Annotated in this window: 46 protein-coding genes and 1 pseudogene (1 of these 47 running past the window's edge); 30 read left to right on the top strand and 17 right to left on the bottom strand. The window is 71.0% G+C overall.

Going from position 1 to position 50,473, the window contains the following annotated elements; genetic code table 11:
* The 23 genes from F0L17_RS26395 to F0L17_RS28585 form a co-directional block, all read left to right on the top strand.
* On the top strand, positions 1-171 hold the 3' portion of the coding sequence (locus tag F0L17_RS26395; protein WP_155074268.1) for a thioesterase II family protein. Its footprint begins 531 nt before the window's first position; only the last 171 of its 702 coding nucleotides appear in the window; its start codon lies off the left edge, out of view; it ends in the stop codon at positions 169-171.
* 46 nt (positions 172-217) lie between these two features.
* Complete coding sequence (locus tag F0L17_RS26400; RefSeq protein ID WP_162466917.1) at positions 218-1,042, top strand: SDR family oxidoreductase; 825 nt, start codon at positions 218-220, stop codon at positions 1,040-1,042.
* Between the two features lie 30 nt (positions 1,043-1,072).
* Positions 1,073-4,165: an amino acid adenylation domain-containing protein gene (locus F0L17_RS26885; protein WP_162466918.1), complete on the top strand. Its 3,093-nt coding sequence runs from the start codon at positions 1,073-1,075 to the stop codon at positions 4,163-4,165.
* Between the two features lie 54 nt (positions 4,166-4,219).
* Positions 4,220-5,992 (top strand): non-ribosomal peptide synthetase, encoded by a 1,773-nt coding sequence (locus tag F0L17_RS26410; protein ID WP_155074270.1) that lies wholly within the window; start codon positions 4,220-4,222, stop codon positions 5,990-5,992.
* Positions 5,989-7,194, top strand: coding sequence for an FAD-dependent oxidoreductase (locus F0L17_RS26415; RefSeq protein ID WP_162466919.1), 1,206 nt, complete (start codon positions 5,989-5,991; stop codon positions 7,192-7,194). The genes F0L17_RS26410 and F0L17_RS26415 overlap by 4 nt, the downstream gene beginning before the upstream one ends.
* Positions 7,195-7,477: 283 nt before the next feature.
* On the top strand, positions 7,478-8,302 hold the full coding sequence (locus tag F0L17_RS26420; RefSeq protein ID WP_162466920.1) for an alpha/beta fold hydrolase: 825 nt from the start codon (positions 7,478-7,480) through the stop codon (positions 8,300-8,302).
* A gap of 16 nt (positions 8,303-8,318) precedes the next feature.
* Positions 8,319-9,320 carry a hypothetical protein gene (locus tag F0L17_RS26425; protein ID WP_155074273.1) on the top strand — a complete coding sequence of 334 codons (1,002 nt, stop codon included), beginning with the start codon at positions 8,319-8,321 and terminating at the stop codon, positions 9,318-9,320.
* Between the two features lie 28 nt (positions 9,321-9,348).
* A complete protein-coding gene (locus F0L17_RS26430) occupies positions 9,349-10,068 on the top strand; it encodes a 2-hydroxychromene-2-carboxylate isomerase (protein WP_155074274.1) in 720 nt (239 codons plus the stop codon).
* Between the two features lie 88 nt (positions 10,069-10,156).
* The gene (locus tag F0L17_RS26435) at positions 10,157-11,875 is read left to right on the top strand and encodes a phytoene desaturase family protein (RefSeq protein WP_338018298.1); all 1,719 of its coding nucleotides are present in this window, start codon (positions 10,157-10,159) and stop codon (positions 11,873-11,875) included.
* Positions 11,876-11,959: 84 nt separating this feature from the next.
* Entirely contained in the window at positions 11,960-12,217 is a 258-nt protein-coding gene (locus F0L17_RS26440; protein ID WP_155074276.1) for an acyl carrier protein, read from the top strand.
* A 140-nt stretch (positions 12,218-12,357) separates the two neighbouring features.
* Positions 12,358-13,614, top strand: a complete 1,257-nt coding sequence (locus F0L17_RS26445; protein WP_155074277.1) for a beta-ketoacyl-[acyl-carrier-protein] synthase family protein — start codon at positions 12,358-12,360, stop codon at positions 13,612-13,614.
* Positions 13,611-14,750: a beta-ketoacyl synthase N-terminal-like domain-containing protein gene (locus tag F0L17_RS26450; protein ID WP_162466921.1), complete on the top strand. Its 1,140-nt coding sequence runs from the start codon at positions 13,611-13,613 to the stop codon at positions 14,748-14,750. Before F0L17_RS26445 ends, F0L17_RS26450 begins: the two co-directional genes overlap by 4 nt.
* Complete coding sequence (locus F0L17_RS26455; RefSeq protein ID WP_338018299.1) at positions 14,750-15,697, top strand: beta-ketoacyl synthase N-terminal-like domain-containing protein; 948 nt, start codon at positions 14,750-14,752, stop codon at positions 15,695-15,697. Before F0L17_RS26450 ends, F0L17_RS26455 begins: the two co-directional genes overlap by 1 nt.
* A gap of 46 nt (positions 15,698-15,743) precedes the next feature.
* Positions 15,744-16,859, top strand: a complete 1,116-nt coding sequence (locus F0L17_RS26460; RefSeq protein ID WP_155074279.1) for a beta-ketoacyl synthase N-terminal-like domain-containing protein — start codon at positions 15,744-15,746, stop codon at positions 16,857-16,859.
* Positions 16,860-16,892: 33 nt separating this feature from the next.
* Complete coding sequence (locus F0L17_RS26465; RefSeq protein ID WP_155074280.1) at positions 16,893-17,156, top strand: acyl carrier protein; 264 nt, start codon at positions 16,893-16,895, stop codon at positions 17,154-17,156.
* Entirely contained in the window at positions 17,153-17,551 is a 399-nt protein-coding gene (locus F0L17_RS26470) for an ApeI family dehydratase (protein WP_162466922.1), read from the top strand. The genes F0L17_RS26465 and F0L17_RS26470 overlap by 4 nt, the downstream gene beginning before the upstream one ends.
* A complete protein-coding gene (locus tag F0L17_RS26475) occupies positions 17,548-18,033 on the top strand; it encodes an ApeP family dehydratase (RefSeq protein ID WP_162466923.1) in 486 nt (161 codons plus the stop codon). Before F0L17_RS26470 ends, F0L17_RS26475 begins: the two co-directional genes overlap by 4 nt.
* A 26-nt stretch (positions 18,034-18,059) precedes the next feature.
* The gene (gene fabG / locus F0L17_RS26480; protein ID WP_155074281.1) at positions 18,060-18,806 is read left to right on the top strand and encodes a 3-oxoacyl-[acyl-carrier-protein] reductase; all 747 of its coding nucleotides are present in this window, start codon (positions 18,060-18,062) and stop codon (positions 18,804-18,806) included.
* Between the two features lie 16 nt (positions 18,807-18,822).
* The gene (locus F0L17_RS26485; protein WP_420802485.1) at positions 18,823-19,404 is read left to right on the top strand and encodes a YbaK/EbsC family protein; all 582 of its coding nucleotides are present in this window, start codon (positions 18,823-18,825) and stop codon (positions 19,402-19,404) included.
* Positions 19,405-19,594: 190 nt separating this feature from the next.
* Positions 19,595-20,536: an ATP-binding cassette domain-containing protein gene (locus tag F0L17_RS26490; RefSeq protein ID WP_155074282.1), complete on the top strand. Its 942-nt coding sequence runs from the start codon at positions 19,595-19,597 to the stop codon at positions 20,534-20,536.
* Between the two features lie 37 nt (positions 20,537-20,573).
* Positions 20,574-21,419, top strand: coding sequence for an ABC transporter permease (locus F0L17_RS26495; protein ID WP_155074283.1), 846 nt, complete (start codon positions 20,574-20,576; stop codon positions 21,417-21,419).
* Positions 21,420-21,664: 245 nt separating this feature from the next.
* Complete coding sequence (locus F0L17_RS28420) at positions 21,665-22,624, top strand: LuxR C-terminal-related transcriptional regulator (protein ID WP_155074284.1); 960 nt, start codon at positions 21,665-21,667, stop codon at positions 22,622-22,624.
* 256 nt (positions 22,625-22,880) lie between these two features.
* Positions 22,881-23,117 (top strand): DUF6269 family protein, encoded by a 237-nt coding sequence (locus tag F0L17_RS28585; protein ID WP_420802486.1) that lies wholly within the window; start codon positions 22,881-22,883, stop codon positions 23,115-23,117.
* On the opposite strand, the gene F0L17_RS26505 is transcribed toward F0L17_RS28585, so the two are convergent.
* The 4 genes from F0L17_RS26505 to F0L17_RS26520 all read right to left on the bottom strand — a co-directional run bounded on the left by F0L17_RS26505 (position 23,007) and on the right by F0L17_RS26520 (position 28,066).
* Entirely contained in the window at positions 23,007-25,001 is a 1,995-nt protein-coding gene (locus F0L17_RS26505) for an AfsR/SARP family transcriptional regulator (protein WP_238421037.1), read from the bottom strand. The two genes, F0L17_RS28585 and F0L17_RS26505, sit on opposite strands and share 111 nt — an antisense overlap.
* Before the next feature lie 210 nt (positions 25,002-25,211).
* Complete coding sequence (locus tag F0L17_RS26510) at positions 25,212-25,460, bottom strand: acyl-CoA carboxylase epsilon subunit (RefSeq protein ID WP_162466924.1); 249 nt, start codon at positions 25,458-25,460, stop codon at positions 25,212-25,214.
* A gap of 10 nt (positions 25,461-25,470) precedes the next feature.
* The gene (locus F0L17_RS26515; RefSeq protein ID WP_155074285.1) at positions 25,471-27,051 is read right to left on the bottom strand and encodes an acyl-CoA carboxylase subunit beta; all 1,581 of its coding nucleotides are present in this window, start codon (positions 27,049-27,051) and stop codon (positions 25,471-25,473) included.
* 19 nt (positions 27,052-27,070) lie between these two features.
* Entirely contained in the window at positions 27,071-28,066 is a 996-nt protein-coding gene (locus tag F0L17_RS26520; protein ID WP_338018300.1) for a polyprenyl synthetase family protein, read from the bottom strand.
* Between the two features lie 871 nt (positions 28,067-28,937).
* Between F0L17_RS26520 and F0L17_RS26525 the strand changes: the two genes are divergently transcribed.
* The gene (locus F0L17_RS26525) at positions 28,938-31,091 is read left to right on the top strand and encodes an MMPL family transporter (RefSeq protein ID WP_155074287.1); all 2,154 of its coding nucleotides are present in this window, start codon (positions 28,938-28,940) and stop codon (positions 31,089-31,091) included.
* Between the two features lie 123 nt (positions 31,092-31,214).
* Positions 31,215-33,236: an ABC1 kinase family protein gene (locus tag F0L17_RS26530; RefSeq protein ID WP_338018301.1), complete on the top strand. Its 2,022-nt coding sequence runs from the start codon at positions 31,215-31,217 to the stop codon at positions 33,234-33,236.
* 90 nt (positions 33,237-33,326) lie between these two features.
* On the opposite strand, the gene F0L17_RS26535 is transcribed toward F0L17_RS26530, so the two are convergent.
* From F0L17_RS26535 to F0L17_RS26550, 5 genes are all read right to left on the bottom strand, one after another.
* Positions 33,327-34,121: an IclR family transcriptional regulator gene (locus F0L17_RS26535; protein WP_155074288.1), complete on the bottom strand. Its 795-nt coding sequence runs from the start codon at positions 34,119-34,121 to the stop codon at positions 33,327-33,329.
* A gap of 256 nt (positions 34,122-34,377) precedes the next feature.
* On the bottom strand, positions 34,378-34,725 hold the full coding sequence (locus tag F0L17_RS28425) for a hypothetical protein (protein WP_338018302.1): 348 nt from the start codon (positions 34,723-34,725) through the stop codon (positions 34,378-34,380).
* Positions 34,622-34,987 carry a hypothetical protein gene (locus tag F0L17_RS28430; protein WP_338018306.1) on the bottom strand — a complete coding sequence of 122 codons (366 nt, stop codon included), beginning with the start codon at positions 34,985-34,987 and terminating at the stop codon, positions 34,622-34,624. Before F0L17_RS28430 ends, F0L17_RS28425 begins: the two co-directional genes overlap by 104 nt.
* 312 nt (positions 34,988-35,299) lie before the next feature.
* Positions 35,300-36,091, bottom strand: coding sequence for a LuxR family transcriptional regulator (locus tag F0L17_RS26545; protein WP_162466925.1), 792 nt, complete (start codon positions 36,089-36,091; stop codon positions 35,300-35,302).
* Between the two features lie 65 nt (positions 36,092-36,156).
* A complete protein-coding gene (locus F0L17_RS26550) occupies positions 36,157-36,948 on the bottom strand; it encodes a helix-turn-helix transcriptional regulator (RefSeq protein ID WP_338018303.1) in 792 nt (263 codons plus the stop codon).
* Positions 36,949-37,638: 690 nt separating this feature from the next.
* Here F0L17_RS26550 and F0L17_RS26555 point away from each other — a divergent pair.
* A complete protein-coding gene (locus F0L17_RS26555) occupies positions 37,639-38,142 on the top strand; it encodes a 4'-phosphopantetheinyl transferase family protein (RefSeq protein WP_238421039.1) in 504 nt (167 codons plus the stop codon).
* 169 nt (positions 38,143-38,311) lie between these two features.
* Here F0L17_RS26555 and F0L17_RS26560 read toward each other — a convergent pair whose 3' ends face one another.
* Both F0L17_RS26560 and F0L17_RS26565 read right to left on the bottom strand, forming a co-directional pair.
* Positions 38,312-38,731 (bottom strand): hypothetical protein, encoded by a 420-nt coding sequence (locus tag F0L17_RS26560; protein WP_155074291.1) that lies wholly within the window; start codon positions 38,729-38,731, stop codon positions 38,312-38,314.
* Positions 38,732-38,784: 53 nt separating this feature from the next.
* A complete protein-coding gene (locus tag F0L17_RS26565) occupies positions 38,785-39,480 on the bottom strand; it encodes a helix-turn-helix domain-containing protein (RefSeq protein ID WP_162466926.1) in 696 nt (231 codons plus the stop codon).
* Positions 39,481-40,373: 893 nt separating this feature from the next.
* Between F0L17_RS26565 and F0L17_RS26570 the strand changes: the two genes are divergently transcribed.
* Positions 40,374-41,522 (top strand): ParA family protein, encoded by a 1,149-nt coding sequence (locus F0L17_RS26570; protein ID WP_155074293.1) that lies wholly within the window; start codon positions 40,374-40,376, stop codon positions 41,520-41,522.
* Entirely contained in the window at positions 41,519-42,565 is a 1,047-nt protein-coding gene (locus F0L17_RS26575; protein WP_155074294.1) for a ParB/RepB/Spo0J family partition protein, read from the top strand. Before F0L17_RS26570 ends, F0L17_RS26575 begins: the two co-directional genes overlap by 4 nt.
* Positions 42,566-42,731: 166 nt before the next feature.
* On the opposite strand, the gene F0L17_RS26580 is transcribed toward F0L17_RS26575, so the two are convergent.
* Both F0L17_RS26580 and F0L17_RS26585 read right to left on the bottom strand, forming a co-directional pair.
* On the bottom strand, positions 42,732-43,811 hold the full coding sequence (locus F0L17_RS26580) for a YncE family protein (protein ID WP_155074295.1): 1,080 nt from the start codon (positions 43,809-43,811) through the stop codon (positions 42,732-42,734).
* 669 nt (positions 43,812-44,480) lie between these two features.
* Positions 44,481-44,924, bottom strand: coding sequence for a hypothetical protein (locus F0L17_RS26585; protein WP_155074296.1), 444 nt, complete (start codon positions 44,922-44,924; stop codon positions 44,481-44,483).
* Between the two features lie 702 nt (positions 44,925-45,626).
* Here F0L17_RS26585 and F0L17_RS26590 point away from each other — a divergent pair.
* Positions 45,627-46,145: an RICIN domain-containing protein gene (locus tag F0L17_RS26590; protein ID WP_155074297.1), complete on the top strand. Its 519-nt coding sequence runs from the start codon at positions 45,627-45,629 to the stop codon at positions 46,143-46,145.
* 512 nt (positions 46,146-46,657) lie between these two features.
* Here the strand turns inward: F0L17_RS26590 and F0L17_RS27935 are convergent.
* The 3 genes and pseudogenes from F0L17_RS27935 to F0L17_RS28590 form a co-directional block, all read right to left on the bottom strand.
* Positions 46,658-47,263, bottom strand: a complete 606-nt coding sequence (locus F0L17_RS27935; RefSeq protein WP_155074298.1) for a CAP domain-containing protein — start codon at positions 47,261-47,263, stop codon at positions 46,658-46,660.
* A gap of 471 nt (positions 47,264-47,734) precedes the next feature.
* Complete coding sequence (locus F0L17_RS28435) at positions 47,735-48,481, bottom strand: helicase associated domain-containing protein (protein WP_420802488.1); 747 nt, start codon at positions 48,479-48,481, stop codon at positions 47,735-47,737.
* A pseudogene (locus F0L17_RS28590) lies at positions 48,460-49,089 on the bottom strand (helicase associated domain-containing protein); the annotation flags it as partial. The gene F0L17_RS28435 and the pseudogene F0L17_RS28590, both read right to left, overlap by 22 nt.
* Before the next feature lie 92 nt (positions 49,090-49,181).
* Here F0L17_RS28590 and F0L17_RS26605 point away from each other — a divergent pair.
* Positions 49,182-49,565 (top strand): hypothetical protein, encoded by a 384-nt coding sequence (locus F0L17_RS26605; protein ID WP_155074300.1) that lies wholly within the window; start codon positions 49,182-49,184, stop codon positions 49,563-49,565.
* Here the strand turns inward: F0L17_RS26605 and F0L17_RS28595 are convergent.
* Positions 49,553-50,038 carry a DEAD/DEAH box helicase family protein gene (locus F0L17_RS28595; protein ID WP_420802487.1) on the bottom strand — a complete coding sequence of 162 codons (486 nt, stop codon included), beginning with the start codon at positions 50,036-50,038 and terminating at the stop codon, positions 49,553-49,555. The two genes, F0L17_RS26605 and F0L17_RS28595, sit on opposite strands and share 13 nt — an antisense overlap.
* Positions 50,039-50,473 lie beyond the last annotated feature (435 nt).

Consider the following 50,473-nt stretch of genomic DNA (forward strand, 5'->3'; position numbering starts at 1 on the left):
GTCTCGGTCCGCGGCACCACCGACGCGCTCGTGACCACCGAACAGGCCATGGAGTGGAGCAAGGCCACCAGCAAGGACTTCCGGTTCGCGGAGGTCGAGGGCGGCCACATGTACCTGGTCGACAACCCCGAGGGCCTCATCCGGGTGCTCGCGGACGTCTGCCCCGGGTGAACGGCGCGGACGGGTCCGTCGATCGTCCTCAACACAAGGAGTCTTGGTGCGTCTGCAAGGAAAGACCGTCATCGTGACGGGAGCCGCGCGTGGTGTCGGCCGCGCCTGCGCGCTGGCGTTCAGTCGGGAGGGCGCCGACCTCGCCTTGCTCGACGTGTGCGGTGACGTCCCCGGCGTTCCCTATCCGCTCGGCACCACCAGCCAGCTCGACCACACCGCGCGGCTCTGCCGCGAGCAGGGCGCCGCCGTGCTCGCGGCGGCGGCCGACATCCGCGACCTCGCCGCGCTGCGCGCGGTGGTGGACCGGGTGTGCGACCGGTTCGGCAAGGTCGACGTGCTGGTCAACAACGCGGGCATCGTGGCGCCGTCGGGCAAACCGGCCCACGAGATCACCGAGGACGAGTGGCAGGTGATGATCGACGTCAACCTGTCCGGCGCCTGGCGCATGACCTCGGTGGTCGGCCCCCTCATGGTCGCCCGACGGTCGGGCAGCGTGATCAACGTGTCGTCCACCGCCGGCCTGGTCGGCTACCGGCACTTCGCCGGATACGCGGCCTCCAAGCACGGTCTGATCGGGCTGACCAAGGCGACCGCGCTCGACTACGCGCCGCTGAAGGTCCGGGTCAACGCCCTGTGTCCCGGCTCGATCCGGGACGACAGCCAGGTCGAGGGCCGGATGCTCGCCGAGATCGCGCGGTCGCTCGACCTGCCGGTCGCCGAGCACGAGGAGACCTTCGTCCAGTCGCAGCCGATGAACTCGTTGATCGAGCCGGAGGACGTGGCCCAGGCCGCCATCTGGCTGGCCTCGGACGAGTCCAGGCAGGTGACCGGCTCCGTGCTGACCGTCGACGGCGGCTTCACCGCCCGGTGATCCACCGCAATCACGCCAAGGGGACCAGTCGTGTCGATCTCTGAACAGGACGCCTACGCAGCTCTCACGCCGGCGCGGCGCACCGTCGTCCACTCCGGTGAGCGCGTCCCGGGCAACGACCGGAAAGCGCCCGGCGCGGTCTGCCACGCGTTGAGCGTGCGCCTCGCCGACGGGCTGCCGGCGGACGGTCCGGACGCGCTGGCGCGGCGGTTCGCCGACCGGGCCGCCGCGCTGCTCACCGCCGCCGGGACGGCGGCGGTCTTCCGCGGCGCCGCACGGCTGTGGACCGAGCACGTGCCGTGCCGATCCGACGAGTCCGCCGCACAGCGGTGGCGGACGCGGGAACTCGTCCGGCCGGTGGTCGCCCACCGGGACGCCCCCGTGCGCGGAGTGCTGCTGCGCTACGCCGACGGTGTCGCCGAACTCGTCGTGGTGGCGCACCGCGCGGTGCTCGGCGCGGCGGCGCTGCGCGGGTTCGTCGCGGAACTGCTCGGCGACGCACCGCCCCGCGCGGGGCGGGAGGATTCCGCCGCCCGGACCGCGGGCGGCGGGCGGCGGTACGACACCGCCCGGCACGCCGCCGAACTCGCCGAGTGCCGGCTCGGCGCCCGGTTGGACTGGGGGCTCGGCCGGCCGCACGACCCGGACGTGCCCGAGACCGCCCTGCTGCCGCTGCCCGCCGGCCACCCGGAGGGGGACGCCGAGAGCTGGGCGGCCGCCCTCGGCGTCGTCCTCTCCCGCTACGAGGGGGCGGGCAGGCCCGTCCTCGCGGCGCTGGTCACCGACACCGACGACAGCGCCCCCGGCGTTCCCGGCGCCCCCGTCGAAGGAGTCGCCCTGGTACCGGTGGCGGTGGACGGCGCGAACACGCTGGGCACCCTCGACAAGCAGGTCCGCGCGGCGGTCGCGGCCGGGCCGGCGTGGTACACCGAGGAACTCCTGCGCGAGGTGGAGGCCGCGGGCGGCGATCCCGCCGGCGCCGCCGGGGCGGGACTGGTCTTCGCCGACCTCGACCCGGCGGCGGACCTGCCCGGCGCGGCCTCGGCGGAGTACCTGCCGTTCCAGCTCCCGCCGTTCCCGGTGACCGTCTCGGTGGTCCGCGACGCCGCGGGGAACCGGATGCTGCGCTGCGACTTCTCGCCGCGGAAGCTGTCCGCCGACATCGCCGACCAGTTCCTCCGGCACGTGTGCCGGGTGCACGGGATGCTCCTCGAAGCACCCGACACCCCCGTCCCGGACGTGCGGTTGCTGGACGAGGACGAACTGGACCACCTGGCCGCGCTCGGCCGGCCCGGCCCGGCGGAGCCCTTCGCGCCGCGGCGGATCGACGCGGCGGTCGCCGCGGTCGCCGCGAGCCGGCCGGACGCGGTCGCGGTCTGCTTCGAGGACACCCGGGTGAGCTACGGCGAACTCGACGGCCGGGCCGACCGGCTCGCCCACGCCCTGCGGGGGCTCGGCGTGGCCGACGGCGACCGGGTCGGGGTGTGCCTGGAGCGGTCCGCCGAGCTGGTCGTCACGCTGCTCGCCGTGCTCAAGGCGGGCGCGACCTACGTTCCGATGGATCCCGCCCACCCCCGGGACCGGCTGTCCTACACCACCGCCGACGCCGGACTCACCACGGTCGTCACCGACCGCGCGGAGTTCCCCGGCGGCGACTCCGTCCGGGTGGTCGGCACGGCCGAACTCGCAAGGCTGGCGCCCGCGCGGTGCGACGGTCCGCCGTCGTCGACGACCGGCCCGGACGACCCGGCCTACGTCATCTACACCTCCGGCTCCACCGGCCGTCCCAAGGGCGTGGTCGTCCCGCACGTGAACGTGCTCGCCCTGATGGCCGCCACCACCGGGGAGTTCGGCCTGGGCGAGGACGACACCTGGACGCTCTTCCACTCCAGCGCCTTCGACTTCTCGGTGTGGGAGATCTGGGGCTGTCTGCTCACCGGCGGCCGCCTGGTCGTCGTGCCCTACTGGGTGTCGCGCTCGCCGGAGGACTTCCACCGGCTGCTGCTGCGGGAACGGGTCTCGGTGCTCAGCCAGACCCCGTCGGCCTTCGCCCAGTTGGTGGAGGTCGAGCGGGACGGGGCGGACCCCGCCCCGGTGCGACTGGTGGTCTTCGGCGGCGAGGGGCTCGACCCGCGGATGCTGCTGCCCTGGTTCGACCGGCACCCGGAGACCGGGTGCCGGGTGGTCAACATGTACGGCATCACCGAGACGACGGTGCACGTGACCGCGCAGACCGTCACCAGGGCCGAGGCGCTGGCCGGGTCCAAGTCGGTCGGGCACGCCCTGCGCGGTTGGTGGGTGCGGGTCGCCGACCCCGAGGGCAGGCCGCTGCCGATGGGCGTCGCCGGTGAGATCCACGTCGGCGGGGCGGGCGTCGCGTCGCACTACCTGAACAAGCCGGAGCTGACCGGGCAGCGGTTCCTGACCGATCCGCGCACCGGCGAGCGGATGTACCGCAGCGGGGACAAGGGCAGGCTGCTGCCCGACGGACGGCTGGAGCACCTGGGCCGGCTGGACAGCCAGGTCAAGCTGCGCGGCTTCCGCATCGAACTGGACGAGATCCGCTCGGTGCTGCTGGACGACCCGCAGGTGACCGCGGCGGCCGTGCTGCTCAACCGGGCCGATCCGGACGACCCGGCGACGGCCCAGCTCGACGCGTTCGTGGTGATGGACGGGGACGACACCGCGGCCGTGCGGCAGCGCGCGGCCAGGTTCCTCCCCGAGTACATGGTGCCGTCGACGATCACCGCGCTCGACAGGATGCCGCTGACCACCAACGGCAAGCTCGACACCCGCAAGCTCCCGAAGCCCGCCCCGGCGGTCGCCGCCCCGCGCAGCACCGCCGTCCCCGACGACCGGGCCGAGGGCACCGGCGCGGACGGGACCGGGAACGGCGCCGCCGCACCGGGCGACGCCTTCGAGGCGGCGCTGCTGGAGGTCTGGCAGGAGGTGCTCGGCGTCCCGGTCGGCCCGGACGACAACTTCTTCGACCTCGGCGGCAACTCCCTGCTGGCCATGCGCGTGGGCGCCGCGCTGCGTCGGCGCGGCGACTTCACGGTGGCGATGCGCGACCTGTACCTGCGCCCGACGATCCGCCAACTGGCCGCGGGTCGCGCCGGGTGACCCAGCGGGCCCGTGCCCGCGGCGGCCCCGCTTTCGAAGGAATAGGAAGACACGATGGCTGAATCGCCCCTCCCCGACCTCTTCCGGCGACAGGTGGCACGCACCCCGCACGCCACCGCCGTCCGCTCCGGCGGACGGGAGCTGGACTACGCCGAGCTGAACCGCCGGGCGAACCTGCTGGCGCACCACCTGATCGCCCGCGGCTTCGGCCCGGAGCGGCTGATCGGGGTCCGGCTCGCGAGGTCGGCCGACCTGGTGGTGGCGCTGCTCGGCATCCTCAAGGCCGGTGCGGCGTACGTCCCGATCGACAGCGACTGCCCGGCGGAACGGGTCGCGTTCATCGTCGAGGACACCGGGCTGGAGCTGATGCTGGTCCAGGACGCCGAGTCCGGCGCCGACGGTCCGCGGACCACGACCGTCGCCGAGGCCATCGCCGCCGCCGAGGCGGCCGGCGGCCCCGACCACGACCCGACCGACGCCGACCGGGTGGCTCCGCTCACCGCGGAGAACCTGGCCTACGTCATCTACACCTCCGGCTCCACCGGCCGCCCCAAGGGCGTCGCGGTGCAGCACGACACCCTCGTCCGCTACCTGGAGTTCGCCCGCGCCGAGTACCCGAGCCTCGCGGACGGCGCGCTGCTGCACTCCCCCGTGGCGTTCGACCTGACGGTCACCGCGCTGTACGGGCCGCTGCTCCTGGGCGGTTGCGTCCGCGTCGCGTCGTTGGACCGGGAGCCGGCCGACGACGGGGCGGCGGACGACCGGCCGGGCTTCGTCAAGGCGACCCCGTCGCACCTGCCGCTGCTGACCGCGCTGCCGAGCACGCTGTCGCCGACCGGCGAGCTGGTGGTCGGCGGCGAGATGCTGATCGGCGACGTCGTCGACCGGTGGCGACGCACGCATCCCGGCGCGGCGGTGATCAACGAGTACGGTCCGACCGAGGCGACCGTCGGGTGCTGCACGTTCCGCATCGGCCCGGACGACGAGATAGAGCCCGGCGCCACCCCCATCGGGCTCCCGACGCCGGGCACCGACCTGTACGTGCTGGACGAGCGGCTCCGGCCGGTCGGGCCGGGCACCGTCGGCGAGCTGTACATCGCGGGCTGCCAGGTCGCGCGCGGCTACCTGGGCCGCCCCGGCCTCACCTCGGAACGGTTCGTGGCCGACCCCTTCGGCGGCGGACGCATGTACCGCACCGGGGACACGGTCCGGGTACGGCCCGACGGGATCCTCGAGTACCTGGGCCGCACCGACGACCAGGTGAAGATCCGCGGCTACCGGATCGAGCTCGGCGAGGTCACCTCGGTGCTCGCCGCCCGACCCGGGGTGCGACAGGCCGCCGTGATCGCCCGCCAGGACCGTTCCGGCGACCGGTACCTGGCGGGTTACGTGGTGCCCGTGGAGGGGGCCGCCCCCGATCCCGCCGCGCTGCGGGAGGCCCTCTCCCGGGTGCTGCCCGCCTACATGGTCCCCTCGGCGGTCGTCGTGCTCGACGAGCTCCCGCTGACCTCGAACGGGAAGCTCGACAAGGACGCGCTCCCCGAGCCGCCGGTCCGGGACGCCCCCACGGGTGCCGCGCCGAAGACCGCGGCCGAGGCGCTGATGTGCTCCCTGTTCGCCGAGGTCCTCGACGTGCCCGCGGTCCACCTCGACGACGACTTCTTCGCCCGGGGCGGCGACAGCCTCCGGGCCGCCCGGCTGGCCACCAAGGCCCGCAAGGCCGGTTGGACCTTCGGCCTGCGCGACGTGCTGGAGCTGCGCACCCCGCGCGCCCTGGCCGAGGTCGCCCCCGAGGACGCGCTCCTCACCGACGGAGCGGTGTCGTGAGCGTCCGCCGCGTGGTGATCGTCGGCGCCTCGGTCGGCGGCAGCCGCGTCGCGTCGGGACTGCGGCAGGCCGGTTACACCGGTTCGATCGCGCTGGTCGACCCGGACCCGGACGCGCCCTACGACCGGCCTCCGCTGTCCAAGCAGGTCCTCGCCGGCGACTGGACCCCCGACCGCGCCTCGCTGGGCGGCGCCGAACAGTGGCGTGCGGAGTGGCACACCGCGGCCGCCGCGGCGCTGGACCCGGCGCGCCGCGTGCTGCGGCTGGACACCGGTGACGAGCTGGAGTACGACCGGCTGGTCCTGGCCTGCGGCGCGGCGCCGCGCACGCTGCCCGACATGCCGCGCCGGGGCGTGCACCTGCTGCGCACGCTCGCGGACTGCCACGCGCTGCGGGCCGACCTCGACCGGATCGGCTCCGGCGGCCGTCTGGTCGTCGTCGGCGGCGGCTTCATCGGAGCCGAGGTGGCCTCCACGGCCCGCTCCCGGGGCATCGGGACGACCGTGGTGGAGGCGTTGCCCGCACCGCTGTCCGGGCTGCTCGGCGAGGAGGTGGCGAGGGAACTCGCCCTGCTGCACGAGGACAACGGGGTGCGGCTGCTGTGCGGCGTCTCCGTCGCCGGGCTCGTCGGGGATCCGGTGGTCACCGGGGTGACGCTCACCGACGGACGCACGCTGCCCGCGGACGCCGTCGTGGTGGGCATCGGGGTCCGGCCGAACACGGACTGGCTCGCCGGTTCCGGTGTCGCGCTGGACGACGACGGCGGTGTCCTGTGCGACGAGCACTGCGCGGTCGACGCCGACCGCACGGTGTACGCGATCGGCGACGTGGCCCGTTGCCACGACCCGCTGCTCCGACGTCACCTGCGGGTCGAGCACTGGACCAACGCCGTGGAGCAGGCCGACGTCGTCGTGCGCGGCATCGTCGGGCCGGCGCCGGTGGCGTACCGGCACGAGTTCTTCGTCTGGTCCGACCAGTACGGCGGCAAGATCACCCTGCTGGGCCGTCCCGACCCGGGCGACGACGTCACCGTGGTGCGCGGCGCGGGCCCGCTGCGCCGGTTCGCCGTGGCCTACCGGCGCGGCGCGCGCCTGGGCGCCGCGCTGACCGTGAACTGGCCCAAGGCCCTGGTGGCGGCCCGGCGGTCGCTGGCCGCGCCGTCCGGCGCGGACGACGTCGTCGCCGCTTGGAAAAATCTGTAGTCGCAGCTTGCTGAAAGACCTCTTTCGGCACGCGGCATTTCCGGGATGATCGAGTGCGCAACGCATCATTTCGTCGTCCAGGTGCCACGCGGAGCCGGTTTCGCAGCCAATGCGGCAATGCCGATCCGCGCGCGCCACACGGCGGTTTGCATGTCACTGCAAAATCGTTGATCAGGCGTTTGCCGGTGCTGAGGATGTTGCTAGCGTCGGCGGCGGTTTGCCGGACGGAATTCTGACCGGCGTCACTCTCTGCTGTCCGAATTCCTTCGGAAAGGGATATCCGGTGCTCCAGAAAGGCGATGTCGAGCCGCTCGTGCTCCGACAGCGAGGCGCTCCCGCCGAAGCGGGCCACCGCGCCCTGCTGCTGCACGGCCTCGGCAGCAGCGAGAGCTGCTGGGACGCATTCGCCGCGCACCGTCCTTCCGGCCTCGACCTGTGGACCGCCGGCCTGCCCTGGCGGGCGGGCGGTCCCTTCGCCATACCCGAACGGGACGAGAGCGCCTGGATCACCGAGGCGATCGCGCGGGTCCCCGGCGGTGTGGACGTGGTGGTCGCGCACTCCTACGCGACGGTCCTGCTGCTGGCCCTGCTCGCCGACGCCGCGGCCGGCGGCGCGGACCCGCGCGAGGAACTCGGCATCCGGGGCGTCGTGCTGGTCTCGCCGTTCTTCCGGCAGCGGCCGGAGGACTTCTCCTGGGCCGAACTGCCCGGATTCCTCGACCGGCTGCGTCTGGGCGCGGCGGACGGCATCCGGCTGATGGCCCGCAAGTCCCTGGACCCGGACCTGCGGGCCGAGATGGCCGAGCACGCGTGCGCGCAGCTCGGCCCCCACTGGGTGGTCCGCTACCTGAACGCCTACCTGCGTACCCCCTTCCTGCCCGTCGAACTGGTCGGCCTGCCCGTTCACGTCATCGTCGGCGACCGCGACCCGATCGCGCCGCCCGCCGAGGGCGAGAGCCTCGCAGCCCGGCTCGGCAACGCCTCGATCGACCGGATCGACGACTGCGGGCACACACCGATGGCCGAACGTCCGGAGCGGTTCTCGCTCACCGTCCGGCAATTCCTCACCACCCTGTCGGCCGGGCACCCCCCGGCGGCGGTCAACTGAGTACGGGAGCACACCGATGGCCACCCTGACCGATGTCGAGATCAAGAAGCTGCTGAACGAACCGAGTTCGGTGACCATGCGCCCGTCCTACGAGGGCGGCAACATCAACACCGCGATCGGTTTCAAGTGTGACAACTACCTGCTCGAAGCCGCGGTGCTCGACCACTTCCGGGCCGTCGGTCTCGGCGCCACCGAGCTGTACCTGGTGCACGGCGTCAACTTCGACGTGGTCGGCGTCGACACCCGGCTGCACACCGTCCTCACCCTCGACGACGACGTGCTGCTGGAGGTGGTCCCGAAGATCCGGGAGACCGACACCGAGATGGTCTTCGCGGTGAGCGCGACCGTGCAGCGCGACGGCGCGCCGAAGAAGGCCGTCACCTCCAAGCTGCGGGTGCTGCTGCGCCGCGACACCACCATCGACGACCCGGCCCCGCTCCCCGCGGAGCTGCAGCGCTTCGTGGTCGACCGGCTCGCCACCGCGGAGCCCACCGAGCTGGCCGCCACCCCGGTCGACGACTTCGCCGGCGCGTTCCACCGCGGCGAGAACACCGACACCGACCCGGTGCTCGCCGAGATCATCGGCGACGACAACGCCGTCGGTTGGAAGTGGAAGGTTCCCTACTACTACTGCCACTTCACCGAGCGCATGCAGATGTCGGGCTACCTGCGCCAGATGGAGGAGGCCAAGCACCTCTTCGTCGCCTCCCGCGGCATCAGCATCAAGCGGATGCTCGACGAGCGCGGCTGGATCCCCGTCGTGACGCAGTGCAAGCTGCGGTTCACCGACGAGACGATCATGGAGGAGAACCTCTACACGGTCTACACCGTGGAGTCCATCTTCAAGGACATGCTCTACACCTCCCGCCTGGACTTCTACGTCGTGCGGGACGGCAAGCTCGTCAAGACCGCCACCGGCTCGATCACCCACGGTTACTGCCACAAGGAGACCCCGGAGTCGGAGTGGCAGATGGCCGTCTTCGACGACGAGGTCCTGCGCGCGCTGCGCGGCGAGTGACCCACGACGACACGCCCGGAGGACCCCCATGGCTTCCCGCCGTCGGCCGCGCTGGTACTTCTCCCTGCGCAGCCCGTATTCCTGGTTCGCCTACCGCGACCTGATGAGCACCCACCCCGAGGTGCTCGACTCCATCGACTGGCTGCCGTTCTGGGAGCCGGACGAGGAGACCGCACGGCTGCTGGCCGACGAGGGCGTGACCCTCCCGATCGTCGCCATGAGCCGGGCGAAGAACTTCTACATCCTGCAGGACACCCGCAGGCTCGCGAACGAGCGCGGACTGACGGACATCACCTGGCCCATCGACCGCGACCCGTGCTGGGAGGTGGCCCACCTGGCGTGGATCGCCGCCGAGGACGAGGGCCGCGGCAAGGACTTCGTCGCCGCCGCGTACCGCGCCCGCTGGCAGGAGGGCAGGAACATCTCCGAGCCCGAGGTGATCGCCGCCATCGCGGAGGAGCTCGGCCTCGACGCCGAGCGGCTGTCCACGGCGGCCCGGGACCCCCAGCTGCGCAAGCGGGGCGCCGCCCTGCTCGCCGAGTCCGCCCACGACGGCCTGTTCGGCGTGCCGTTCTTCATCAACGGCAGGGACAAGTACTGGGGGGTGGACCGGGTCGCCCCCTTCGTCCGGGCCGTCCTCGGCACCGAGCGGTCCGACGCGCCGGCCGTCGACGCACCGGACCCGGCCACCCACGCCGACCTGCTGCCGGCCGGTGGCGACCAGGGCCACGCCGGCGGCTGCGGCTGAGGTCGGGGCGGTGGCCGCGGCACGGACCGCGGCCACCGCTCCGGCAGCCATGGCAAGCATCACTGCGGCAAGCGACGAGGAGACGACTGTGGACAGCAACGCGCACGGCACCGCGCCGGGCCCCGACTGGGATGCCATCGTGGTCGGCGCCGGCCTCGGGGGCCTGACCGCCGGCGCCTACCTGGCCGCCGCGGGCAAGCGCGTCCTGGTGCTGGAGCAGTTCTCGATCGTGGGCGGCAACAGCCACGTGTTCCGGCGGCGCCGCAGCTACGAGTTCGACGTCGGCGTCCACTACCTGGGCGACTGCGCGCCCGGCGGTGTCATCCCGTCCATCCTGTCCGGGGTCGGGCTCCGCGACCGGGTCGAGTTCCTGGAGATGGACCAGGACGGGTTCGACCTGATCAGGGTGCCGGGGGTGTCGGTCGACATGCCCGCCGGATGGCAGGAGTACCGGCGCCGCCTCACGGAGGCCATGCCGGGCGAGGCGGACGGGCTGAACACCTTCGTCGACGTCTGCTCGTCCCTCGGCGAGGAACAGCGCGCGGCGCTGTTCGAGGCCCACACGTGGTCCGCGCCGGACATCGCGGCGAACACCGCCACCATCCGCCGGTGGGGCAGGCGGACGCTGGACGACCTGTTCGACCACTGCGGCCTGTCGCCGCGGGCCCGCACCGTCCTGGCGGCGCAGGCCCCGAACTACGGACTGACCCCGCATCAGGCCACGGTGGCGCGGCACACCAGCGTCACCGACCACTACCTGCGCGGGGCCTACTACCCGGCCGGCGGTGGGCAGGTGCTCGCGGCGGGCCTGGTCGAGGTGATCGAGGCGCACGGCGGGCAGGTCCGCACCCGCAGCAGGGTGCGCCGCGTCCTGGTGGAGGACCGCAAGGTCGTCGGCGTCGGCCTGGACGGCGGCGAGGTGATCACGGCGGACCTGGTGGTGTCCAACGCGGACTACCCGCGCACGGTGCTCGAACTGGTCGGCGCGGAGCACTTCCCGAAGTCGGTGGTGAACCGCACCGTGAACGCGCGGATGGGCATGCCGTGGCTGGTGCTCTACCTCGGTCTCGACATCGACCTGCGGGACAGGCCCAACGCCAACCTGTGGTGGTACGACACCGACGACATCGACGGCTACTTCGACCGGGCGAGCGCGGGGGAGACCGGCGAGGTGCCGTTCCTCTTCTGCTCCTTCGCCTCGCTCAAGGACCCGGAGAACCGCGCGCTGTGCCCGCCGGGCCACGCCAACCTCCAGGTGATGACGCTGTGCCCGCCGAACTACACCTGGTGGGGCGTCGACGAGGGGCCGGCCGGCGGCGTCGCCTACCGCCGCAACCCCATCTACCTGCGACGCAAGAAGAACCTGATCGAGGCCACACTGCGCGCGGCCGAGAAGGCCCTGGGACCGCTGCGCGAGCACATCACGCACCTGGAGGCGGCGACCCCGCTGACCCACGAGCGGTACACGCTCTCCTCCGGCGGCACCCCCTTCGGCATGGCCGAATGGGGCGGAACCGCCCGCCCCGGCACGGCGACCAGCATCACCGGGTTGCACGTCGTCGGTGCCAGCACACAGGCGGGCAACGGCATCGCGGGCGTCATGCTCGGCGGGATCTCGTGCGCCGCCGACATCCTCGGGGAGCCCCTGCTCGCCACCGCCCGCCAGGGGGCCGTGTACGGCGACCCGGACCTGCTGCCCGACCGACCGGAGGGTTGGGACCCGAGGGAGGTCTGCCGGGGCAGCATCCGGCGATCGCCCGGACCGCTCCGGCCCCGACGCGGAGACTTCGCCGGCATGTCCGGGTGAGGACGTGCGACCGGCTCGGCCACGGCCGCGCGGGCCGCACGTGAAGGACCGAACGAACCATCGAACGAACAGAGAGAGATTGAGATGACCACGAGCATCGACGCCGACCGCCAGGCACGCATCAAGGAGATCGTCTGCGACGTCCTGGAGCTGGAAGAGGACGAGGTGACCGGCAGCAGCCTCTTCAAGGAGGACCACGGCGCGGACTCGCTGCGGGCCATCGAGATCCTCGCCGGCCTGGAGAAGGAGTTCAAGGTGACGATCGACCAGTCCGAGCTGGAGCGGATGGTCAACCTCGACGGCGTCTACGCCGTGGTCGAGGAGGCCATCAACGCCAAGTAGGCGCGGCTGGAACCGAGTGACCGGAGGTCCGACGGCACGCCGTCGGTCCTCCGGGGTCCGGCGGCCCCCCTCCGGCACCGCCTGTCGGTGCTCCGTTCCCGTCCTCATCCAAGGCGACCAGGCCGTACCGAGGGAGATTGATGTCTGTGAACGTTTCTGACGCGGCGCGTGACGACGCGGCGTCCCGGGTCGTGCTGACCGGGTTCGGCGTGTTCTCCAGCATCGGTGTGGGTGCCGATGAGTTCGCCGAGGGGCTGCGGGCGGGCCGCAGCGGTGCCAAACCGATCACGCTGTTCGACACCGAGGGATTCGCGCACGCCAACGGCTGCGAGATCGCCGGGGCCGAGCCGGAGCGCTGGATCCACAACCTGCCCGTCGAGACCCTGGGCCGCGCGACGCAGTTCTCCGTCGCGGCGGCCCGGATGGCCGTCGAGGCCGCCGGCGCCGACCTGGACGTCCTGCGCGCCCAGCGCGGCATGATCTCCATCGGCACCACCGACGGGGAGTCCTACGACCTCGACCACCTGGTGGAGACCGAGGTCGCCTCCGGCCCCGCCGCCATGGACCCGACCGTGGCCCGGCGCGTCTCCCCCAACCGGCTGTCCATCGCCGCCGCGCAGGAGTTGGGCCTGTCCAACGTCGAGGCGGTGACCATCGCCACCGCCTGCTCGGCCGGCAACTACGCGATCGGCCAGGGCTTCGACGCGATCCGCTCCGGCGAGGTCGACTACGCGCTCTGCGGCGGCGCGGACGCGATGTGCCGCAAGACCTTCACCGGCTTCTACCGGCTCGGCACGATCGCCCCGGACGTGTGCCGTCCCTTCGACGTCGACCGCAAGGGCATCCTCACCGGCGAGGGCGCCGGCGTGCTGATGCTGGAGAGCCTCGCCTCCGCGCAGGCGCGCGGTGCCCGCGTCTACGCCGAGGTGCTCGGCTACGGCATGAACTGCGACGCCTACCACCAGGTCGCCCCGAACCAGGACAGCGTCGCCCGGTGCATGGAGATCGCCCTGGAGAACGCCGGCGTCAAGGCGGAGGAGGTCGACCTGATCTCCGCGCACGGCACCGGCACCAAGGCCAACGACGTGACCGAGTCGCGGGCGATCCACGACGTGTTCGGCGACGCCCCGCCGCGCACCGTCTCGCTCAAGTCGATGCTCGGCCACACCATGGGGGCCGCGAGCGCGCTGGCCGCCATAGCCTGCGCCCTGTCGATCCACCACGGCTTCATACCGCCGACCATCAACCACCGCGAGACCGACCCCGAGTGCGAGATCGACTGCGTGCCCAACCAGTCCGTCGAGGCGGACCTGCGCGTCGTGCAGAACAACGGTCTCGCCTTCGGCGGCAACAACGCGATCGTGGTCCTCGGCAAGTACCTGGACGGTGTGCGGTGAGACTGCCCATCACCGGCATCGGTGCCGTGGCGAGCGTCGGTCGGGACGCCGACGAGGTCTTCGGCAGTCTCTGCGCGGGGCGCGGCGGTCTCGGCCCGATGCGCGGATTCGACCACGAGCTGTACAACGGCAGGCAGTTGTTCGAGATCGACGACCGGCCGGAGCCGGGCGTCGACCGCACGCTGCGGGCCACCGGGTTCCTGTTGGACGCCGTCGGCCAGGCCGCCGCGGACGCCGGACTCGGCGACGACCTGTCCGGCGTCCCGGTGCTCGTGGGCACCGGGTTGCGCGAGCTCCGGTCGGCCGAGCTCTGGTGGCGCGACGGCACGCCGTTCGGCGTCGACCGACTGCACTTCGGCACCGCGCTGCGGGAGCGGTTCGGCACCTCCGACACCCTCACCATCTCCAACGCGTGCTCCGCGTCGCTGTACACGCTCGCGCTCGGCGCGGACATGCTGGCGCTGGGCGAGGCGGACACCGTCGTCGTCGCGGGCGTCGACGCGATCACCGAGAGCATGCACGGCCTGGCCGACCGGGTCCAGCCGGACCCGCCGACCGCGCTGCGCACCCTGGACGTCAACCGCAAGGGCACCATCCTCGGCGACGGGGCCGCCGCCGTGGTCCTGCGCCGCGAGGACCTCCGGTGGCCGGGCGGCCGGCTGTGGGGCAGGCTGCGCGGGGTCGGGATGACCTGCGACGCGAAGCACCCCACCGCGCCGGACCGGGAGCAGGTCGCCGAGGCGATGCGGCAGGCCCACCGGCACGCGGGCACCCGACCGGGCGACATCGACATGGTGATGCTGCACGGCACCGGGACACCGCTCAACGACCTGGTCGAGATCACGGCCTACGGCGAGGTCTTCGGCGACGCCGCGGGCGGTCCGGTGGTGACCGGCATCAAGCCGATGACCGGCCACACCAGCGGCTCGGCCGGTCTGCTGAGCCTCGTGGTCACCCTGCAGACGATGGCCACCGGCAAGGTGCCGCCGCTCGTCAACCTGGACGACCCGATCGAGGAGGCCGCCGGCATCCGCCTGGTCCGCGGCCGGGAGGCCAAGCACGAGGTTTCGCTGGCGCAGGTGCACGGGTTCGGGTTCGGCGGGATCAACGCCGTGGCGATTGTCGAGGGAGCATGATGATTACCGTGACCGGCGTCGGCGTCGCCATGCCGGGAGCCGACTCCGCGGCCGCCCTGGCGACGGCCCGGAATCCGGAGGGCACCGTCGAGCCGGCGGCCGTCCTGGGCAAGAAGGGCCTGCGCTACAAGGACCGCGCCACCCAGCTCGGGCTGTGCGCCGCACAGCGCGTGCTGACCGACGCCGGACTGCTGACCGACGGCGGACCGACCGTCGCCGGCTCCCGGACGGCGGTGCTGGTCAGCTCCAACCTCGGCAACGTGGACACCGTCTGCCGGGTGACCAGGACGATCGCCGAAGAGGGCACCCACGGCGTGAGCCCGATGGACACCCCCAACGCCTCCAGCAACATCATCACCTCCGAGATCGCCATCAGGTTCGGGCTGAAGGGCCCGAACCTGACGCTGTGCAACGGGCCCGCCTCCGGGCTCGACGCGGTGCGCTGGGGCGCCGCCCTGCTGCGTTCGGACCGTGCCGACCACGTGGTCGTGGTCGGCGTGGAGCCGGACAACGAGATCGTGCGCAGCCTCGTCGGCGGCCCGGTCGTCGACGGCGGCGCGGCGTTGGTGCTGGAACGCGCCGAGGTCGCCGAGGCCCGCGGCGCCACCGTCCGGGCCGTGGTCGGCGCGCACACCCGGGGACCGGACGTGGCGGGCAACATCGCGGAGCTCGCCGAGGCCGAGCCCGAACCGCCGGCCGCCTGGTTCGCGCCCGCCGCCGCTGCCCCGGCCCTGCCGGCCGGACAGCCCGGTCACGACCTCACCGCGACGTGGGGCGAGCTGTCCGGGGCGCTCGGCGTCGTGCAGTGCGCGGCGGCGATCGGCGCCCTCGACGCGGGGGCCGACGGCCCGGTGTGGCTGGTGGCGGGCACCGACGGCGACGACGGCGTCGCCACGCTGGTGCTGCGCCGGCCCGCGCCGGCGGCCGCCGAACCGGCCCTGCGCTGAGAGCACCACCGGACTCCGAGGACATCGAGCAGAACGGAATGTGACCATGACCCTTTCGGCGAGCGCGCCGGCGACCGCGACCCGGCCGGTGATCACCGCGTGGTCCGCGGTGTCGCCGTTCGGTATCGGCAAGGACGAGTTCGTGGCCGGCGTGCTGGCCGGGAAGGACGCCTCGTCCGCACTGGACTCCGAGGAGTGGGCGGGGCCGGACGACCACGCCTGTGTGGTGCCCGGCTTCGCGCTCCGCGAGGTCCTCGGCAAGAAGGGCACCCGGTCGATGGACCGGGTGACCGGGTTGGCCGTCACCGCGGTCCGCGACCTGCTGCGCGATTCCGGGGACCGGCGCACGGCCTCCGACGAGGAGACCGCCCTGGTCCTGGGCACGACCACCGGCAGCGCGCAGAGCATGATGGACTTCACCCGCGCTTCGCTGGTGGGTGAGCGTCCGTTCTACGTGGACCCGTCGCTGATGCCGAACGCGGTGATGAACTGCGCCGCCGGCCAGTGCGCCATCTGGCACAGCCTCAAGGGGCCGAACACCACGATCGCCGGCGGCCGCGTCGCCGGACTGTCCGCGCTGAGCTACGCCGGCGGACTGCTGAGTTCCGGCCGCGCCAGGACCGTGCTGTACGGCGCCGCCGAGGAGTTCTCGAACGCGCGGGCGTGGCTGGACCACCACCGGCGCGGCGAGGACTCCACCGGCGCCCTCCTCGGTGAGGGGTGCGCCATGTTCATGCTGGAGTCCGCCGACCCGACGGGACCGGACGGCCGCGCCCTGGCCGAGGTGCTCGCCGTGGAGTCGCGGGTGTACTTCGGCGACGACCTGCGCGAGGCGCTCGCCGCGTGCGTCGAGGGAGTGCTGCGGCGCGGCGGAGTGGACTCCGGGGACGTGTGGGCGGTCTCGGCCTCCGGCCCCGCGGGTTCCGCCGGCGAGCAGGAGCGCGAGGTGCTGACCGGGCGCTTCGGCGCCCAGGTGCTGGAGCGGGCGCCGTCCATGGCTTCCATCGGGGACACCGCGGCCGCCTCCGCGGCCTTCCAGATCGGGTCCCTGCTGAGCGTCGCCGAACGGTCGGCGGCTCCCGAGGGCGGCGTCGCCCTCGTCTCCTCGGTGGACGACAACGGCGTCGTCGCCTGCGCCGCGCTGCGCCTGCCGGTGGGCTGACGGCCGCTCACCGGTTCTACGAAAGGGAAGAGCATGTCAATCGACGCGGTCACCGGGCTCGATCGGGAAGAGCTGCGGGAACTGCTGGCCGAGACCATCGACGCCGACGTGGCCGAGGTCCGGGACGGAGCCGACTTCGTGGAGACGCTGGGGGTCGACTCGCTGATGGCCCTCGAAGTCGTCGTCGTGTTGGAGCGGAAGTACGGGGTCAAGTTCACCGAGACGGAGATGCGTTCGGTGCGGACCCTGGACAGCGCCTACGACCTGGTGCGGCAGAAGCTGCGGGAGCTCTCGTGACCAGCCCGGTCCTGGCCGTCCCCCGGCCGGTGCGCGAGCCCGGCCGGGACGAGGGCTCCGGGGGGTGGTCGGCCGGGTTCTCGGTGACGGTCGACGAGAGCGAGCCCGTCTTCGCCGGGCACTACCCGGACTTCCCGATCTTTCCCGGCGTCTGCGTGATGGAGTGCGTGCGGCGCGCCGCGGAGGCCGCGAAGCCGCCCGAGTCCGGCGAGCTGCGGCTGACGGCCGTGGAATCCAGCCGGTTCCTGGCCGCGGTCCACCCCGGTGACGAGTTGGCGATCGAGCTGACCTGGTCGCCGCGCGGCGAGGACTGGCGCTGCAGCGCCCGGGTGGCGACGGAGCGCGGCCAGGCCGCCTCGGTCCGCCTCCGCTACCGGCGGGAGGCGACGGCGTGATTACCTCCGAAGGCGTCCGCGCCACGCTTCCGCACCGGTACCCGATGCTGCTGGTCGACCGCGTGGTCGAGGTGGGGACCGACGGGATACGGGCGGTCAAGGCCGTCACGTTGAACGAGCCGTGGTACGCCCGGCTCGGTCCGCGGGCGACCCGGGACGACCTCGCCTACCCGGACTTCCTGCTGATCGAGTCGTGGACGCAGACGGCGGGCATCCTGGCCAAGCGCCTGGCGGGTGACGCGGCCGACGGTCAGGTCATGCTGTTCGGCTCCATGAGCGGCATCGAGTTCCACCGGCGGGTCTTCCCCGGGGACACGGTCGAACAGCACGCCCGGCTGGAGCGCGCCGTGAACGACACGATGATCTTCGAGGGCGAGAGCCGGGTCGACGGCGAACCGGTCCTGACCGTCGGCCGGATCACCATGGCCTTCCGCCCGGGCGAACGGCTCAGCCCCGCACACGCCGGACTGGCGACCGGCTGACCAGCACAGTCAGTAAGGAGAGTGTCATGACGGACAACACAGCGCCGGTCGCCCTGGTGAGCGGTGGATCACGGGGGATCGGCCGGGCCGTGGTCCTGCGGCTCGCGGCCGAGGGGTACGACGTCAGCTTCTGCTACCAGTCCAACGAGCAGGCCGCGCTGGAACTGGAGAAGGAGGCGGGCGAGTTCGGTCACCGGGCGCTCGCCGTCCGGGCCGACGTGACCGACGCCGCGTCGGTCAAGGAGTGGGTCGCCCGTACGGAGTCCGACCTGGGGCCGATCGACGTGGCGGTCAGCTCGGCGGGCATCACCCGGGACAATCCGCTGGTCCTCATGTCGGACGAGGACTGGCACGGCGTCCTGGACACCAATCTCGACGGCGTCTACCACGTCTGCCGCGCGGTGATATTCGAGATGATGAAGCGCAAGTCCGGCACCATCGTCAACATCTCCTCCATCGCCGGCGTCTACGGGAACGCGACCCAGTCCAACTACTCCGCCTCCAAGGCGGGCATCATCGGCTTCTCCAAGGCCCTCGCCAAGGAAGTCGGCCGGTACAACATCCGGGCCAACGTGGTGGCGCCGGGCTACATCGAGACCGACATGACCGCCGAGCTCTCCGACAAGGTCAAGAAGGAAGCGGCAAAGCAGGTTCCGCTGCGCCGCTTCGGACGGGCCGAGGAGGTGGCGGACCTCGTCGCCTACCTGGCGAGCGAGCGCGCCGCCTACATCACCGGCTCGGTCTTCCAGATCGACGGCGGTATGACCGTATGACCCACCGGGAAGCGACATGACGACGACCGGACGCCGCCCCGCCCCCGTCGGCACCGCTCCCGCCACCGGAACCGACGCCGACGGGCGAGGTGGCGTCTCGCCCCACGACCGGACCGCCTACCGGCGGCTCATGGCACTGGCCGACCGCCACGGCGCCTCCTACCGGCTGATCGAGCACCCCCCGGAGGGCCGCACCGAGGTGGTCAGCGCCCTGCGTGGGCACGACTTGGCGCAGAGCGCCAAGTGTCTGGTCGTGGTGGTGCGGCCGGACAAGCGGACCTGCCGGTACGTGCTGGCCGTCGTCCCCGGCGACCGACGCCTCGATCTGCGCCGGGTCGCGGAGTGCACCGGCGGGCGCAGGGTCGGCTTCGCCGACCGCGAGACCGCCGAGCGGCTCGCCGGCTCGGTCAGCGGCTCGATCATCCCCTTCTCCTTCCACCCCGACCTCGAACTGATCGTCGAGGAGGACCTGCTCCGCAGCGACGTCCTGTACTTCAACGCCGCCCGGCTCGACCTGTCGATGGCCCTGGCCACCGACGACTACCTGCGGATGGCACGTCCGCGCACGGCCCGGATCTCCGAGCCGGCCGACTCCTGACCGCCGGGACGCCGTCGAACTCGTACCATCTGCCGCATTTCAGCAACCTGCAGACACTTCCGCCTCCGTGCCTGTGCCGCTCTAGCATCACGATGCAGCGGTGGCGGCGACTCTCGATCTCATGTCCGAACCGTGGCCCGCCACCGGGCCGCCGGAGAAAGCAACGGAGGCCAAGCACGTGGCCAAACCCATGATTGAGGCAATCGACGTAACGAAGTCGTTCGGTGACGTCGCCGCACTGGACGGCGTGAACGTCTCGGTTCCCGAAGGTTCGATCCACGGTCTGCTGGGCCACAACGGCGCCGGCAAGACCACCTTGGTCAACATCCTCTCCACGTTGCTGGAACCGACCGACGGCACCGCCCGGATCTGCGGCCTCGACGTGACCGCCGAGGCGCAGAGGGTCCGCCGTTGCATCGGCCTGACCGGGCAGTTCGCCTCGGTGGACGAACAGCTCTCCGGGCGGGACAACCTGACCCTGATCGCGCGCCTGCTCGGCGCGAGCAAGCGTCAGGCCCACTCCCGCGCGGACGAACTGCTGGAGCTGTTCGAGCTGTCCCAGGCCGCCAAGCGGCCGGTCTCCCAGTACTCGGGGGGCATGCGCAGGCGGCTGGACATCGCGGCGAGCCTCGTCGGCTCACCGCAGGTCATCTTCCTCGACGAGCCGACGACCGGCCTGGACCCGAACTCCCGGATCGGCGTGTGGGAGATCGTCAAGCGACTGGCCAAGGACGGCGTCGCGGTGCTGCTCACCACGCAGTACCTCGAAGAGGCCGACCAGCTCTGCGACCGGATCACCCTGCTGTCCAAGGGCAAGGTGGTCGCGGGCGGCACGCCCGACGAGCTCAAGGCCGACGTCGGCCAGCGCATGGTGACCGTGACGCTGTCGACGGAGTCCGAGGCGTCCACCGCGGTGAAGGCGCTGGAGGACACCGGCATCCGGGCGACCCCTCAGGAGTCCGGGGCCACCATCAGCGTCCCGGTCGCCGCCTCCGCCGACCTCGCGACCATCGTGCGCACGCTGAACGAGGCGCACACCGAGATCACCGAGCTCGGTTTCTCCGAGCCGACTCTGGACGACGTCTACCTGAGGCTGACTCACGAACCCACCGGGAAGTCGGTGCCCGCGTGACCGTCCCGACCATTCCCATCGAAGAAGGAGCGCACCGATGACGGTCATCGAGGCCGAGGCCGGCCGGCAGCGGACAGCGTCGGACCGAGAGGGGCACCCGTCCGAGCAGTGGGGCGGCAGCGGCCTGTTCTCCCAGACCGCCGCCCTCACCGGCCGCTCGATACGGCCCTACCTGCAGGCCGGCGTGCTCATCGTCACGTTCGTCGAGCCGCTGGTCATGCTGTTGATGTTCGCCGGCGTGCTGAAGGTGCTGGGCGACGCGCCCGGGATGCCGACCGACATGGCCTACATCGACAACCTGGCTCCCGCCATCATGATCATCACCGCGGTCGCCGCCGGCGCCCAGGCGGGCAACGGTCTCATCAACGACCTGCGCAACGACGTCATCACCCGCTTCCACACCCTGCCGATCAACAGGTTCAGCGTGCTGCTGGCCAGGAGCTTCGCCGACGGTGCCCGGGCGCTCTACCAGTTGATCGCCGTCGCCGTCCTGGCCGCGCTGTTCTTCGGGTTCGCGCCTCCCGGCGGGTTCCTGGGCGTGGTGGGCACGATCGTCATGAGCCTGCTCGTCGGCTGGTCCATGAGCTGGATCTTCATCATGATGGCCGCGGTGCTGCGCAACGGCGACGTGCTGCGCATGATCACCACGCTGATGACCTTCCCGCTGCTGTTCGCCTCCAACGCCTTCGTCCCGCCGGAGTCGATGCCCACCTGGCTGCGGGTGATCGCCCAGGCGAACCCCATCTCCTACGCCAACGACGCCACGCGCAGCATGGTCGCCGGCGAGATCACCCTCGCGGAACTGCTCGCCACCGTCGTGGCGTGCCTCGCCCTGGTGTGCGTCTGCGCACCGATCTCGAAGCGCTCGTTCCGAGTGATGTGACCCCCGTGCGCCCCGGCCGGCATCGTGCCCGCCGGGGCGCAATGGTGCCCTCTGCGGCGGCCGATCACGAGACCGATGACCAGTTGTGCCCTCTTCCCACCCGCAGGACGCGTGAAACCTGCGCCGCCGTGGCACCAAGCTGTCGAAAGCGATGTTCGAACATTCCGAGCCGGCTCGCACATGCCTAAGTTGACCTCGTCAGCGGGCAAAACCTGCCCTGGGAAGAAACCTTCCGAGAGGTTGGCGTGGCGGAATCCGGAATCGGTCTGGACAGGCGTTCGGAGCTTCTCTACCGGAAGCTGCTCCTGCGGACGAGCTGGCGAACGCAGGAACTGGCGCAGGCCATGGAATGGCCGACAAACGAGGTCGCGCAAGCGATGGAGATCCTGCGGGCCGAGGGTCTCGCCAGCGTCTCCGAGGACGACCACACGGCGTTTCGCGCGGTCGAGCCGTGCATAGCCCTGCCGGCCCTGCTGGCCCGGTCGATGCGCGAGGGCCGCTCACCGCAGCCCCGCCCGGTCGAGATCGACCGGTTCATCGCCCTGCACGAGCGCGCGGCCGAGCGCGTCAGGGAGTCCGCCGACGGGAGCGGGAGCCGCGACGACGCGTCCACCATGGTCGAACGAATGGTCGCCAAGGCCGAGCGTGACGTGATGTTCCTCGTCCCCGGCCACGTCGAGGGCGGTTTCGAGTTCTCCCGCCCCATCGTGGACATGGGACTGCGACGCGGCGTGCGCCTGCGGGCCGTGTGGTCGTCCTGCGTCTTCCAGACACCTTCCGCCATGACGTACGCACAGTGGCTGGCCCAGCAGGACGTTCCGCCGCGCACGGTCGGCACGGTGCCGCTGCGGGCGATGATCATGGACGGTGCGGTGGCCGTGGTGATCGACGCGTCGGAAGGCTCCCGCGTGGTGCGGTCCACCACGGAGCTGGAATCCCTGTGCGCCCTGGCGGAGCGGCTCTGGGAGCGCGGGGCGGCGGTGCGGCAGCTGGGACGGAAGCCCGGCGCCCCCACCACCCGCCGCCCCCGTACGGAGATCGTCCTCCGGCTCCTGGCCGAAGGCCTCACCGACGACGCCATCGCCCGTCGACTGGGCTGCAGCGTCCGGACGGTGCGCAACGACGTCGCGTCGGCCATGGTGGCGCTCGATGCGCGTAGCAGGTTCCAGGCGGGAGCCCGCGCCATGCAGGTCGGACTGATCTGACGGCGACACGGAAGCCGCCGTGACCGGCGCCCGACACCCCTCCCCGACAGGCCCGCCCACGTGGCGGGCCTGTCCCGTCCCGCGCGGGGACCGGCGCGCTCCCCGCGGCGGCGTCCGGCGGCGTCCGGCGGAACGGGAGGCCCGTGAGACGGGTCGTACAGAGGGAGTACAGATCGGCGCAGGAATCCATATGTACGGTTGTGCGAACGTGGTGGCACAGTGCCTGGGAAGAGCCCGGAAGCACAGGGGAGGAACGATGCACGACGACACGGACGACCCGTTCCACGTCCAGCATCCTCTGGACGTTCTGACGGAGATCGAACTTCGGGGTGCCGCGGACCGTGAGCTGCCGATGCACGACAACGCGATCCTCTGGGCGGATCTACTGGCGGCTTACGTCGAACACCTGGTGGACCGAGGGCAGGCACACGATCCGGACCCCGGCGCGTTCGAGCTGACGCGCCGGCTGGACGAAGGACACGCCGGCGGCTGACCCGCGTCCCTTGGGGAGGGCGTCCGCCGACCGGCCGGCGGGGAGCCGGGAGGGCGGGGTGTCGGCCCCGCCGGCGCGCGCCGTCGCCCCTCCCCGGATCGCGAGCCGCATCAGCGGTGTGAAGCGGTACCGCAGCCACACCTCGCCGTCGACGCCCCGCGCCTCCAGGATCCGCGCGTTGACCAGGCTCTCCAGCAGCTCCTCGGCTTCGTCGAAGGAGATGCCCAGCAGCTCCGCGGTGCCCGGAGGCGTCAACGGGACGGGACCGACCGCCGCCAGGACGCCGCAGTCCCTCCTGGTGGCCTCGTCCAGCGGGTCCAGGGCCGCGCGCAGGCGGCCGCGCACGTCAAGGCTGCCGAACCGGAGTTCGTCCAGTCGGCGCCCCTCGGGGGCCAGTCGGTCGGCGAGCCTGGCGATCCGCCACTGCTGGCAGGCCGCCAGACGGGACCCGGCCACGCGCAGGGCGAGGGGCAGCCCGTCGCACGCCTCCACCACCCGCGCGGTCGCCTCGGGTTCGGCCGCGACCCGTTCCTCTCCCACGACGGCGGCGAGCAGGCGACGGGCCTCGTCCGCGTCCATGGGTCCGAGCCGCACCAGCCTGGTGCCCTCCAGCGAGGCCAGGGTGGACCGGACCCCGGTGACGAGGGTGCGGCTGCCGTCGCCGCCCGGCAGCAGGGGGCGCACCTGGGCGTCGTCGGCGGCGTTGTCCAGGACGACGAGCGTGCGCCGTCCGGCCGTCAGGGTCCGGTAGAGGTGGGCGCGCTCGTCGAGCGTGGCGGGCAGTTCGTCGTCCGCGGCACCCAGGGCGCGCAGGAACCAGCCGAGGGCCTCCACCGGATCGCGGGGGGTGCCGTCGGGGGCGCGCAGATCGGCGTAGAGCAGACCGTGCGGGAAGTCGGCACGGCACTGGCGGGCGACCCGCACGGCGAACGCCGACTTCCCGATGCCGGGGGCGCCGGTGACGAGGACGTCCTGCCGGCCGTGGAGGGCGGCGAGCACGTCCGCCGTCTCGGCCACGCGCCCGGTGAAGTCCCCGGCTCCGGCGGGCAGCATCGCGGGGACGAGCCCGTGCCCGACGCCGCCGCCGCGGAACAGCCCGCGGGCGTCCGGCGACGACAGGGTGACGCCGTGGCGCTCGGGAGCCCGGGGAGGGGGGAGGACGCCCCGGAGGATCTGCTGGTGGAGGGCGCGCAGGGCGGGGCTGGGGTCGATCCCGAGCTCCTCCGCCAGGACGCGGCGGCCCTCCTCGTACACCGCCAGCGCTTCGGCCTGACGACCGCAGCGGTACAGGGCGACCATCAACTGGCCGCGGATCCGCTCGCGCACCGGGTACTGCGCCGCCAGGCCGGTCAGCGCGGTCACGACGTCGACGTGCCGGCCGAGGGCGAGCGCGGCGTCGGCGTGGTTCTCCTGGGCGCTGATCCGGGCCTCCTCCAGGCCCGGGGCCTCGACGTCGGCCAGGTACGGGGTGACGTCGCGCAGGGCCGGGCCGCGCCACAGGGCGAGCGCCTCGGCCAGCCGGCGTTCGGCACCGGCGTACCGACCCGCGAGGAGGTCGGCGCGGCCGGCCTCGGCCAGCCGCCGGAAGACGTCCCAGTCGAACACGGCGTCGCCGATGTCCATCCGGTACCCGCGGCCGATCCGCTCCAGCTTCAGCCCGGGGCCGATGCGGGTGCGCAGCCGCGACACGTACGTGTACAGCCGGCTGGTGCGGGTGGCCATCCGCTCCCAGCCCCACAGGAGGGCGACCAGCCGCTCGTCGGTCAGGCTCCGGCCGTAGGCGAGCAGCAGCGCCGCCAGAACGGTGCGCTGCTTGCTGCCGTCCAGCGGGACCGCGCGGCCGTCGACCTCGGCCGACACCGGGCCGAGGACCTTGAAGTCCATGAGGAGTCTCCTCGTTCCGCGGACCCGCTGCTTCTCGGGGCCGCCTACCGCAAAACCGTGCTCTCCGGGCCTTTCCCGGTGCCGTTCCTCACCTGCCGCCCACGGTGCGCCCCGGGTGCCGGGGGACGCCGTGGGGCGCTCTCCTCCCGGAGAGCGCCCGCACGGTCCGGCTCCCCCGCGCCGGACCGGTCGGCGGGTCGTCCTGCGGTCCTACGCCGTGGACGGCACGCTACCGGTCCACGCCGCCGTCCTTCCGGCCATCCAGGAGGCGGACGGGAGGACGGCGGGACGCCGCCATGTCGCGGACGCGGCGGGCCGTGTGCCCCTGCCGGAGGAGAGGGTCGTGGGCAGGGTGGTGAGCAGGGCGGCGACGGCGGCCAGTTCCTCCGGCGCCGGGCTGCCGCTGATCACCTTGAACAGGACGGGGCCCAGCGGCCCTTCGAGCACTGTCGCGGACACGGGGTCCTCCTCACTGGGGCGGGTTGCCGTGTTTGCGGGCGGGCAGGTCGGCGTGCTTGGTACGGAGCATGGCCAGGGCCCCGACGAGGACGGAGCGGGTGTCGGCCGGATCGATCACGTCGTCGACCAGACCGCGTTCGGCCGCGTAGTAGGGATGCATCAGCTCGGACTTGTACTCCTTGACCAGTTCCCGACGCGTCTCGTCCGGATCGTCGGAGGCGGCGATCTCCCGCCGGAAGATCACGTTGGCGGCGCCCTCGGCACCCATCACCGCGATCTCGTTGGTCGGCCAGGCATAGGTCAGATCCGCACCGATGGACTGGGAGTCCATCACGATGTACGCGCCCCCGTACGCCTTGCGCAGCACCACCGACACCCGCGGCACCGTGGCGTTGCAGTACGCGTACAACAGCTTGGCGCCGTGCCGGATGATCCCGCCGTGCTCCTGGTCCACCCCCGGCAGGAACCCGGGCACGTCCAAAAGGGTGACGATCGGGATGTTGAACGCGTCGCACATCTGCACGAACCGCGCGGCCTTCTCCGACGCGTGGATGTCCAACACCCCCGCCAGATGCCGGGGCTGGTTGGCCACGATCCCCACCACCTGCCCGTCCAGCCGGGCCAGCGCGCACACGATGTTGTTCGCCCACCGCTCGTGCACCTCGAGGTACTCGCCGTCGTCGACGATCTCCTCGATCACCGCCCGCATGTCGTAGGGACGGTTGCCGTCGACCGGCACCAACTCCAACAACGCCTCGCTCCGCCGGTCGACCGGATCGACGCACTCGGTACGCGGCGGGTTCTCCCGGTTGTTGGACGGCAGCAGCGACAGCAGGTAGCGCACCTCGGCCAGACAGGTCTCCTCGTCGTCGTAGGCGAAGTGCGCCACCCCGGAGGTGGCCGCGTGCACATCGGCACCGCCCAACCCGTTCTGCGACACCCGCGCCCCGGTGACGGCCTGCACCACGTCCGGACCGGTGATGAACATCTGCGAGGTGTCACGCACCATGAACACGAAGTCCGTCAACGCCGGCGAGTAGGCCGCCCCACCCGCACACGGCCCCAACATCACCGAGATCTGCGGAATCACCCCCGACGCCCGGGTGTTGCGCTGGAAGATCCCGCCGTACCCGGCCAGCGCCACCACACCCTCCTGGATGCGGGCCCCGGCCCCGTCGTTGAGCGAGACCAACGGCGCACCGGCCGCGATGGCCATGTCCATGATCTTGTGGATCTTCGCCGCGTGCGCCTCCCCCAACGCCCCACCGAAGATCCGGAAATCATGGGCGTAGACGAACACCGTCCGCCCCTCCACCGTCCCCCAACCGGTGACCACCCCGTCGGTGTACGGCCGCCGGCCCTCCAGACCGAACCCCGTGGCCCGGTGCCGCCGCAACGGCTCCACCTCGTGGAACGACCCGGCATCCACCAACAACTCGATCCGCTCACGCGCGGTCAGCTTCCCCTTCGCGTGCTGCGCCTCGGTCGCCTTCGGGGCGCCCCGGAGCACCTCCTGGCGCTTCCGGGCGAGTTCCGCGACCCTGTGGTGCATGGCCGCCCGTTCGGCTCGAAGGGTCGTCTCCTGCGGCATGGCCACCTCCCTGTTTCTCTCAGCCGGTGCGGAAGGCCACGAAGTCGCAGAGGGCGTCGAGTGTGCGGCGTGCCGGCAGCGGTGGCAGGGACTCGAGCGCCTCCTTCGCCCTGGCCAGCCGCTGGTGCATGATCGCCTCGGCGCGGGCGGTGGCCCGCGAGGCGGAGAAGAGTTCGAGGACGCGGAGGTGCCAGTCGCCTCCGGCGGCGGATCCGGCCTCGATCAGTTCGCGCAGCTCGGCGTCGCGCGGGTCGGTGTCCTCCCGGGCGAGCAGCACCGGGAGGCTGGGGACCCCGGCGAGCAGGTCCTTGCCCCGCTCCTTGCCGGTGAAGGCCTCGGGGGAGGCGAGGTCCAGCAGGTCGTCGGCGATCTGGAACGCGATGCCGAGTTGTTCGCCGTACTCGATGAGGACGTCGACGACCGCGTCGGGCGCGCCGGCCTGGAGGGCACCGACCCCCAGGGACATGGCCAGCAACGCGGCGGTCTTGCCGGCGGTCACCTGGAAGTAGTGCTCGACGGGGTCCTCCCCCGGCGCGGGTCCGGCGAGTTCGCGCAGTTGGCCCGCGATGAGTCGGTTCGCCGTGTCGGCGTTGAGGCCGAGTGCCCTGGGCACCAGGTCGGCGGCGAGCCGGGCGGCCCTGGCCAGCAGCCAGTCCCCGCCCAGGACGGCCATCCGGTTTCCCCACAGGACATTGGCGGTGGAGACACCGTGCCGGGTGGCGGCCCGGTCCACCACGTCGTCGTGGTAGAGCGAGGCGACGTGGACGAGTTCGGCGACGACGGCCGCCTGGACGACACCCTCCCTCGACGGGTCGCCGAACTCCGCGGCGAGCAGCGCCAGAAGTGTTCGCAGCCGCTTGCCGCCCGTGGCCGTCAGGTGCCCCGTGAGCTCCGCCACCCTGGGGTCGGAGGCGTCGCGGGAGCAGGCCCGAAGCCGCCGCTCGGCGGCGGCCAGCGCCTCGCTCAGACGGGCCTCGAAGTCCGGCCGGTTCGGGCCGAGCCGGCTCAGGAGCACGGAGGAATACGAGAGACGGCCGTCCGGTGAAGCGGGTGTCGGAGCCTCGTACAGCTGCTTTGCGGTCACGAGGAAACTCATCCTGTCGGGCCTGCGGGACGGAATTGCGGTCGGTTGCCTTCCACCACGACCCTCGCAGTCCGCCAATCGGGCGACAACCGGCCTGACATGAAGGTGCCACCGTCCGCCCCGACATCACGAGGTTCGAACTCGGAAAACGGAGGATCGGGGGGAACGGTGAAACGGCGAACGAAATGGGCAACGGTAATTCCGCGGCCGGCCGTCGGGGCCGACCGTCTCCGGACCGGGGCGCGCACGTCCGTCCCCGGAAGCGCGCGGGGTGGCGGCGGGGCGGCACCGATCCGCCTCGTCCGGCCCGGACCGGAGGCGCGCGCACGTCGAACCGTTCGTTGTCACAAGGCTCTTCGGAACCCGGTGGCGACGTGACCCGCGCCGATGGAAACGAATGGCGAGGACCGTCAACTTTCCTCCCGAGCAAGGGTTTTCCTTTTGGTCCGGGAGCCTCGGACGAGATGCTTTTCGACTCCCCGTCACCATGCCTGGGAACCGCGACGGTCGGGAAGGGTCCGACGATTACCTGTCGGTATCGTTCCGACGACCCGGTCCACCGGGAATTCGGAAGAGGCCGCCCGGCCCGGCCCGCGGGCGACGGGGGCTCGACGTGACACGGCCGCCGCGGCCGCTTCCTGGGTACGCTCCCACCGACCGCGCTCCGGCGGAAGGGGCCGGAACGGTTCCTCGACGGCGAACGGCAACTTGATGCCAGATGCCGTTGGGAGCCGACGGCGATGGACGCACGCGGAAGACAATCGGTGCGCCTTATGAACCCCCTTCGAAGGAGCCTCCCCCCATGTTCGGACGGGTCGGACGGTCCGCCGTCAGACATCCTTGGCTGACCATATTGGTGTGGGTGATCGCGGCGATGGGCACGGCGGCTCTGGCCCCGCCCCTGAAACCGGTCAGCGACCAGGCCGAATTCCTCCCCTCGCACTACGAGTCGGTGCGGGCCGGGGAGCTCCAGGAACGTGCTTTCCCACAACAGGAGCAGCCCGCCTCCGTCATGGTCTTCCGCCGTGACGACAACGGCACGCTGACCGAGGCCGACCTGGCGGACGTGCAGAAGGTCGCCGCCGGCCTGGATAAGGCGGGACTGGACAAGATCAAGAAGGTGGAGACCAGCCCGCAGGCCGTCTCCCCCAACCGCGAGATCGCCCTGGCGAGTATCGTCGCGACCACCAAGGACCCCTACAACGCCGATCTGCTGGACTCGATCAAGGAGATGCGGGAGGAGGCCAAGCCCCTCCTGGAGGGCACCGCCCTGCACATGGGGATCACCGGGGCCTCGGCGACCACGCTGGACACCCTGGAGTCCTCGGGCGACACCGACGCCATGATCATGATGGCGACGCTGGTGTTGATCATCGTGCTGCTGGCCGCGATCTTCCGCAGCCCGCTGATCGCGATCCTGCCGGTCCTCGTCATCACCCTGGTCTTCGTGGTGGCCACCGGGCTGATCTCCACCGCCGCCGAGTTCGGCGGGTTCCAGGCGGACTCCTCGATCGGTTCGATCCTGATCGTGGTGCTGTTCGGCGTCGGCACCGACTACATCCTGTTCCTGCTCTTCCGCTACCGGGAGTTCCTGCGCCAGGGGCAGGAACCGAAGGAGGCCATGGGCGAGGCCGTCGCCCGGGTCGGGGAGACCATCGCCTCGGCCGCCGGCGCCGTGATCGCCGCTTTCCTCGCCCTGCTGCTGTCCTCCCTGGGCATGCTGCGGGCCATGGGACCGTCCCTGGCGATCTCGGTCGCCGTCACCCTGCTGGCCGCGCTGACGTTGGTGCCCGCGGTCTTCTCCCTGTTGGGTGCCAAGGCGTTCTGGCCGTCCAAGGCGTGGCGCAGGGAACCGCGGCACGGGCTCGCCGCCCGGACCGCTTCCCTCACCGCACGCCGCCCCGGTCTCGTCGCCGCCGCCTCCGGCGGTCTGCTGGCCGTGCTGGCCGCGGGCGTCCTCAACCTCAACACGGTCTTCGACAACGCCGGCTCGCTGCCGAAGAACCTGGAGTCGGTGCAGGCGGCGGAGGCACTCGAGCGCGGTTTCTCGGCCGGCCAGACCGACCCGACCCGGATCTTCCTGGAGGCCGAGGACGGCGGCAAGTTGGAGCGGAGTCAGGTCACCGCCTACGAGAAGGAGCTGTCCGCGGCCGGCCTCGGACAGGTCACGCCCGCGGTCCTCAACCCCGAGGGCGACGTCGCCCAGCTCGGTGTGGTGCTCAAGCACAAGCCGGACAGCACCCAGGCCATCGACGTGGTCTCCGGACCGCTGCGCGACGTCGCCCACGAGGCGGCGCCGGAGGGCACCCGGGTCCTCGTCGGCGGCACCTCGGCGGTGCTCGCCGACATCCAGCACGCCACCAACCGCGACTACTCCGTGGTCTTCCCGGCCGCCGGAATCGCGATCATGGTGATCCTCGGGCTGCTGCTGCGCAGCGCCGTCGCCCCCTGGTACCTGATGCTCGCCGTCGGCCTGGGCTTCGCCGCGACGCTGGGCTCCACCGTCTGGCTCTTCCAGGGCCTCATGGGCGAGGCCGGTCTGCCCTTCACCCTGCCCGTGATCGTCTACCTGTTCGTCGTCGCGATCGGCACCGACTACAACATCCTGGTGGTGGCCCGACTGCGCGAGGAGGTCAAGCGCGGCAACGCCCCGGCGCAGGCCGTCCGTCAGGCGATCACCCACTCGGCGTCCACCATCGGCACGGCGGCCGTCATCCTCGCGGGCACCTTCGGCGTCCTGCTGCTGGCCCAGAACTCCATGCTCCAGCAGATGGGCTTCGCCGTGGCCTTCGGCATCCTGCTCACCGCCTTCGTGATGGCCCTGCTGCTGGTGCCCGCCGTGACCACCCTGCTCGGCCACCGGACGTGGTGGCCCGGCCGCGCCACGCCGGACACCGAGCCGGAGGCGGCCCCGGAGCCGCCGGCGCAGGAACCCGCCCTCGCCCAGCGCGGGTGACGGACGGGGTGCCGCCCGGCTCCCACCCCCGGGGGCCGGACGGCACCCCCTTCCGTGGGGGGACGCCGGGCGCCCTGCGATCGTGTCGTCCGGCAGAACGAAACAGTCCCTACGATCGGCGAGGTGAAACCAGTCGCCGTCCTCCTGATAGCCGCGGCCACCGCTCTGCTCGGCCCGATGATCATGGCCGTCGTGGCCCGCAGACTGCTCGGGCTGCGGATCGGCAAGGTCCGCGCCCTCCTCACCGGATGCGTGGGGCTGTTGGTCGCGGGAGTGGTCGGCACCCCGATGGGCCCCGCGGCGAGCCGTACCCCACTGGTGACCGTGCAGCTCGGCGCGGCCCTGATCGCCGCCATGATCTTCCTGGCGCTCTCCGAGGCCGTGGTCCCCAGCGGATCGGTGCGCGGAATGATCCGCTGGCCCGGCGCCGTGCGCCGCAGGCTGGCGCGCAGCCGGCGCTACACGCAACTCAGCAGGATCGCCGTGCGGCACGGGCTGCGACGCTTCCTGACCGGCCGGCCCCGACGCGCCGGCAGGAGCCCGCAGGACCAGGCGGAACTGGCCAGGTCCCTGCGGCTGGCGCTGGAGGAGGCGGGAGCCACCTTCGTCAAGCTGGGTCAGGTGCTCTCCTCCCGCTACGACCTGCTGCCCGACGTGTTCGTCGACGAACTGAGCTCGCTGCAGCACGAGGTCTCCCCCGAACCCTGGCCCGACATCGAACGGGTGCTGGCCGAGGATCTGGGCGCCTCGCCGGCGGAGGTGTTCGCGGAGTTCGACCCCGAGCCGCTGGCGGCCGGTTCCATGGCCCAGGTGCACCGGGCCCGGCTGCGCGACGGCCAGGCGGTGGCCGTCAAGGTGCAGCGGCCGGGCGCCCGCCAGATCGTGGAGCGCGACCTGGACATCCTCTTCCGGATCAGCGACATGCTGGAACGGCACACCGGATGGGGTCGGACGGTCGGCTCCCGCGAACTGGCGCAGGGATTCGCCGACTCGCTCCACGAGGAGCTGGACTTCCGCACCGAGGCCCGCAACACCATGGCCGTGGCCGCGAACGCCGCCCCGTCGGAGGACGTCGGGCCCGCGGGCGGGGACGGCGACGGGACGACGGGGAGCCCGGAGGGCCGGAGCCCCGGCACCACGCCGCGCGTGCGGTTCCCCCGGGTCCACCGGGAACTGTGCGGCGAACGGGTGCTGGTCGTCGAGTGGCTCGACGGAGTCACCCTGAACCGGGCCGACGCCGTCATCGACGCGCGCGGTCTGGACCGCGGGGAACTCGCCCGCGACCTGCTCGGCTGCCTGCTGGGACAGATCATGTCCGAGGGCGTCTTCCACGCCGACCCCCACCCCGGGAACGTCCTGGTCCTGGAGGACGGCCGGCTGGGCCTGGTGGACTTCGGCTCCGTGGGCCGGATCGACCAGATGCTCCGCTCCAGCCTGCGCAACCTGCTCCTGGCGATCGACCGCAGCGATCCGCCGGCGATGTCCGACGCCCTGCTGGAGCTGGTGGAGCGCCCCGAGGAGATCGACGAGGAGCGCTTCAAGCGCGCGTTGGGCCGCTTCACGGCCCGCCACCTGACCTCGGGCACTCCCCCGAGCCGCGAGATGTTCACCGACCTGTTCCTGATCGTGGCCCAGTACGGTCTCACCATGCCGCCCGAGGTGGCCGCGGCCTTCCGCGCGCTGACCACCCTGGAGGGCTCCCTGAACCGACTCGTGCCGGGCTTCGACATCGTCGAGGAGGCACGTTCCTTCGCCTCCTCCGAACTCACCCGCAGGCTCTCCCCCCGGCACCTGGGCCGGTCCCTGACGGACGAGGCCGCCGCAGTGCTGCCGATGCTGCTCCGACTGCCGCGCCGGGCGGAGCGCGTCAGCAGCGCGCTGGAGCACGGCAGGCTCAGCATCAACGTACGACTGCTGGCGGACGAGCGGGATCGACGCTTCATACGGAGCATCGTCCGCGATGTGCTGCTCGCCTTCATCGGCGGACTGACCGGGGTCCTGGGCATGCTGCTGCTGGCCGCGGAGGGCGGCCCCCGCATCTCCGGCTCGCTGCGGCTGTTCGAGGTCTTCGGCTACAACATGCTGCTGGTCAGTTCGGTGCTGATGCTGCGGGTGCTCTTCACGATCACCAAACCGGAGCGGTGAGGGGACCGGCCCGTGTCCACGGGAGGGGTCGCCCGCGGTCGGACACCGGCGGGTGTTCCCCGCGGCGGTCGCGACGGGTGGCCACCGCCGTCACCGCGTTCCCGACGCGGTCCTTCCGTACCTCCCCCGGGGGGCGGCCGGCGCGGTGTGGGCGCGCTGCAACGCGTCCCCCAGCTCGGCAGCCGAGTCGAACACGGCCGCGCCGAGCCGCCGGCTCGGGATCAGGTCCATCCGGCTCGGCGTACCCGACACCGACAGCGCGGCGACCACCCGGCCGTCCCCGATCCGTACGGGCACGGCGTACGCGACCTCGCCGGGCACCATGACGTCGGCTCCCCGGGCCCAGCCGCGGCGACGCACCTGGGAGAGCTGGCCGGCGGTGAACCGGGCGCCGCGCAGCCCGTGGTAGATCTCCTCGGGATCCTCCCAGGCGAGCAGCACCAGGGCGACCGCACCGGCGGTGACGGGTCTGGCCGTGCCCACCGGCGCCTTCTCGGTGCCGCCGGACCCGGCGACACCGTCCGCGGAGGTCGCGACGCAGATCTGCACCCTCCCGCGGCGCCGCAGGACACGTGCTTCCAGCCCGGTCGCGGCGTGTAGTTCGGCCAGCACCGGAGCCGCCGCCCGGGCCAGCCGGTCGTAGCGCGCCTCGACCGCCAGGGTGCCGAGCCTGGGGCCGAGGACGAACCGTCCGTGGGAGTCGCGGGTGAGCAGCCCGAGCCGTTCCAGCGCCACCGCGATCCGGTACGCGGTGGGACGGGCGAGGCCGCTGCGGGAGACCAGTTCGCTCAACGGCGCCGGTGCCTGCTCCACGATCTCCAGCAGGGCGGACGCCTTGTCGAGCACGCCGACCCCGCTGGCCCACTCCCGGGTCGCCGTGGTCATCGCCGGACCACCGGAGGTCTGCGGCGGAGACGGCCACCGGGCGGCGTCTTCGGAGCGGAGCCCTCGGAGGCGTCCCGCGACCAAAGGCGCGCGGCGTGGCCCGCCGTGTCCCCCAAACCGCCGCCGACGCACGCCACCGCCCGGCGGCCCGGCAGCCGTGTCCGGAGCGGCGCCGGGGCGGCATGGCGGCACGGCCGGATGGTCTCGGTGCCAGGTGGCATGGTGTTCCGGTCTCCTCGCTCGCGCGGGACGGTCGTCAGTCCAGGGCGCCGGGGCCGTCCCCGGACACCACTTCGGTGCCCGGGGCGATCCGGCGGATCAGCCCGGCCAGAGTGCGCCCCGGCCCCAGTTCGACCAGGCGACGGCAGCCGAGGGTGTCGGTGAGGGTGCGCACGCTCTCCTCCCAGAGCACCGGCGAGGTGAGCCGGCGGGTTCCGATCCCGGTCCAGTCGCAGTCGCCGCCGTACGGCCGCGCGTCGACGTTGGCGACCCACACGTCCTCACCGGCCTCCCGCACGGCGCCCGCCAGGTGCTCCACCCGCTCCAGCGGGGCCGCGACCAGGACGCCCATGGTGCCGCCACGGGTCCGGGCGGCCTCCCTCATGGCACGGCCGCGCCGCGGCGACGAGCGTCGCCGCGGCGCGGAGGGTGAGGGCCCCGGCCGCGGTGAGGGCGACGTACTCGCCCAGGCTGTGGCCCGCGCAGGCGACCACGGGCCCGTCGAGCGCCCCGCGTCGCACCGCCTCGGAGTGGGCGACCACCGCGACGGCGAACACCGACAACCGCGCCGGGTCGGTGCGCCGGAGCTGCTCGGTGGAGGTACGGAGCAGCAGCTCGGGGATGTCCTCCCCGGTGACCTCGGAGATCTCCGCGGTGGCGTCCCAGGACGGGGGTCACGCCAGGGTTCGCCCATCCCCTGCTTCTGTGTTCCCTGGCCGGGGAACACCAGGCCGATCGGCCGCTGACTCATGGATCCGCCTTCCGCACGGAATTCACCGAGGGCACGGGGACCCGTACAAGGGCCAAGGAGCACGGGTCCCCGTGTACCGGCGGCCTACGGGGGGGTGACGAGCCGCCGGGGGCGGGAACTTCCCCGAACCGGGAACCGCCCCTGGCTCCATCCAACTGTGCGACGTTCGAGGGGGGCAACGCCCGTTTCATGAAGCTGCCAGTCCGCCTCACGGCCGGGGATCACCCCCCTGCCCGGGAGTCGTGGTGGGCGGGAGCAGCCCCAACTCCGCGGCCCGGACCCCCGCCTGGAAGCGGGAGGTGGCCCCCAGCAGCGTCATGATCTCCGCGACGTAGCGCCGGTAGGTCCGCACGGAGACCGTCAGCTCGCGGGCGGCGACCTCGTCGGTGACCCCGGCCCGCAGGGCGCAGAGGATCTGTCGGATCAGCAGCGCCCGATCACGGTCGCCGAAGACGATGCGCTCGCCCGCGGGCACCGAGCTGCACCAGATGCTCTCGAACAGGGTGCGCAGGACCTGCAGCACCTCGGGGGCCCTGATGAGGGAGGCACGGCGGCCGGCTGCGGGCCCGGCCACCACCAGGGCCGCGGTGTCGTCGGTTATGAGCACCTCCAACGGCGGCAACCGGGCCACCCGGACCGCCACCGACCCGTCCCGGTCGGGCCGCCGCCGCAGCAGGGACTTCTCGATCAGCTCCGGGTTGACCAGCAGCCGCGTCGGGACCGTGTCCCGCGCGCACTGCAACAGACCGTTCTCCCGCCATCCGACGCCCTCCAACCGCTCGCCGGAGCTCGGCGCCCGGGAGTGCAGGACGTCGACGCTCCCCTCGGCCCGCTCGATCAGCTCCCGGGCGACGCTCAGGATCCTCCCGTAGCCCCCGGTGACCGCCGTGATGAGCTGCTCCCGCCGGCTGCGGTCGCGATGGATGACCATGGTCGACTCGATCAGCTCCCTGACCTGTAGAAGGGCGTACTCGAACTCGTCCCCAGGTCGTCTGCACACGTTGTGACTCCACAATCACCGTCGGCAGTTCGTTCTCGCGGTCGTCCCCCACGGACCGCACCGCGTCATACGGCGGATTGCCGTTCCTCCGGCAACAACCCCAGTTCGACCGCGCGCACGCCGGCCTGGAAACGGGAGGAAGCGTCGAGCTCCCGCATGATCTCGGCGACGTGGCGCCGGTAGGTGCGCAGTGACACCTGCAGTTCGCGCGCGGCGGTCGCGTCGGTGTGCCCGTCCCGCAGCCGCTCCAGGATGCGGCGCGTGAGGTCGGTGCGCAGCCGGGGGCTCAGTTCCGTGTGGCCGAGGAACCTGCGCCCGCGCGACCACGCGCTCGCGTAGAGCAGTTCCAGGGCGCTGACCGCCGTGGTGTCGGTGACGATCGCCGCCCGGCTGCTCTCCTCTCCGCCGGGGGCGGATCGCAGGAACGCCAACGTGCCGTCGACCACCACGAGTCCGCACAGTTCGTGCCGGAACACTCGGACCGCCGGCAGGCGGTGGAGCCGGGTGCGTGCCACGTCGATGGCGGCGGGAGTGCACAGGACTCGCACGGCCACTCCGTTCGGCACCTGCTCCAGGCTCCGCAGGACGGCTTCGGCGAACACGACGGAGCCGGTGAGCGTGACGCTCACCGAGCGCCGGGCCCGCAGCACGAGCCGTTCGAGGGTCTCGGCGGTCACCGCGGCGTCGGTCCGCATCACGCCCGACGCCGCAGCCGGGCGCCGGCGGTGCAGGGAGACCATGGACTCGATCAGCGTACGAGCCTGCAGCAGCGTCTGCTCCAGGTGAGCGGCATGGCTCTGGGCAGCGCTCCCCTCCAGCCCACCGACGCCTGGATGATCGAAAACAGTACCTGCCACGTGTGATTCCCCCCATGATCGTTCAGAGCCTGTGTGCACTCTCGTGCGTCCCAACCCCGGTGCCTCGGTCGTATGACTCGGGCAGCCACCGTCGATCCGCTCGGCGCGTTATTGAAACGGCAATTACTTTTGCGCCGAACGCAGGACGAGCCGCCACCGGGGCAATGATTCGCACGTTGCGTCTCAGCCAACGAGATCGTCTCGCAGTATGGCCGAAATCAGATGTAGAGAACCACAACTCTTCGACAATATTCGACCTTTACCCCTCCTTCACTGTCATCAAGATGCACGCCTACTACCGGAACCGGTGATTCCTATTCCACATACACCACCGTATGTACCATTATGGTCGCCGACTGTGACAACGGTGTCCGCTAGTGGACATCCGACGACCAGCCCTTCGCCCTTTCCAACGTAGGAACTTACGGTGACCCGGTGCCCACAGGACACATACGACCTCTCGGTTCCGCAACCTCTTCGAAACTCGCTCGCCATGCCATCGCCACTCACGTGTGGTGGTGGAAAGTGTCACCCGAAGGGCCAAGCAGGACCGATCTTGCCATTCTCGACACCACAGAACGCAATCGTGTAGATCAAATGAAATCAGCCAGAGCGGCTAACGAGTTCATTGCCTGCCGAGCAGCGGTGCGTCGCATATTGTCCGAATTTCTTCAAGTGCCGCCCGGCTCGATGACAATTGGTCGGAACCCCTGCCCGAAGTGCGGCAGCGAGCAGCACGGTCCGCCCGCGGTCCGCCGCCCCGCCACCGACCGGTGGATCAGCATCTCCCACACCGCCGGCATCGGACTGCTGGCCGTCTCCCCGTTCCCGGTCGGCGTCGACGTCGAGGCGGTCCGCGAGGTGCGCGTCGAGGAACTCGTGGACGCCACCGCCACCCCGGCCGAGCGGCGCGCGCTGTTCGCCGAACCGCCGGGCACGGCTCGTGGCATGGCGTTCCTGCGCTGCTGGACCCGCAAGGAGGCGGTCCTGAAGGCCACCGGAGTGGGCATCGGCTCCGACCTGAGCCGGCTGGAGTCCCGCTTCTGGGCGCCCGGCCCCGGCGATGTCACCACCACCGTCACCGGCTCCCCCACCACCTGGCGAGTGGACGCCCTGCCCGTCCCGGACGGCTGGGTGGCCGCCCTCGCCCTTCCGCACGACGCCGCACGGGAGATCATCGTCCGACGCCACTGAGCGGCGGCGCGGGCTCCGGTGCGGCGCGGGCGCCGGTGGATCGTGGGCGCCGTTGTTCCGGCGGCATGTGATGGTCGCCGCCGGAGCGGGTATATTGGTTTCGACCTTCTACTCAGGCTCGAAAGCCCCGCCGGCAACGGCGGGGCTTTCGGTTCGTCGGCGGCCGTGCTCAGACGGCGACCTGGAGGTTGGGGCGTCCCTCCATGGGCGGGGCGATGACATAGGCGGGGAGCTGGAGATTGGGCAGGTCACCGGCCTTGATGTCCCTCAGCGCCTGACGGAAGGCGGCCTCCATCTCCTCGTGGCTCTCGTACTTGGCGGCCAGCGGGTGGAGCCGGTAGCTGTTGCCGTTGCGCTCCTCGCTGCGAGGACGAAGCACGATCTTCAGGTCGCACAGGGGAGCCATCAGGGCGCTGATGGCCTGTGGCGTCTTCTGGTGGTACTCGCGGGCCATGTCCTTCTGTTTGACGGGGATGTGACCGCCGAACTCGGAACGGTACAACAGGTACTGGAGGAACTTGACCGCGCTGCCGGAGATGGGTAGGGCCCAGATGCGCTCGCCCACCAAGGGAGACATGACCTCGGCCATCTAGGGGTTCCTCCTTGTCGTGGTCGGTCCTGGTGTGCGATGTCCTGGCGATATCACCCTGTTCGCTCCTGTCGGGTGGGGGGCGGGGGGTCGTCCAAGGCGAGGTCGAGGGCTTGCTGCTCACCATGGTGGGGGCCGATCCTGTGGGGGAACGCCTGGGGATCGCGTCCGTGTTCACGTTCGAGGTCGGCGAGGACGGCCTGTTGGGCCGTGCTGTTGCCACGGAACCACAACCGGACGTTGAGCCGGATCCTGCCGTTGCCGTGTTTCTCCAGCCACCCGTACTCACAGAGGGCCTTGATGGCCCGGTTGACAGTGGAGCGCGTGATGCGTCGGGCTCCGATGCGGTGGGCCTCCTTGTTGAGGCCGTCGGTGATCTCCTGCTGGGTGTACTGGGCGATACCGGTTCCGGCGATCTGCCCTCCGGCGACGTAGAGGAAGACGCACATCTCCGACTTGGTGACACTGTTGGCGACGGCCAGCTGGGCGAGAAACTGGGTGAACCAGTTGCTGGCGATGCTGTAGCCCTGGTCACCGGCCATGTCGTGGACGGTACGGGGTTCCTGCTCGTACTCGAAGGTGACACCCTTGAGCTTCTTACGGGATCCGGAAGCCTGCCGGGTGGACTCGACGGTCTCCCCCAACTGCTTGCCCAGGGCGACGAGGATGTCGTCGAAGCCCGGGCCTCCGTCTTGAGGGGCGAGTGGGCGGGGGCCCACCGGGGGTGGGGTGGGCGGGTCAGATGTCACAGGACCTCCTTCGCTACTCAGGCGAGGTAGACCCTACTGCAAAACACAAGTGGTTTTTGTCTTTCGCCACTTGCGTGTGCCACGAGGGCCCACCCCCGCACCGCCCCGACAGAAGGTGCCATAAGTCCACCACTTCTTGTCTTCTGCTGCGGATACGGGCCGGAAGTCCAACACAGCTTTACTTCTGTTGCCGTCCACGGCACGTCTCAAGCGCCCGGAGGCACTCTCGCACTCCATCACGCACCCCTCTGACCTGCAGTGAAAGAAAATCAAATTGGGCTTGACTTTTTCGCGAAATGTGCGCTCCCCATTAACATTTCAGACCTCCAAATGTGTCGGCGCCGACACACCCCACCCCGCATAACCGCAGGTGAAAGGGGGTATCAGCCCCCACGCCTCTTGTCATAGAGACCCCCGACGGCGGTTGCCACCAGGCAACGTGACGACACGCCACGGTGTCCGGAGCGGCGAGCACCGAGCCCCCGGAGAAGTGCCCGGGCCGTCCGAGGGCGGCAAGTCCCCCCTTCCCGCAGGCGAGCGACACCCCACCCGCCGACACACCCGCACCACCGAAGGCCGGCCCCATCCGGCAGGACGTTTCGAACACCACCCGCACTGGTCACCCTCACCCCGTCCGGCCTCGCCACCCGTGTCCCGTAACGGCCCGATGACACCCGCAGTCGCCGGCCGTGCGGACACCACCGAGTCGGGGCACCGCAGGCCCGCCAGGGCCGAGGAGCCACCGACCCGGGGCGTTCGCCACCGGTGACAAGAGCGGGGTCCCCTTCTCCGTGAAGTGGGGCCTCATGACGACGTCATGAGGCCCTCGGCAGGAAGGTGAAACACACAGCCTCTTGCTCCTCCCTTCCCCCAAGCGTCAGTATGGTGACGCCATGACATCCCCTTATCCTGATGGCGACCGGGAAAAGGTAGCGTCAAAGCTCCCGGCCGCCCTCCGTCAAGAGCTCAAGATCCGTACTGCCGAGTACGGCATCGACATCCAGGACGCCGTCACCGAAGGCATCCACGCCTGGCGTGCCGACGGCGGTCACCGCGCCGCCGTGGACACCGCCGGTGCCGAGTCCTTCTCCACCTGGCTGCCCAACGGGCTCTACGGCCGGTTCAAAGAGGACTGTTCCGCACGTGGCGTCTCCTACACCCAGGGCTTGGCCCAGTCCGTTCGCGGTTGGCTGGACGCCCACCCGTCCCCCGGCCGGCAGTCCCACACCGGACCGCAACGCAAGATCGTCTGCAATCAGAAAGGCGGCGTCGGCAAGACCGCCGTGGCCGCCGGCATCGCCCAGGCCTACGCCGAGGACGGCAAGCGGGTCCTCCTCGTCGACTACGACCCCCAAGGACACCTGAGCGAACAACTCGGCATCGCGCAGATTCCCCCGGGCGAGGACAGCCTGGTGGCCCACATGTGCGCCGAAGGCAAGGCGGACCTGCGCGAACTGCTGGTCACCTTCGAGGACGAGCGGTTCGGCAAGAGGCTCCAGATACTGCCCGCCTGCTTCGACGGGTTCCTGCTGGACGCGAAGATCGCCACCAACACCCGGATCCGCCGCCGGGAGGCCACTCTCGAACGGGCCCTGGAACCCTTGGAGACGGACTTCGACATCGTCGTCATCGACTGCCCGCCGTCACTGGGCATCGCCATGGACGCCGCCATCTACTACGGTCGACGCCGCGACGGCGAACCCACCGGCGCCTCCGGCGTCATCATCCCCGTCCTCGCCGAGGACTCCTCCGCCACGGCCTACGCCATGCTCACCGAGCAGATCGAATCGCTGAAGGAAGACCTCGACCTCGAACTGGACTACCTGGGCCTGGTGGTGAACCTGTACGACTCCCGTCGCGGATTCGTCGCCACCTCCAGCCTCCGGCAGTGGAAGTCCCTGGGAGACCCACCCGTCCTGGCGGTCATCGGCGACCTGAAGGAACAACGCGAGGCCGTCCGCATGGGCAGACCCCTGCTGGCCTACGCCCCCCACTGTGACCAGGCCGAGGCCATGCGGCGGATCGCGAGGGCCTCGTCATGACCAGCAAGGCCGAACGGCTCGGCGCCTCTTCGGCGTTCGGCCGAGCCGGAACCGCGCGCAGCGCCCGCGGCCGGGTCACCGAGAAGGTCCTGGGCGGCAGCGACGACGGACCCACCCGTCTCGCCCTCCACCTGCTCAGCCACAACCCCGACAACCCGCGCGACTCCCTGCCGGACGTCACCGAACTCGCCGCCTCGCTGCGGGACCACGGGCAGAAGTCCGCGGTCACCATCATGTCCCGCGAGGCGTACCTGGCGGCCAACCCGGAGCGGGAGGACGAGCTCGAACCGCGGGCCGCCTACGTCGTCATCGACGGCAACTGCCGTCTCGCCGCCGCCCGGCAGGCCGGTCTGTCCTCACTACGGGTCATGATGGACGAGTCCCTGGGCGGCGATCCGGACGAGCTGCTGGAGTCCGCCCTGGTGGCCAACATCCACCGCCAGGACCTCGACCCCCTGGACGAGGCACGGGCCTTGAAGAAGCTGCTGGAAGTCCACGGCACCCAGGACAAGCTCGCCAAGCGGCTCCACCGCTCCCAGGGCTGGGTCTCCCAACGCCTGGCCCTGCTGTCCCTGACCCCGGAGCTGCAAAAGCGCCTGGAAGCCGGCGAGGAGCCGGTGGACCTACTGCGCGCGGTGGGAAAGAAGCCCCCGGAGCAGCAGGAACGGGAACTGGCGCGGCTGAAGGAGGAACGCGCCAGGAAACAGGCGGCCAAGGAAGCTCCGAGGAAGCGGACGCAACAGCCTGCGGCAGAGCTTCATTACGGCGTAATGAAAGAGGCTCCCTCCGACGGCGACTCGGCGGAGTCGGAGCTGCCCGTACCGAACACACCGCCTGCGGCGGCAGGATCCGCCCCGACCGTTCCCGCACAGTCCACCGCGGTGCCCGCCACGGACGTTCCACGGCCCCGCCCCACCACGACGCGGATGCCGTGGGACGACCCCGGGGCGATGTGCGCGCTTCTGCGGGAGGAGATGGCTCCGGAGGATCTGAGGAAACTCTTCGAGATGCTGCGGAGCACCATCGAGGGCGGCAGGAGCTGAGACGGTCACCCGGACCGCCCGGGGTGACCGGCCGGCAGGGCCACCGGTTGACGTTCGCCCTGCGGCCGATCGTGGTCTCGGCCGTGCTCGCCCGCGGATGGTCCGGAGCGGGACACCCCCGCTCCGGACCGCACACGACGCCCCTGGACGCCGCGTCACACCGCCGTCACGTCTCCGGGTTGTTCAGCACCCGCAGCTCCAGCGGCTTCGAATACGCCACCTCCACCACCGCGAACAGCCGGCTTTGGTCCTCGCTCCACGCGAGCCCGCCGTCCACCAGCTCCGGCGTGTGGTACGAGTTGTACGGCGCGGGCACGGTGGGGAAGTCGATGGTGCGGTACGGCTCCGAGACACCCGGCTCGAACAGCCAGATGTCCGGCTCGTATGCCGAGCTGGTGCCCGCCGCTATCGTCCCGTCCGGGGCGACGGCCACCGAGTTCGGGTACGTGTCGGTGTTGTAGATCGTCGTCGGGGACAGATCGGCGACCTTGTAGGCGTGGTGGTGGTACGGCGCGCCCGACGCGAGGATCGTCTCGGTGCCGTCGGCTGACAGCGCCATGTCCTGGAGGTTGCCGCTGCCGTCCTCGCCGAGGTCCTGCGCCCATGCCTTCTCCACCGGAGTGCCGCCGGCCACGTCGTACACCCCGACGGTGGTGATGCTCAGGCTGGGCTCACCGGCGACGAGGGTGCCCGGCGCGTTCGGGGACACCTCCAGCAGCGGCGGGTAGTACCACCTGAAGTCGCCCGCCAGGCCACGCGTAACGGCCGGGTGGTCGGCGTCCGCGACGGGCAGGTCGATGGAGCCGATGTCGCCCCAGCCGTCGTCGCCGTAACTGAACCACAGCTTCCCGGCAGTGAGGGCGACACGGGCCGGGCCGGTACCGCTGCCGGTGTGGTAGTGCTCGCGGATGCTGTGGGTGGCGGTGTCGATGACGGCGATGCCGTCGGAGTCCTGCAGCGCGACGTACAAGGTGGAGTCGTCGGAGGTGAGCGTCATACCTCTCGCGCCGGGCTGGTTGGGGATCTCGGCGAGGACGGAGCCCTCGAAGTCGGTGACGATGATGGAACCGTCGTCGGGGTCGGTGACGAACACCTTGCGATGGGTGTCGTCGACGGCGATGTCCCCGAAGGACGTGGTCGGCAGGGTGGCGGTGGTGTCGGCGGCGGCCGGGGTGGCGAGACCGAGGGCCGCGGCGAGAGCGACGGCGACGGTGGTGGTGCGGTGGGCCACGCGTCGTATGCGCACGGATGTCCTTTCGCTGGTGGTCGGCGGTTGGCCGGATGCGGGGCGTACCACGGCACGCGAGCCGGGGAACGTCCCTCCCTCTACACGACCCGCAACCTACCCAGCCCCTCTGACAGGCCGCCGGCCATCCGCACACCGCCGCGCCCCGGTCGCCTCGCCGACCCCCTCCACCGGACGAAGCCCGCGCACACGGGGCGGACCCAACAGAGCTCCCACCGAGGACCGGCCCGTCGACGACCTCATGACGGGGAGGCCGGTGCGGTGCTGTCCTGGCCTGCCGCCCGTGGCCCGCGGGGCGTGCCGCGCCCCCGTAGCCACGCCGACAGCCCCCCGGAGAAGGGCGAGGGGGGTACCGGCCGACGTACACGCCGCTCCGACCGTCCTTGCCCACCGCGACCCCACCCACGACGGAACCCTCCGCCTGGACCTCCACGGTGCCAAGCTCCCCGGAGCCAAACTCACGCTCATGAGCGCCGCGAGTCGGGAATCAGAACTGACCCCCGGCAGGGCGGACTTGTCCGGCACGGACCCGAGCGGCGCAATTCTCGTCGGTGCACAACGCATCTGTCCGTACCGGCCGGACTTCCCGACCGGCTGACCCACACAGGGAGCGGGGCCGGTCCGCACCGATCCCGCGTTCGAAGGCGATCGGGCGGGAACGGTGCGGCTTCACATGTCGTACCGCGTCGTCAGCAGCGCGAGAACGGCCGTCAGGAGCACCGCGGACAGGAAACCGACGATCCAGACCACCGTGAGCCGATCGGGCTCGATCTCGACGCCGGAGTTCTGCCGCTGGGCGATGTAGTGCCTGAGCACCCGGGCGCGGACGGGGAAGAGGGCGATCGGGAGGGAGACGAACGCGACGCTGTACAGGAACAGCAGTTCCGGCACCGGTTCGGACCGCAGCAGGTTGATCGCCAGGACAACGGCGGCGAACACGGGAGTCAGGACGTAGAACGCCCGCCTTTTCCACCTGCTCTGCTGCTTCCACGCGCTCCGTGACGCGCCCGGGAGCCTCATGCTGTCGACCAGCGCCCGCACACCGAGCATGAAGAACGCCGTCGCCGCGAGTGCGATCAGCCACCAACCGGACTCGGGAATCGAGAACAGCATCTTCCTCCCACCATCCCTTGGTCACACGGCGACTGCTTGTCCGGTGGGCGACGCCACTTCGCCGTGTCGGCGAGCTCGTTCGGCTCGACTTCCACGCCGTCGCGCACCGTCTGCGACATCTGCCGTCAGGGGCATCGTTGCACCTGCTCATGCCGAAGATCACTGCCGGAACCGGGCAACCTTCTCGGCTCGGCGTTGCCCCCTCGGCGCGATCGAACCACGGTTGCGGGGTGTGGCGATGACGAGTACCGCCGCCACCATCCGCTCCGTCTCCGGCGTCGGAGCACTCGGACGGGCATCGAGCGTGGCCGAGCACCGCGCTGCCGGCTGGTCGTGCTTGTCGGGTGCGCGATTCGGCCCGCTTCTTCTTCGGTGAACGGCATGTTGGAATATTGAACATGAAGGAAATTTTCTATGCCCTCCGGGAGGCTTTTACCTTTCGAGTCGCTTTGCCTCGGTGTGGGCGAGGAAATATCCCTCCGCTCGCCCGTGCGCTAATAGCAGAAATCTGACCGACCAAAGGTTTTTCCTTGATCGGAGCGGCGGCTGCGAAGCTTCCGAAAAGACTTTCCCTGCGCGTTTTCCTTTAACTCACAGGAGTGAAAGAGTGTTTCGCGCCGTGGGGGTGGTGGATATCCTCAAAATGTGCGACCCGGGAAAGGTGTGCGCACGGCACCCACTCTCGCGAAAAAGGGGAAGAGAATGCTCGGCAACAAGAAGGCAACTGTGATCTTCGGGGCGGCGGCCCTGGCTCTTGCCGGCCTGATGGGACCGGCAGGCCACGCGAACGCGGACCCGTGGGAACCCAACGGCCAGGAATTCCGCGCCTACAACGTGAGCGTGGAACAGTACCTGGACTCCGACGGCTCCGGGGACAACGTGATCACCTATCCGCCCGTGGGAAGCAACCATCAGGTGTGGGTCGAGAAGAACCCTTCGGGCAACACCTTCCAGCTCACGACCCTGGCACGCCCCACCGAGTGCGCCAAGGCACCGACGACCCTCGGAAAGCCCATCACCATGGTGGAGTGCGCCGACGTGCCCACCCAGCGGTGGGAGTTCGTCAGGGAAGGCGACCGGTTCATCATCCAGCGGGCCAACTCCGACGGCGAGGTGATGGCCGCCACCGGAAAGAGCTCGCCGGGTAACCTCAAGAACGTCGTGCTGCAGAGCAGGACCGGCAGCCTCGCCCAGCGCTGGTACGTCAACCCCATCGATTGACCCGAGGCGCACACCCACCGTCCCTCGACGTGTGAGGTCACCGGTCGAGGTCCGGTGACCGGAACGTGACCCAACGGATCCGGGCCGGCAGGGAAGCACGGACATCGCCTCGGCTCCCGGAACGGCCACGCCCCCGCGGACTGGTGTGCCTCAGCACCGTCCGCACCCTCGGTTCCGGACCCACCGGCCGACACGATCCAGTGCCTCGCCCGTAACAGCAGCCGGGCGGGGCACTCGCCATGCCCCCGCGAGGAAACCGACAAGGCAGCGGCGACAGCGAAAACACCCTGTCCGCCCTGCTCGGCTTCCTCCTCCACACAGAGGGACGAACCTGCGCCTGGTCGATGCCCATCCGTACCGAGGGAGAACGACTCCCTGCAACGGGCCGCTCGTTCACACCTGTAGGGCTTCACGCTCACCGATGTGTGTTCCACCAGGGCAAGGCTTCGTCGCGGCCGCGGCCGCGACGAAGCACGCTACGGCCGGTCTTCCGCACCACCCGTTACAGACCCTCAGCGCGGGGTGCCGACGATCTGGGTCCACCAGGTCTCGCCTCGGCCGTGGGCCAGGCCCACCCCCACATCCCGGTAGCCGCAGTCGAGGATGATGCGCCGGTGCGGCGTGCTGTCCATCCAGGCATCGACGACCGAGGAAGCGTCCGGATGGCCGTGAGCGAGGGTCTCCCCCGCCTGCCGCCAGGCGTATCCCGCCTCCATCAAACGCTCCCGCAAGGACGCCCTCCCCGGCCCATGATGGGAGAGAGCGTTGTTCTTCTCCATGAACTCGCTGTGGTCCTGAGCCGCCTCGTCAAGGACCCGATGCGAAGCGAGGGGACGGCACCCGGCCTCTGTCCGCAAGTCATTGACCAAGCGGACCACCTCACCTCGTACACCCGTCACGGCCGGTACGGCCGACACCGCGACGTGCCCACGCGACACAAGCTGCACCCGGGACGCCTCAGAACCTGCGCTGACAATCCGATGTTCGCCGGTATCCGCGTCCGCGGAGACCGCGGACGCGGCAACCACGACCGCTGCAGCAGCACCCCTCGCGAGAGATCGTCCGAGGAGAACCGCGAGTCCGCACTCCGATGGCTTCTTGCTTCGCTCTCGCCTCATATCAGTCCCGTCACGGGTGGATAATCCATCTTTCGCGCGCGAAAAATCCCCACGCACCCGCAGCCATTATCAAAGGGGGGCCCGCCTCGGTGAAAGTTGTGAGGAAAGGCGCGCGGTGTACTCCGATGCAGCAGTGCAAAAAATTACCTCACCCGAGCATCGAACCGACCCGAAAGGCGCGTTTAAGCGAACCCTGGCATGTGCTTCACGCGAGGAGGTGAAAGCAAGAAGCACTGCACACACTCCCCAATCGAAACGACCGGCTTCCGTCGAGCCACGAACGGCACCACACTCCATGTCCGCGGAAGACTCAGCGGACAGGACCGCTCCTTGTGGAGATTTTCACTCCGGAATTGTTCCAGCCGGCCACCGCCGATGTCTGCCGACGGTGGTTGGACCGTATGCGGTCGGTATGGAGCCCGGTGAGCGGAAACCGAGGAGCAGACCAGGGGCGACGCGCCCTTCCCTGCGTCACAGCGCTCCGAGTTCCTTCAGTGCTTTGGTTCGCTGGTGGGGGAGTCGGGGTTGTCGTTGACGTTGGTTGCTGATCCAGATGCCGAGTCGGATGGGGTGCTGGTGCCCGGTCTCGTCACGGACGGTCTCGATCCACTCGCGGGGCACCCGCACGTGTCCTTCCCGCGTCTGGTGTTGGCGGAGTGCGGCGAGGCCGCGGTCCCAGGTGCCGGCGCCGGCGGGCACGACACCGCTTGATCGGCCAGTCCGCCCTGATCGCCCAGGGCCGGTGTGGTGGACTGGATGCCCAGGGCGGTCAGGCGTTCGCGTTGTCCGTCGGCCAGCTGCTTCCACTCGGTGCGCTGTCGGGCGAGCCAGAGTCCGACGTCCTCTCCGCCGACAGTGACGCCGGGGCGGATCTCGGCGAGGGTGGCGCTGCCGTCGATGCAGGCGCGCACTTTGGCGTACTGCCGTTGCCAGTCGACGGTCCAGCCCTTCTCCGCCGGGCTCCAGTTCGGATCGATGACAGCGAGCCGGGCGGCCCGCTCCACCGCGCGTTGCGGGTCTTTGCCGAGCCCTTCGGGGCGGCGGCAGTTGGTCAGTGACTGACCGGTCGGCCGGTCTTCGGCCATCACCGCCGGCCGTGGCGCGCACAGCGTCCCGTGCACCGCGAAGTAGGCCCGCGCCGCGGCGAGGTTCTCCTCGAAGGCCGCGTCGGGCACCGACCACACCATCCCGGCTTCCTCCAGCAACTCCACCCGCCACGCAGCCAGCGTCCCGGCCCGGTAAGCACGCCGCTGCTCACTGATCCACTGACCGAGCGGGAAGGAGCCGACGCAGGCATCCACCGCCACCGCTGCACGCGGGTGTTGCACAGAGTGTGGCGGGAGTTCGAGACGGTCTGGCGGGCCGGTGACCAGCTCGTTCGACGGGAGACGGAGCGGGTCGGTGCGGCCACGGTGAGCGGTGGCCTGGACATCGTGCTGGCCGGGCTCAACCCGCGGATCCGATCCGTCGGCTTCACCCCCCACATGCCCGACCTGCGGGGGCGGAGGGCCGAGCTGGGAGACCGTCGGCTGATGCTGGTCCCGATCGCCGCCGGTGCCGGTGCGTCGGTGTTCGCCTTCGACCGACCCGACACGGTTTGGATCGGCTGTCCGCTGCCCGGTCTGGGGCGGTTCTGGGCAGGGGAGTCCGAGCCGCCCGCCGCACCGAACGCGGCGACGCGCTGGTCGATCTACCGCTGTGACGCTGTTCCGGCACCGCGGCTGTTCAGGGGCGGCGGGAAGGGAAGGGAGGCGGTGCCTGCGCCCCGGGCCCGGGCTTTTAGAACGTGCTCTAAATGTTTGGTGTTGCCTGGTTGTCGTCCGCACACTCGAGGGGTCACTGCGGATGAGTAACGGTTCGCAGGTTTGTGACAGGCCGTGGGGTATCGGCCTGTTTGCTCTCAAGGGGGAATGTCATCATGCGCAAGCGCATCCTTGGAGTCCTTGCCACGGCTGCCGCGTTCGCCGGTGTCGTAGGGGCGGCGGCCACCCCGGCGTCCGCCGTCGCCGCGGACTTTGGACCGGCCACCGCGCCGCAGACCCAAAGCGTGGGCATCCAAGGCGGCATTGTGGAAACGTGGATCCACGGGAACATCAGGTACGGGCCGTCCACGGACTACGCGATCCACTACACCGAGGGCGCGGGATTCGTTTCGTACGGCCTTTGTTGGAAGTACGGCGGTTGGGTCAATGCCAACGGTATCTCCCACAACAAGTGGGTCAAGCTCTCCGACAGAGAGTGGATCTGGGGCGGCCTGCTCAAGGGCGACGAGACCGGCGGTGTCCGCAACTACTGCTCATAGTTGACTCGTTGAGGATCCGGTACCGGGCGTTGAACGTCGCGGTGCCGGATCCGGGGAGGACCCAGGTTTGCCGGAGTGTTCGTCCGGCGGGCCTGGGCCTCTTTGGCATGGGTGTCGGTTGGTAGGTGACGCCGTCTGGGAATCTTGAAGGTCAAGGCTTCCTGCGCCTCTAGGGCCTCATTGCCTTCCAGGGAGCACACCGCGACGGCGGGGCTGGTGTGGCCGGCCGCCTGCCATGCCTGGATGGTCTGGGTGAGCAGGTCCAGGGTGGGCACCATGACCAGTACCCGGCCGCGCGGCTCCAGCCTTCGGGCGGCCTCGGCCGCGATCAGGGTTTTGCCCGCCCCGGTGGCCGCCACCGCGGTGGCCCGCAACCCCTCTGCCGGCACCTGACGTCCTGCGCGGTATTCCAACACGTGGACGATCGCGTCCACCGCTTCGGCCTGGTGCGGCCGGAGCCTGATACCCGCCACGAATTCCTCTCTCGTTCCTTGTCATGTTTTCCGAGCTCGGTAAACAATTCGCATGAACCGCGCGGAATCGCCGGGTGTGGGTTCCGCCTGGTTACATGTCGATGCGCGCGTGCGCGGATCTTCGCATTCTCCATCGCCTTACGCATGGAGATGTTCCTCGCCTTCCCAGGGGTGATGTGTTTTCCCGAACTCTACACAGCGATGCATCTCTGTATGTGAGGAACCCGTCAACCCGCCCTGTTCTTCGCCCCGTGACTGACCGTCACGCTCGCGGTCATCCCGCACTGTCCTTTTCCGCTATAGCCGGCCGCCCGCGCAGCGGGCCCAACTCTTGCCCACCGCGCAACCGCTGACGGTTGGCCACTTCCGCCTCATGAGGGGGTGTTCCGGGGGTGGAGCGCAGCGGAACCCCCACCCCGCCACACAGGCCCTCCA

Source organism: Streptomyces taklimakanensis (genome assembly GCF_009709575.1).
Lineage (GTDB): Bacteria > Actinomycetota > Actinomycetes > Streptomycetales > Streptomycetaceae > Streptomyces > Streptomyces taklimakanensis.

Coding starts and splice junctions, on each gene's coding strand:
- F0L17_RS26605 (WP_155074300.1), top strand. CDS start 49,182: ATGCGCAAGCGCATCCTTGGAGTCCTTGCCACGGCTGCCGCGTTCGCC.
- F0L17_RS26495 (WP_155074283.1), top strand. CDS start 20,574: ATGACGGTCATCGAGGCCGAGGCCGGCCGGCAGCGGACAGCGTCGGAC.
- F0L17_RS26515 (WP_155074285.1), bottom strand. CDS start 27,051: ATGCCGCAGGAGACGACCCTTCGAGCCGAACGGGCGGCCATGCACCAC.
- F0L17_RS26585 (WP_155074296.1), bottom strand. CDS start 44,924: ATGCTGTTCTCGATTCCCGAGTCCGGTTGGTGGCTGATCGCACTCGCG.
- F0L17_RS26525 (WP_155074287.1), top strand. CDS start 28,938: ATGTTCGGACGGGTCGGACGGTCCGCCGTCAGACATCCTTGGCTGACC.
- F0L17_RS26560 (WP_155074291.1), bottom strand. CDS start 38,731: ATGGCCGAGGTCATGTCTCCCTTGGTGGGCGAGCGCATCTGGGCCCTA.
- F0L17_RS26410 (WP_155074270.1), top strand. CDS start 4,220: ATGGCTGAATCGCCCCTCCCCGACCTCTTCCGGCGACAGGTGGCACGC.
- F0L17_RS26555 (WP_238421039.1), top strand. CDS start 37,639: ATGACAATTGGTCGGAACCCCTGCCCGAAGTGCGGCAGCGAGCAGCAC.
- F0L17_RS26425 (WP_155074273.1), top strand. CDS start 8,319: ATGGCCACCCTGACCGATGTCGAGATCAAGAAGCTGCTGAACGAACCG.
- fabG (WP_155074281.1), top strand. CDS start 18,060: ATGACGGACAACACAGCGCCGGTCGCCCTGGTGAGCGGTGGATCACGG.
- F0L17_RS28585 (WP_420802486.1), top strand. CDS start 22,881: ATGCACGACGACACGGACGACCCGTTCCACGTCCAGCATCCTCTGGAC.
- F0L17_RS26465 (WP_155074280.1), top strand. CDS start 16,893: ATGTCAATCGACGCGGTCACCGGGCTCGATCGGGAAGAGCTGCGGGAA.
- F0L17_RS27935 (WP_155074298.1), bottom strand. CDS start 47,263: ATGAGGCGAGAGCGAAGCAAGAAGCCATCGGAGTGCGGACTCGCGGTT.
- F0L17_RS26430 (WP_155074274.1), top strand. CDS start 9,349: ATGGCTTCCCGCCGTCGGCCGCGCTGGTACTTCTCCCTGCGCAGCCCG.
- F0L17_RS26440 (WP_155074276.1), top strand. CDS start 11,960: ATGACCACGAGCATCGACGCCGACCGCCAGGCACGCATCAAGGAGATC.
- F0L17_RS26570 (WP_155074293.1), top strand. CDS start 40,374: ATGACATCCCCTTATCCTGATGGCGACCGGGAAAAGGTAGCGTCAAAG.
- F0L17_RS26505 (WP_238421037.1), bottom strand. CDS start 25,001: ATGGACTTCAAGGTCCTCGGCCCGGTGTCGGCCGAGGTCGACGGCCGC.
- F0L17_RS26535 (WP_155074288.1), bottom strand. CDS start 34,121: ATGACCACGGCGACCCGGGAGTGGGCCAGCGGGGTCGGCGTGCTCGAC.
- F0L17_RS26460 (WP_155074279.1), top strand. CDS start 15,744: ATGACCCTTTCGGCGAGCGCGCCGGCGACCGCGACCCGGCCGGTGATC.
- F0L17_RS26590 (WP_155074297.1), top strand. CDS start 45,627: ATGCTCGGCAACAAGAAGGCAACTGTGATCTTCGGGGCGGCGGCCCTG.
- F0L17_RS26575 (WP_155074294.1), top strand. CDS start 41,519: ATGACCAGCAAGGCCGAACGGCTCGGCGCCTCTTCGGCGTTCGGCCGA.
- F0L17_RS28425 (WP_338018302.1), bottom strand. CDS start 34,725: ATGAGGGAGGCCGCCCGGACCCGTGGCGGCACCATGGGCGTCCTGGTC.
- F0L17_RS26445 (WP_155074277.1), top strand. CDS start 12,358: ATGTCTGTGAACGTTTCTGACGCGGCGCGTGACGACGCGGCGTCCCGG.
- F0L17_RS26485 (WP_420802485.1), top strand. CDS start 18,823: ATGACGACGACCGGACGCCGCCCCGCCCCCGTCGGCACCGCTCCCGCC.
- F0L17_RS26490 (WP_155074282.1), top strand. CDS start 19,595: ATGATTGAGGCAATCGACGTAACGAAGTCGTTCGGTGACGTCGCCGCA.
- F0L17_RS26455 (WP_338018299.1), top strand. CDS start 14,750: ATGATTACCGTGACCGGCGTCGGCGTCGCCATGCCGGGAGCCGACTCC.